Source organism: Kitasatospora sp. NPDC089509, assembly GCF_044749365.1.
Lineage (GTDB): Bacteria > Actinomycetota > Actinomycetes > Streptomycetales > Streptomycetaceae > Kitasatospora.
The window spans coordinates 333,862-390,186 of sequence record NZ_JBIVHS010000002.1; the positions used below are offsets into that span (position 1 = coordinate 333,862).

Annotated in this window: 49 protein-coding genes (1 of these 49 only partly in view); 30 read left to right on the forward strand and 19 right to left on the reverse strand. The window is 75.0% G+C overall.

Annotated elements, in window-relative coordinates:
• Positions 1-380 precede the first annotated feature (380 nt).
• Both ACIP4P_RS04995 and ACIP4P_RS05000 read left to right on the forward strand, forming a co-directional pair.
• The gene (locus ACIP4P_RS04995; RefSeq protein ID WP_400914872.1) at positions 381-734 is read left to right on the forward strand and encodes a hypothetical protein; all 354 of its coding nucleotides are present in this window, start codon (positions 381-383) and stop codon (positions 732-734) included.
• Between the two features lie 194 nt (positions 735-928).
• A complete protein-coding gene (locus ACIP4P_RS05000; RefSeq protein WP_400914874.1) occupies positions 929-1,552 on the forward strand; it encodes a sigma-70 family RNA polymerase sigma factor in 624 nt (207 codons plus the stop codon).
• Positions 1,553-1,625: 73 nt separating this feature from the next.
• Here the strand turns inward: ACIP4P_RS05000 and ACIP4P_RS05005 are convergent, their stop codons facing one another.
• A complete protein-coding gene (locus tag ACIP4P_RS05005; RefSeq protein ID WP_400914876.1) occupies positions 1,626-4,592 on the reverse strand; it encodes a BTAD domain-containing putative transcriptional regulator in 2,967 nt (988 codons plus the stop codon).
• 287 nt (positions 4,593-4,879) lie between these two features.
• On the opposite strand from ACIP4P_RS05005, the gene ACIP4P_RS05010 reads away from it, so the two are divergent.
• From ACIP4P_RS05010 to ACIP4P_RS05020, 3 genes are all read left to right on the forward strand, one after another.
• A complete protein-coding gene (locus tag ACIP4P_RS05010; protein ID WP_400914877.1) occupies positions 4,880-5,350 on the forward strand; it encodes a hypothetical protein in 471 nt (156 codons plus the stop codon).
• Positions 5,351-5,419: 69 nt separating this feature from the next.
• Complete coding sequence (locus ACIP4P_RS05015; protein WP_400914878.1) at positions 5,420-8,095, forward strand: BTAD domain-containing putative transcriptional regulator; 2,676 nt, start codon at positions 5,420-5,422, stop codon at positions 8,093-8,095.
• Positions 8,096-8,450: 355 nt separating this feature from the next.
• Positions 8,451-10,808 carry an ATP-binding protein gene (locus tag ACIP4P_RS05020; RefSeq protein ID WP_400914880.1) on the forward strand — a complete coding sequence of 786 codons (2,358 nt, stop codon included), beginning with the start codon at positions 8,451-8,453 and terminating at the stop codon, positions 10,806-10,808.
• Between the two features lie 75 nt (positions 10,809-10,883).
• On the opposite strand, the gene ACIP4P_RS05025 is transcribed toward ACIP4P_RS05020, so the two are convergent.
• The gene (locus ACIP4P_RS05025; RefSeq protein WP_400914881.1) at positions 10,884-12,191 is read right to left on the reverse strand and encodes a serine hydrolase domain-containing protein; all 1,308 of its coding nucleotides are present in this window, start codon (positions 12,189-12,191) and stop codon (positions 10,884-10,886) included.
• A gap of 301 nt (positions 12,192-12,492) precedes the next feature.
• On the opposite strand from ACIP4P_RS05025, the gene ACIP4P_RS05030 reads away from it, so the two are divergent.
• From ACIP4P_RS05030 to ACIP4P_RS05055, 6 genes are all read left to right on the forward strand, one after another.
• Positions 12,493-13,485: a phosphatidylserine/phosphatidylglycerophosphate/cardiolipin synthase family protein gene (locus ACIP4P_RS05030; RefSeq protein WP_400914882.1), complete on the forward strand. Its 993-nt coding sequence runs from the start codon at positions 12,493-12,495 to the stop codon at positions 13,483-13,485.
• A gap of 85 nt (positions 13,486-13,570) precedes the next feature.
• Positions 13,571-14,488 carry an alkaline phosphatase family protein gene (locus tag ACIP4P_RS05035; protein WP_400914883.1) on the forward strand — a complete coding sequence of 306 codons (918 nt, stop codon included), beginning with the start codon at positions 13,571-13,573 and terminating at the stop codon, positions 14,486-14,488.
• Positions 14,489-14,891: 403 nt separating this feature from the next.
• Positions 14,892-17,375, forward strand: a complete 2,484-nt coding sequence (locus ACIP4P_RS05040; RefSeq protein WP_400914885.1) for a BTAD domain-containing putative transcriptional regulator — start codon at positions 14,892-14,894, stop codon at positions 17,373-17,375.
• A gap of 453 nt (positions 17,376-17,828) precedes the next feature.
• Positions 17,829-18,902, forward strand: coding sequence for a HesA/MoeB/ThiF family protein (locus ACIP4P_RS05045; protein WP_400914888.1), 1,074 nt, complete (start codon positions 17,829-17,831; stop codon positions 18,900-18,902).
• Entirely contained in the window at positions 18,895-20,133 is a 1,239-nt protein-coding gene (locus tag ACIP4P_RS05050) for a hypothetical protein (protein ID WP_400914890.1), read from the forward strand. The genes ACIP4P_RS05045 and ACIP4P_RS05050 overlap by 8 nt, the downstream gene beginning before the upstream one ends.
• 70 nt (positions 20,134-20,203) lie before the next feature.
• A complete protein-coding gene (locus ACIP4P_RS05055) occupies positions 20,204-20,803 on the forward strand; it encodes a hypothetical protein (protein ID WP_400914892.1) in 600 nt (199 codons plus the stop codon).
• Between the two features lies 1 nt (position 20,804).
• Here ACIP4P_RS05055 and ACIP4P_RS05060 read toward each other — a convergent pair whose 3' ends face one another.
• Complete coding sequence (locus tag ACIP4P_RS05060) at positions 20,805-21,800, reverse strand: hypothetical protein (RefSeq protein ID WP_400914893.1); 996 nt, start codon at positions 21,798-21,800, stop codon at positions 20,805-20,807.
• A gap of 224 nt (positions 21,801-22,024) precedes the next feature.
• Complete coding sequence (locus ACIP4P_RS05065) at positions 22,025-22,495, reverse strand: DUF1348 family protein (protein ID WP_400914894.1); 471 nt, start codon at positions 22,493-22,495, stop codon at positions 22,025-22,027.
• Positions 22,496-22,611: 116 nt separating this feature from the next.
• On the opposite strand from ACIP4P_RS05065, the gene ACIP4P_RS05070 reads away from it, so the two are divergent.
• The gene (locus tag ACIP4P_RS05070; RefSeq protein WP_350514171.1) at positions 22,612-23,190 is read left to right on the forward strand and encodes a TetR/AcrR family transcriptional regulator; all 579 of its coding nucleotides are present in this window, start codon (positions 22,612-22,614) and stop codon (positions 23,188-23,190) included.
• Between the two features lie 58 nt (positions 23,191-23,248).
• Here the strand turns inward: ACIP4P_RS05070 and ACIP4P_RS05075 are convergent, their stop codons facing one another.
• Positions 23,249-24,175, reverse strand: coding sequence for a chitosanase (locus tag ACIP4P_RS05075; protein WP_400914896.1), 927 nt, complete (start codon positions 24,173-24,175; stop codon positions 23,249-23,251).
• A 425-nt stretch (positions 24,176-24,600) separates the two neighbouring features.
• Here ACIP4P_RS05075 and ACIP4P_RS05080 point away from each other — a divergent pair, with 425 nt between their 5' ends.
• The gene (locus tag ACIP4P_RS05080) at positions 24,601-25,443 is read left to right on the forward strand and encodes an HAD family hydrolase (protein ID WP_400914898.1); all 843 of its coding nucleotides are present in this window, start codon (positions 24,601-24,603) and stop codon (positions 25,441-25,443) included.
• A 61-nt stretch (positions 25,444-25,504) separates the two neighbouring features.
• On the opposite strand, the gene ACIP4P_RS05085 is transcribed toward ACIP4P_RS05080, so the two are convergent.
• Positions 25,505-26,701, reverse strand: a complete 1,197-nt coding sequence (locus ACIP4P_RS05085) for an alginate lyase family protein (RefSeq protein ID WP_400914900.1) — start codon at positions 26,699-26,701, stop codon at positions 25,505-25,507.
• Between the two features lie 170 nt (positions 26,702-26,871).
• Here ACIP4P_RS05085 and ACIP4P_RS05090 point away from each other — a divergent pair, with 170 nt between their 5' ends.
• The gene (locus ACIP4P_RS05090; protein WP_350514175.1) at positions 26,872-27,015 is read left to right on the forward strand and encodes a hypothetical protein; all 144 of its coding nucleotides are present in this window, start codon (positions 26,872-26,874) and stop codon (positions 27,013-27,015) included.
• Positions 27,005-27,187: a hypothetical protein gene (locus ACIP4P_RS05095; protein ID WP_400914904.1), complete on the forward strand. Its 183-nt coding sequence runs from the start codon at positions 27,005-27,007 to the stop codon at positions 27,185-27,187. The genes ACIP4P_RS05090 and ACIP4P_RS05095 overlap by 11 nt, the downstream gene beginning before the upstream one ends.
• Before the next feature lie 7 nt (positions 27,188-27,194).
• On the opposite strand, the gene ACIP4P_RS05100 is transcribed toward ACIP4P_RS05095, so the two are convergent.
• Positions 27,195-28,502: a DUF5685 family protein gene (locus ACIP4P_RS05100; protein ID WP_400914906.1), complete on the reverse strand. Its 1,308-nt coding sequence runs from the start codon at positions 28,500-28,502 to the stop codon at positions 27,195-27,197.
• A gap of 182 nt (positions 28,503-28,684) precedes the next feature.
• Between ACIP4P_RS05100 and ACIP4P_RS05105 the strand changes: the two genes are divergently transcribed.
• The 3 genes from ACIP4P_RS05105 to ACIP4P_RS05115 all read left to right on the forward strand — a co-directional run bounded on the left by ACIP4P_RS05105 (position 28,685) and on the right by ACIP4P_RS05115 (position 31,633).
• On the forward strand, positions 28,685-29,248 hold the full coding sequence (locus ACIP4P_RS05105) for a helix-turn-helix domain-containing protein (RefSeq protein ID WP_400914908.1): 564 nt from the start codon (positions 28,685-28,687) through the stop codon (positions 29,246-29,248).
• Positions 29,245-30,837 carry an MFS transporter gene (locus ACIP4P_RS05110; RefSeq protein WP_400914910.1) on the forward strand — a complete coding sequence of 531 codons (1,593 nt, stop codon included), beginning with the start codon at positions 29,245-29,247 and terminating at the stop codon, positions 30,835-30,837. The genes ACIP4P_RS05105 and ACIP4P_RS05110 overlap by 4 nt, the downstream gene beginning before the upstream one ends.
• Before the next feature lie 109 nt (positions 30,838-30,946).
• Positions 30,947-31,633 (forward strand): alpha/beta fold hydrolase, encoded by a 687-nt coding sequence (locus ACIP4P_RS05115; protein WP_400914913.1) that lies wholly within the window; start codon positions 30,947-30,949, stop codon positions 31,631-31,633.
• A 37-nt stretch (positions 31,634-31,670) separates the two neighbouring features.
• On the opposite strand, the gene ACIP4P_RS05120 is transcribed toward ACIP4P_RS05115, so the two are convergent.
• Positions 31,671-32,291, reverse strand: a complete 621-nt coding sequence (locus ACIP4P_RS05120) for a hypothetical protein (RefSeq protein ID WP_400914915.1) — start codon at positions 32,289-32,291, stop codon at positions 31,671-31,673.
• A 36-nt stretch (positions 32,292-32,327) separates the two neighbouring features.
• On the reverse strand, positions 32,328-33,767 hold the full coding sequence (locus tag ACIP4P_RS05125; RefSeq protein ID WP_350514182.1) for a DUF2252 domain-containing protein: 1,440 nt from the start codon (positions 33,765-33,767) through the stop codon (positions 32,328-32,330).
• A gap of 159 nt (positions 33,768-33,926) precedes the next feature.
• On the opposite strand from ACIP4P_RS05125, the gene ACIP4P_RS05130 reads away from it, so the two are divergent.
• Positions 33,927-34,340, forward strand: a complete 414-nt coding sequence (locus ACIP4P_RS05130) for a DUF2809 domain-containing protein (protein WP_400914918.1) — start codon at positions 33,927-33,929, stop codon at positions 34,338-34,340.
• A 65-nt stretch (positions 34,341-34,405) separates the two neighbouring features.
• On the opposite strand, the gene ACIP4P_RS05135 is transcribed toward ACIP4P_RS05130, so the two are convergent.
• Positions 34,406-35,206 carry an SGNH/GDSL hydrolase family protein gene (locus tag ACIP4P_RS05135; RefSeq protein WP_400914920.1) on the reverse strand — a complete coding sequence of 267 codons (801 nt, stop codon included), beginning with the start codon at positions 35,204-35,206 and terminating at the stop codon, positions 34,406-34,408.
• A 230-nt stretch (positions 35,207-35,436) separates the two neighbouring features.
• On the opposite strand from ACIP4P_RS05135, the gene ACIP4P_RS05140 reads away from it, so the two are divergent.
• A complete protein-coding gene (locus ACIP4P_RS05140) occupies positions 35,437-36,324 on the forward strand; it encodes an MBL fold metallo-hydrolase (RefSeq protein ID WP_400914922.1) in 888 nt (295 codons plus the stop codon).
• A gap of 195 nt (positions 36,325-36,519) precedes the next feature.
• On the forward strand, positions 36,520-37,344 hold the full coding sequence (ddaH, locus tag ACIP4P_RS05145; RefSeq protein WP_400914923.1) for a dimethylargininase: 825 nt from the start codon (positions 36,520-36,522) through the stop codon (positions 37,342-37,344).
• 51 nt (positions 37,345-37,395) lie between these two features.
• Here ddaH and ACIP4P_RS05150 read toward each other — a convergent pair whose 3' ends face one another.
• From ACIP4P_RS05150 to ACIP4P_RS05170, 5 genes are all read right to left on the reverse strand, one after another.
• Complete coding sequence (locus ACIP4P_RS05150) at positions 37,396-38,049, reverse strand: lactate utilization protein C (protein ID WP_400914925.1); 654 nt, start codon at positions 38,047-38,049, stop codon at positions 37,396-37,398.
• Positions 38,046-39,440 (reverse strand): lactate utilization protein B, encoded by a 1,395-nt coding sequence (locus ACIP4P_RS05155; protein ID WP_400915347.1) that lies wholly within the window; start codon positions 39,438-39,440, stop codon positions 38,046-38,048. Before ACIP4P_RS05155 ends, ACIP4P_RS05150 begins: the two co-directional genes overlap by 4 nt.
• Positions 39,441-39,460: 20 nt before the next feature.
• Positions 39,461-40,222 (reverse strand): (Fe-S)-binding protein, encoded by a 762-nt coding sequence (locus ACIP4P_RS05160; RefSeq protein ID WP_350514188.1) that lies wholly within the window; start codon positions 40,220-40,222, stop codon positions 39,461-39,463.
• A 138-nt stretch (positions 40,223-40,360) separates the two neighbouring features.
• Complete coding sequence (locus ACIP4P_RS05165; RefSeq protein WP_400914928.1) at positions 40,361-41,542, reverse strand: globin domain-containing protein; 1,182 nt, start codon at positions 41,540-41,542, stop codon at positions 40,361-40,363.
• Positions 41,543-41,616: 74 nt separating this feature from the next.
• Positions 41,617-42,060, reverse strand: a complete 444-nt coding sequence (locus ACIP4P_RS05170) for an Rrf2 family transcriptional regulator (protein ID WP_350514190.1) — start codon at positions 42,058-42,060, stop codon at positions 41,617-41,619.
• 233 nt (positions 42,061-42,293) lie between these two features.
• Between ACIP4P_RS05170 and ACIP4P_RS05175 the strand changes: the two genes are divergently transcribed.
• On the forward strand, positions 42,294-43,943 hold the full coding sequence (locus tag ACIP4P_RS05175) for a beta-propeller fold lactonase family protein (RefSeq protein ID WP_400914931.1): 1,650 nt from the start codon (positions 42,294-42,296) through the stop codon (positions 43,941-43,943).
• A gap of 189 nt (positions 43,944-44,132) precedes the next feature.
• Here ACIP4P_RS05175 and nagB read toward each other — a convergent pair whose 3' ends face one another.
• Both nagB and ACIP4P_RS05185 read right to left on the reverse strand, forming a co-directional pair.
• Positions 44,133-44,915 carry a glucosamine-6-phosphate deaminase gene (gene nagB, locus ACIP4P_RS05180; protein ID WP_400914932.1) on the reverse strand — a complete coding sequence of 261 codons (783 nt, stop codon included), beginning with the start codon at positions 44,913-44,915 and terminating at the stop codon, positions 44,133-44,135.
• Positions 44,916-45,209: 294 nt separating this feature from the next.
• On the reverse strand, positions 45,210-45,620 hold the full coding sequence (locus ACIP4P_RS05185) for a hypothetical protein (RefSeq protein ID WP_350514193.1): 411 nt from the start codon (positions 45,618-45,620) through the stop codon (positions 45,210-45,212).
• A gap of 545 nt (positions 45,621-46,165) precedes the next feature.
• Here ACIP4P_RS05185 and ACIP4P_RS05190 point away from each other — a divergent pair.
• The 6 genes from ACIP4P_RS05190 to ACIP4P_RS05215 all read left to right on the forward strand — a co-directional run bounded on the left by ACIP4P_RS05190 (position 46,166) and on the right by ACIP4P_RS05215 (position 52,886).
• Complete coding sequence (locus tag ACIP4P_RS05190) at positions 46,166-46,927, forward strand: serine/threonine protein kinase (RefSeq protein WP_350514194.1); 762 nt, start codon at positions 46,166-46,168, stop codon at positions 46,925-46,927.
• Positions 46,924-48,423 (forward strand): serine/threonine-protein kinase, encoded by a 1,500-nt coding sequence (locus ACIP4P_RS05195; protein ID WP_400914935.1) that lies wholly within the window; start codon positions 46,924-46,926, stop codon positions 48,421-48,423. The genes ACIP4P_RS05190 and ACIP4P_RS05195 overlap by 4 nt, the downstream gene beginning before the upstream one ends.
• A 90-nt stretch (positions 48,424-48,513) precedes the next feature.
• Positions 48,514-49,620, forward strand: a complete 1,107-nt coding sequence (locus ACIP4P_RS05200; RefSeq protein ID WP_400914937.1) for a calcium:proton antiporter — start codon at positions 48,514-48,516, stop codon at positions 49,618-49,620.
• 293 nt (positions 49,621-49,913) lie between these two features.
• On the forward strand, positions 49,914-51,227 hold the full coding sequence (locus ACIP4P_RS05205) for a geranylgeranyl reductase family protein (RefSeq protein ID WP_400914939.1): 1,314 nt from the start codon (positions 49,914-49,916) through the stop codon (positions 51,225-51,227).
• Positions 51,228-51,434: 207 nt separating this feature from the next.
• Positions 51,435-52,154 (forward strand): TNT domain-containing protein, encoded by a 720-nt coding sequence (locus tag ACIP4P_RS05210; RefSeq protein ID WP_400914940.1) that lies wholly within the window; start codon positions 51,435-51,437, stop codon positions 52,152-52,154.
• Positions 52,155-52,277: 123 nt separating this feature from the next.
• A complete protein-coding gene (locus ACIP4P_RS05215) occupies positions 52,278-52,886 on the forward strand; it encodes a GNAT family N-acetyltransferase (protein ID WP_400914942.1) in 609 nt (202 codons plus the stop codon).
• 54 nt (positions 52,887-52,940) lie between these two features.
• On the opposite strand, the gene ACIP4P_RS05220 is transcribed toward ACIP4P_RS05215, so the two are convergent.
• Positions 52,941-54,392 carry a helix-turn-helix domain-containing protein gene (locus tag ACIP4P_RS05220; protein WP_400914943.1) on the reverse strand — a complete coding sequence of 484 codons (1,452 nt, stop codon included), beginning with the start codon at positions 54,390-54,392 and terminating at the stop codon, positions 52,941-52,943.
• 193 nt (positions 54,393-54,585) lie between these two features.
• On the opposite strand from ACIP4P_RS05220, the gene ACIP4P_RS05225 reads away from it, so the two are divergent.
• Together ACIP4P_RS05225 and ACIP4P_RS05230 are read left to right on the forward strand one after the other, a co-directional pair.
• Positions 54,586-55,308 carry a DUF4232 domain-containing protein gene (locus ACIP4P_RS05225; protein ID WP_400914945.1) on the forward strand — a complete coding sequence of 241 codons (723 nt, stop codon included), beginning with the start codon at positions 54,586-54,588 and terminating at the stop codon, positions 55,306-55,308.
• Between the two features lie 189 nt (positions 55,309-55,497).
• On the forward strand, positions 55,498-56,205 hold the full coding sequence (locus tag ACIP4P_RS05230) for a DUF4232 domain-containing protein (RefSeq protein WP_400914946.1): 708 nt from the start codon (positions 55,498-55,500) through the stop codon (positions 56,203-56,205).
• Position 56,206: 1 nt separating this feature from the next.
• On the opposite strand, the gene ACIP4P_RS05235 is transcribed toward ACIP4P_RS05230, so the two are convergent.
• On the reverse strand, positions 56,207-56,325 hold the final stretch of the coding sequence (locus ACIP4P_RS05235; RefSeq protein WP_400914948.1) for an MFS transporter. 1,123 nt of this gene lie beyond the right edge of the window; only the last 119 of its 1,242 coding nucleotides appear in the window; the start codon falls outside the window, past its right edge; the stop codon is at positions 56,207-56,209.

Here is a 56,325-nt window from a genome sequence, read left to right on the forward strand (position 1 = left end):
GCGCCGGGGGGCGGGCCCCGGGCCCCCCCCCCCCCCCGCCCCGGGGGGGGGGCCCGGGGCCCCCCCCCCCCCCCCCCGCCCCGCCGTCGTGTCGGCGTCGTCGGTTCGGTGCTGTCCGTGCGGGGCCGGCGCTGTCGGTGGGCCCGGTTACGCTCCCGCCGGACGGACCCTCCCGAGGGGTCGTGACCCGCCGGTCCGGGGCCCAGCTCGTGATCTTCGGGGCGAACCACGACACTGGGGACTGCCCGGCCGGGCGTCGTCGTGGGCGGCGCGGTTCCGACCACGCCCGTACCGTCGGGTAACGCCCGCGGGCCGCGGCTGAACCCCGCTCGGCGGGAGCCACGTTGAGCGGGACGGAACGGGACGGGGGAAAACGCGGGATGGAAGCGGACGACGAGTCCGATGTGCGGGCGTACATCGCGGCGCTGGTGGGGATGGGGGCGCCGGTGGTGCCGGGGCCGTCCGGACTGGCGGTGCCGGCGGGCACCGCGGACGGGGTGACGGCCGTCGCCCGGCGGCTGGCGCTGGCGGTGCTGCCGGACCGGCGGCACCGGACGGAGCCGACGCCGGGCCTGCTGGCGGCGGCGCGGTCGCTGGTGGTGGACGAGCACCCGTCCGCGCCGGGGTGGACGGTGGCGGAGCGGGAGCGGCTGGCCGGGTGGGTCGCGGTGCTGATCGAGCACCGGGGCGAGGACGGGGTGGAGGAGCTGGTGCGGGCGCTCAACGGCGACTGAGCCGCGGGGCGGCACCGGGGCGGTACCGGAGCGGTACCGGTGCGGCACCCGACGGTGGGTCGGGTGCCGGGTGAGCGGGCGTTGGCGGATTGTTGGCAGGTCCTTGGCGGCGCCCGGCAGGCTGCTGTTGCCGCCACGGGGGAGGTCCGGCGGAAGCCCTGCCGTGTGCCCTTGCCCGACCTGAGAGGTAGCGCGTGTCGAAGCAGTCCGTCGCTCAGCCCACGCCCGTCGTCCAGCCGCCCGCCGCTCCGCCGGCCGCCCCCGCGGCGACCCCGGAGCCGGCCCCGGCCCGACCGACCCTCGACCCCGACACCTTGGCCGAGATCCACCGCCTGCACGGCGGCTACCTGCTGCGCGCCCTGATCCGGGCCACCCGGGGTGACTACGGCAAGGCCGAGGACATCCTCCAGGAGACCCTGCTGCGCGCCTGGCAGCACCCCGAGGCGCTGGCCGCCGGTCCGGAGGCGAGCCGCCCGTGGCTGTTCACCGTCGCCCGGCGGATCGCGATCGACCACTACCGGATGGCCGCCGCCCGGGCCAAGGAGGTGATCGGCGAGCAGGTCGAGGACCGCCCGCTGGTCGACGACCCGTACGAGCAGGTGGTGGTCGCCCGGGACATCGCGCTGGCGCTGCGGCGGGTGCAGAAGCACCACCGCGAGGTACTGGTCGAGCTGCACCTGAAGGACCGCTCGGTGCTGGAGGCCTCGGCCGAGCTGGGGGTGCCGCCGGGCACGGTCAAGTCCCGCAACTTCTACGCGGTCCGGGCGATGCGGCCGGTGCTGGCGGCGGAACACGGGTACGCGCCGGTCACCGGTTGAGCGGGGTCGTGCGGGTGGCGCTCCGGCCGCCGGGCCCGGCCGCGGCGGCCGGAGCCGGTGGCCGGGCGTTCCGTCACCAGTTGTCGGTCGGCCGGTCGGCGGTGCGCAGGCTGAGCGAGGCCTCCAGGCCGGCGGTCAGCTCGCTGCGGTAGCCGGCGAGTTGCTCGTGCCGACGGAAGCGTTCCAGCGCCGAGAGCAGCCGCCGGCGCATCTCCGGCGCCCGGCCGCGCGCCACCAGGTGGGCCGCGTAGGACTGTTCGGCGACGGCGTGCAGGTAGAGCAGGCCCGCCTCCTCGCAGGCGGCCAGCACCCGGTGCCAGGCGAGGTCCGCGGTGTGGTCCCGGACGGTCGACGGCATGGCCTGCGCCTCGGTCAGCAGTGACCACAGGTGCACCTGGGTGACCGGGCGGGGCGGCAGCAGTTCGCGGGCCTCCCGGGACAGCCGCTGCGCACCCGCCGGATCGCCGGCCGCCAGACAGACCCAGCCCTGGTGGACCAGGGCGTCGACCAGCCGCTTCCGGTTGCCCGAGGCCACGGCGAGCGTCGCCGCGGCGGCCGCCAGCCTGCGCGCCTCGGCGGTGTCCCCGAGCATCGCGGTGACCAGGCCGAGGGTGGCCAGGGCCCGCACCCGGGCCGAGTCGGCGGCGGGCCCGTCGGCGGACTCGGCGGCGGCCACCGCCCGGCGGGCCGCCTCGGCCGCCTCGTGGCGGCGTTCCAGGGCGACCAGCGCCTGCGCCCGGCAGTTGTGCAGGAAGGCGGTCGCGACCGGGTCGGCGCAGCGCTCGGCCGCCGCGAGACCGACCTCGGCGCGGGCCAGCCAGTCGGTGAAGCGGCTGGCGCCGTAGTAGAGCGCACCGGTGGTCAGGGCGAGCCGCCAGGCCCGGTCGGGGTGGCTGACGGCGGCCCGGTCGATCAGCACCCGGATCGCGGGCTCCTCGGCGTGGAACCAGTCGAGCGCGGTGCGGATGTCCGTGGCGGGCGCGGTGCGGACCTCGACGGCCGTCGGGGCGGCCCGGTCCGGCCGGCCGGGCGCCGGGGCGTCCTCCTGTCCGGGGTCGAGGAGGCCGCCGCAGTGCCGGAGCGCGGCCCGGTAGTGGTCCAGCAGCCGGGTGAGGGCCTCCTCCCGGTCCCGCTCGGGCCGTTCGGCGAGCAGGTCGGCGCCGAACAGCCGGACCAGGTCGGTGCGGTGGTACCGGCCGGGGGCGGCGCCGGTGAGCAGGTGGCGGGCGGCCAGCTCGCCGAGCGCCTGGTGAGCGGTCGCGACGTCGCCGTCGAGCAGTGCGGCGGCGGCGTGGCCGTCCACCTCGCGGCCCGGGTGGAGGGCCAGCAGGGCGAGCAGGTCGGCGGCCGTCGAGGGGAGTTGACGGTACGTCAGCATCAGCTGGTGCCGCAGGCCGGTGCCGCCGTCCAGTTCCAGGGCGGCCAACCGGGTGTGTTCGTCGGCGAGTTCGGCGACCAGTTCGGCGAGTGCCCAGTCCGGGTGGGCGGCCAGTCGGGCGGCGGCGATCCGCAGGGCGTACGGCAGGTGTTCGCAGAGCTGGACGAGCAGGCCGGCGGCCTCCGGTTCGGCCTGCAGCCGTCCGGGGGTGAGCAGGTGCTCCAGCAGGGCCAGGGCGTCGGCCTCGGGCAGCGCGGTGAGCCGCAGCAGGGTGGCGTCGTCGGTGGCGACCAGCTTCTCCAGGGAGCCGCGCGCGGTGACCACGGCGGCGCAGTCCGGCCCCTCGGGGAGCAGGTCGGTGAGCTGGTCGGCGTCGGCGGCGTCGTCCAGGAGCACCAGCAGTCGGCGGCCCCTGGTGCGTTCGCGGTAGAGCGCGGCGCGGGCGGCCCGGTCGGCCGGGAGGGCGTCGGCGGGGACGCCGAGGGCGCGCAGGAAGCGGCCGAGGACGGCGACGGGGTCGGCCGGGCCGGCCGGGTCGAGGCCGCGCAGGTCGGCGTGGAGCTGGCCGTCCGGGTAGCGCTCGGCGGCCCGGTGGGCCCAGGCGGTGACCAGGGCGCTCTTCCCGGCGCCGGCCGGGCCGACCACCAGGGCCGGTCCGTCGGAGGGCCGGTCGGGGGCACAGGCGCGGTCCAGCCACCGGGTCTCGGCGGTGCGGCCGATCAACCGGGCTCCTTGCCGGGGGAGCAGCCGGGGAGCCTGGCGAAACGGTTCTGCAGATGGTCGGGCGGCGGTCGTGGCAGCGGCCGCACCGTCACCGGCCGACGTCGCTCCGGCCGACGTCGCACCGACCGGAGCGGCACCGGCCGGAGCGGCCCCGGCGGAGGCGGCACCGGACACCGGGACGGCCGCCCCCGGCGCCTCCGCCCCGTCCTCCGCCAGCACCTCGGCGAACGCCGCCCGCAGCGCGGCGCCCGGCCGGATGCCCAGTTCGCGGTCCAGCCGCAGTCGGGTCCGGTGGTAGGCGTTCAGCGCGTCCGCGGGCCGCCCGGCCTGGTGCAGACAGCGCATCAGCAGCGCCACCAGCTCCTCGCGCAGCCCGTCCCGCCGGACGCGCTGCTCCAGCACCGGCACCGCCGCGGCGCCGGTGCCCTGCCGCAGCCGCAGCCCGGCCCACCGCAGCAGCGCGGCCAGGGCGGACTGCTTCAGGTGGTCCTCCGTGGCGGCCCGCAGCGGGGTGTCGGGCAGATCGGCCAGGGCGTCGCCGCGCCACAGCCGCAGCGCCTCCTCCAGCAGGGCGATCGCCTCCCCGTCGGCACCGCGCTCCGCGCGCTCGCCGGCGAGCCCCGTCAGCCGGGTGAAGCGCAGCGCGTCCACCTCCTCGGCCGGGCCGCTCAACAGGTAGCCGCAGGCCCGGGTGTGCAGCTCGAACGGGGTGTCGGCGAGCACCTTGCGCAGCGCCGCGACGTGCCCCTGCACCGCCGCCCGGGCACTGGGCGGCGGTCGGTCCCCCCACAGCAGCTCGCAGAACTGGTCCATGCTGACCACCTGCCCCAGCCGCAGCGCGGGCAGCGCCAGGACCGCCCGCCGCTGGGACCCGGCCAACGTGGCCAGCCCACCCGCCGCGACCTGCAGCTCCACCGGCCCGAGCAGCCGAATCCGCACCCCGTACCCCCACCTCGCCCACACCCGCGACCTGACGGCGGTCGTCGGGGGCGAGAAGTGTAATACCCGCACATGTCCGGTTCGTGATCGAACGCCCGCGCCCGGTCGGGCCGCCACCCCTACAGAGTCCGGAGCGGTCCGGGATGGTTGCCCGGGTTCGGAAAGACGACTCCGGAAAGACGACTCCGGAACGACGGCTCCGGAAGAACGGGGCCGGTCCGGGACGGCGGGCCCCGGCGGGAAAGGTTGGCTGTCGCGCCGCCGGACCGGCCGGATAGCGTTCGGGCATGGACGACACTCTCGGGCGACACGTGAACGCCCGGTACGAGCGGCTGGCCCAGCGGGCCCGCGACGAACTCGCCGCCGCCGGGCTGCCGGTGGTGCCGGCCGGCCTGGACGACGGGCTGGCCGTCGGTGCGGCGGTCCGGATCAGCGCCTGGAACCAGCACTTCGGGGAGGACCCGGAGGTGCTGGTCAGCTGGTACCCGAGCGCCCTGCTGCGGAGCAGCGCGACGGCGGACCGCGAGCCGGGCGGCGAGCCCACCGCGGCGGCCGTCCAGGGCGGCCGGGTCCAGGCGGCGATGGCCACGGCGGTGACCGAGGTCCTGTCGGCGGCCGGCTTCACCGTCCGGGACCGCGGCGACGACCAGGCGCCGTTCGACGTGCTGGTCGTCGACGGCCCGGACCACCGGACGCCGCCGGTCTGGTCCGACCCCGTCCACCGCCCGGACCGGACGGCGAGCCGGTCCGCGAACTGAACCCCCGCCGCCGGGCCCGTCGTCCTCTCCAGTGACGGGCCACGGCGGTGCGGACCCGGGAAGGGGAACATGGAGATCGAGCTGCTCGGGCCGATGACGGTCCGGCGGGCGGACGGCACGGTGGTCACGCCCTCCGCCCCGAAACGGCGCGCGCTGCTGGCCGCGCTGGCCGTCCGGCTGAACGAGCCGGTGGCCGCCGAGGAACTGATCGAGCTGGTCTGGGACGGCGCCGCGCCACCGACCGCGCGGGCCGCCCTCCAGGGGCACGTCGCCGCGCTGCGCCAGCAACTGGGCGACCCCCGGCCGGCCCTGGGCACCCGGGGCGGCGGGTACGTCCTGGAGGGCGACCCGGACCGGGTCGACCTGCTGCGCTTCGGGGCGCTCTGCGACCGGGCCGGGGTCCTGCTGCCCGCGGTCGCCGCCCCGCCGGGGACCGACGACCCCACCGTCGCCCTGCTGCGCACGGCCCTCGACCTGTGGCAGGGGCCCGCGCTCGCCGACTGCGGATCCGAGCTGCTGCGCGGGCGCACCCTCCCGCACCTGACCGACCTGCGGCTGCGCGCCCTGGACCGGCTGGCCCAGAGGCTGCTGCTGGCCGGCCGCGGCGGCGAGCTGGTGGCCGAGCTCACCGCGGCGGCCGACGCCCACCCGGACCGGCAGCCGCTCGCCGCCCGGCTGGTCCAGTGCCTGGAACTGGCCGGCCGCGGACCGGAGGCCCGGGCCCGGTACGAGCACGCGGTGGCCCGGCTGTCCGCCCCGCCCGGCCCCGAACTACGGCTGGCGGGCGAGCAGTTGGCGCGCCACGCGCCGACCGACCGGCGCTTCGTCGGCCGCGCCGCCGAACTCGCCCGGCTGCACGAGGCGCTCGGCGTCGCGGCCCGGACCGGCGGCCCGATCCTGGTCACCGGCCCGGCCGGGGTCGGCAAGACCGGCCTGGTCCAGCACTGGGCCGCCCAGCGCTTCCCCGAGGGCGTCCTCCAGGCCGACCTGCGCGGCACCGACCCGGCCGGGCCGCTGGACAGCGCCGACGTGCTGACCGGATTCCTCACCGAACTCGGCGTCGCCCCCGAGGCCGTCCCCGCCGAACCCGAGGAACGCGCCGCCCGCTACCGCGAACTGCTCGCCGACCGCCGGATCCTGATCCTGCTGGACGACGCCGCCTCCTACCAGCAGCTCGCCCCGCTGCTGCCCGGCCGGCCCTCGGCGGCGAGCACCGCCCTGGGCCCGGTCGCCGTCGTGACCAGCCGCAACCGGCTGCGCGAACTGCTGCTCCACGAGGACGCGATCGCCCTCCCGCTCGACCCGCTCGACCCGGCGGACGCCCACGCGCTGCTCGCCCGCGCCCTCGGCCCCGACCGCCCGGCCGCCGACCCGGAGACCGCCGACGCCATCGCCGCCCTCGCCGAGCGCTGCGACCGCCTCCCGCTCGCCCTGCGCCTGGCCGCCGCCCGGCTGGCCGCCCGCCCGGACTGGTCGCCGGCCGACCTCGCCGCCGAACTCGCCGACGAGCAGACCGGTCTCGCCGCCCTGGCCGGTCCCGGCACCGCCCGCGGCCCGATCGGCGTCGCCGCCACCCTGGACCGCACCCACCGAGCCCTGCCGCCCGCCGCCGCCCGGCTGTTCACCCTGCTGGGACTGCACCCCGGCGGGGTGATCGACACCGCCACCGCCGCCGCCCTCGCCGACCTCCGGCCCGCCACCGCCCGCACCCTGCTGACCTCGCTCGACGCCGTCCACCTGCTGGCCGAGACCACCCCCGGCCACTACGCCCGCCGCGAACTGGTCCGCCGCTACGCCGCCGGACAGGCCGCCGAACTGGACTGCGACGAGCGCTTCGGCGCCCTCGACCGGCTGATCGCCCACTACCTGGACCTCACCGCCCGGTGGGGCGACACCGACGACGCCTGCGGCGCCACCCCGCCGGGGGCCTGGTTCCGCCGGGAGGAGAGCGCCCTGCGCGCCGTGGTGCTCAGCGCCGAACAGTACGGCCGCACCGGCGCCGCCTGGCAACTCGCCCACCGCACCAGCCTGCTGTACGAGCTGGCGGAGGAGGGCGGCGGCCGCGACCGGACCGACTGGCGGGCCGTCGCCGAGATCGGGCTGCGCGCCGCGCACACCGACCAGGACGACCCGGCCCTCGCCCGGCTGGGCACCGACCTCGCCGTCCTGCACGTCCGCCGCTCCGCCCACCGCACCGCCCTGGACCACCTGGACGCGGCGGTCGCGGCCGCCGACCGGGCCGGGGACACCCTGCTGCGCCACCACTGCCGGCGCCGGGTGGCCGCCGCCCTGGTCCGGGCCGGACAGTACGACCGGGCGCTGCCGCTGCTCACCGACCTGGTCACCGCCGCCCGCACCCCGGCCGCCGACCACCTGCTGGTGCGGGCGCTCACCGACCTCGCCGAGGCCCTGGTGCTGGCCGGCACCCCGGACCGCGCGCTCACCCACGCCGACGAGGCGGTCCGGATCGCCACCACCCCCACCGGCACCCACCGCCCGGGCGGCATCGGGGCGGTGCTCGCCACCCACGGCCGGGCCCGCGCCCTGCACGCCCTCGGCCGCCGGGACGCCGCCCTGTCCTCGGCCCGCCTCGCCGTCGCCCTCGGCCGCACCGTCGGCGACCCCGTCGTGGAGGCCCGCTCGCACGGCCTACTGGCCGACCTGCTGTCCGAGCTCGGCCGCACCACCGAGGCGGCGGAGGCCAGGAGCCGGGGTCGCGCCCTGGCCGCCGCGGGGGAGCGGTAGCGCCCCGGGCCGTGCAGTGCCGGGGGGCGGGAGCCGGCCCGGTGGCACGCGGGGCGCCGCCCCCGGTGGGCGTTGGTGGCGCCGCGGATCCGCCGGACGTCAAGGCCCGCGAGCACAACCGCCTGCCGTTCCGCACGCCGCAGGCGGAACTACCGGCGGTTCCGCCAGGCGGAACCGCCCGCCGTCCGCCGGTGTCCCCGGTGTCCCAGCAGGCGGCGGGCGGGTGCCGGTGGCACTTCCGCCAGGGCATACTTCTGCCTGCGGGTGTCTGCCCGGGCGCGTCGTCCGGCAGAACTGCGACGGAACCGCGGCAGAACCGCGGCAGTGCGAACCAGGGCGGGGCGGGGAGATGACGGTGGCGAGCGGTACGGGGGAGTTCGGCCACCTGCTGGCCGGGCACCGGGTGGCGGCGGGCCTGACCCAGGAGGACCTGTCCGCCGCGGCCGGGGTCAGCCTGCGCGCCCTCGGCGACATGGAGCGCGGCCGGACCCGCGGCCCGCAGCGGCGCACCGTCCAGGCCCTGGCCGCCGCGCTGGGCCTGGACGGCGCGCAGACCGCCGGGCTGGAGCGGGCCGCGCAGTCCGGCCGCCCCCGGGGCCTCCGCCGGGTGCCGCCCCAGGTCCCGGCCGTCCGGCCGTCCGGCCAGGAGTCCGACCCGCCGCAGCCGGCCGCGGAGGCGGGCGCGGAGGCGGGCGCGGAGCCGGAGCCACAGCCGGAACCGGAGGCCGACCCGGCACCGCCCGGCGCCCTCGCCCTCCCGCGCGACCTCGCCGACTTCACCGCCCGTGAGCAGGCCTTCGCCGACCTCGCCGCGCTCACCGCGGAACAGCACCCCGCCCACCCCCGGGTGGTGCTGGTCAGCGGTCAGCCCGGCCTCGGCAAGACCGCCTTCGCCCTGCACGCCGCCCACGCTCTGGCCGAGGCCTTCCCGGACGGTCAGCTCTCCCTCGACCTCGGCGGCACGGCGGCCACCCCGCTGTCCGCCCGGGAGGCGCTCGGCCAGGTGCTGCGCGCCCTCGGGGTCGCGGACCAGGCGGTGCCCGCGGGGACGGAGGAGCGGGCCGGACTGTTCCGGGCCCTGGTGCGGGAGCGCCGGCTGGTCCTGGTGCTGGACAACGCCGCCGACGAGGGCCAGGTGCGCCCGTTGCTGCCCGGGGCCGGCCCGGCCGTGACCATCGTGACCAGCCGGCACGCGCTGCCCGGCCTGGAGGCGGTGCACCGGCTCCGGCTGGACGTGCTCTCCCCGGGCGAGGCCGCCGCCCTGCTGGCCCGGATCGCCGGGCCCGAGCGGGTCGAGGCCGCGCCGGACGCCACCGCCGAACTGGCCCGGCTCTGCGGCTACCTGCCGCTGGCGCTGCGGATCGCCGGGCAGCGGCTGGTGGCCCGGCCGCAGCAGCCGGTGGCCCAGCTGGTGCGTCAGCTCGCCGCCGAGGAGAACCGCCTGGACCTGCTGGAGACCGGGGACCTCGGGGTCCGCCCGGCCTTCGAACTGTCCTACCGCCGACTGCCCGCCGAGGCCCGACTGGTGCTCCGGCGCTGCGCGTTGACCGCCGGGCAGGACTTCACCGCCGCCGTGCTGGCCCGTTACGCGGGGCTGTCGGCGGCGCGCACCGAACTGGTCCTGGAACGGCTGGTCGACGTCGGTCTGGTGCAGCCGGCCACCCCGGAGCGCTACCGGCTGCACGACCTGGTGCGGCTGTACGTGGGGGAACGCCTCGGGCACGACGAACCGGCCGGGGCGGTGGCCGGGGCCCGGACCGAGGCCGGGCGCGGACTGCTGGGCGAGGCGGCGGGGTACGGCCTGCGGTTCGACCCGGACCACGTCGCGGCCGAGGGCGCCGACGGTTCGCCGGAGTCGCTCGCCGAGGCGGCGCGCTGGCTGGAGGAGGAGCACCCGGAGTGGCTGGCCGCGCTGTACCGGGCACAACTGGAGGGCCGGCACCGGGAGGTGATCGACACCGCCGAGGCCATGCACTGGTTCTCCGACCGGCTGCTGAGCTGGGACCTCTGGGGCGAGGTGTTCCAGCTGTCGGTGGACGCGGCCCGGGCGTGCGGCGACCGACGGGCCGAGGCGGTGCACGTGAACTACCTGGCCTGGACGTACGTCACCTGTCTGCACCGCTACCAGCGCGGCATCGAACTCGCCGGTGAGGGGCTGCGGTTGGCCCGGGACCTGGGCGACCACGAGCAGCAGGGCTGGGCGCTCACCTACCTCGGTTCCGGGCTGCGGCACCTGCAGCGCCACCGGGAGGCGAGCGAGAGCTACCAGCGGGCGGCGGAGGCCTTCGGCGAGGTCGACAACCGGGCCGCGATGATCGGCCGGCTGGTGACCCTGCGCGGCGCGGCGACCTGTCTGCGCGAGCTCGGCCGGGCCGAGGAGGCGGCGGACTCCCGCCGCCGGGCGCTGGCCGGCGCGCTGGAGCTGGTGGAGCACTGGTCATCGCCGCTGATGCACCTGCTGGCGGCCATGACGGCGCACGAACTCGGCCAGGACCGGGCGGCGTTGCAGCGCTGGCCGGCCGCCGAGAAGGCGTTCCGGCAGGCGCTGTTCCACTACGAGGCGATCGGGCGCCCGGACAGCATGACCAAGACGCTGACCGAGCTGGGCACCGCGCTGATCGAGCAGGGGCGGGCCGACGAGGCCCGGGAGATCCTCACCGAGGCGCTCACCGATCTGAGCACGGACGGCCGCCCGGGCCGGGCTACGCCCTGACGACCCGGGCCGGGCCACGCCGTAACGACCCGGGCCGGGCCACGCCGTAACAGCGCGACCCGGCCCGGTGTGGCGTCAGATCCGGGTGTCCTCCACGACCGGCAGCCCCTGGCCGTTCTGGTTGCCCTGGGTGCCCTGGGTGCCCTGGAAGTCCCGGGCGGCCGGCGCGAAGCCGTTGCGCGGCGCGGCGGCCGGCTTCTTGCCGCAGAAGGCCGGCTCCAGGGTGTTCATCAGGCCCTGGGTGACCGAGCCGTTGTTGGAGGCGTTGGCGAAGGCCACCACCGAGCGCCGCCCGTCCGGGGTGGTGAAGGACTGGGTCTGGTAGCCCTGGACGATGCCGCCATGCCCGTACACGTCCCCGCAGGAGAGCGAGATGCGGCGCAGGCCCAGCCCGTAGGAGATCTTGGCGGTCGGGGTGGGCAGCGCGGCCTCCATCTGGTGCAGCGAGTCGTCCGAGACCAGCCCGCCCTGGCTGCCGGCCATCAGCGCGGTGAGGAAGGTGTCGAGGTCCCCGGAGGTGGAGATGACCGCCCCGGCGCTCCACACCCAGGAGCCGTTCTGCTCGGTGGAGTCCAGCAGCGGCTTGCTGCGGTCGTCGTTGGTGAGGTAGCCGGTGATGTGCGCGCCGGCGATCCGCTGGTCGGGGACGACGAAGGAGGTCTGCTCCAGGCCGAGCGGCTCGATGATCCGGTCCCGCAGCACGTCCTGGTAGGGGCGGCCGGTGAGGTTCTCGATCGCGAGGCCCATCAGCACGAAGTCGGTGTTGGAGTAGGAGTAGCGGCTGCCCGGGGTGTACTGCTGCCCGTGCTTGACGGACATCGCGACCAGGTCGGCCGGCGCGTAGACCGTGTTGCGGATCCGGGCCTCGAAGGCGCTGGTGGTCTCCTCGCCGGCCTGCTCCAGCAGGTCGTTGGTGTGGTCGTAGATGCCGGCCCGGTGCTCCATCACCTGGCGGCCGGTCATCGTCCAGCTGTCCGGGAGGGTGCCGGCCGGGAGGTAGTCGCGGATCGGCTTGTCGAGGTCGATCCGGCCCTCCTGCGCCAGCTGCATCACGAGAACGGCCGCGAACATCTTGCTGTTGCTGCCGACCCGGAACCTCCACGAGGAGTTCATCGGGGTCCCGTCCAGGTCGGCCTTGCCGACGGTCAGCGAGCGGGTCCGGTCGCCGTTGCCGTCGTCGCCGTGGTCGCGGATGACCGCGAAGGCGCCGGGGGCGCCCGCGGCGGTGGTGGCTTGAAGCGCGCTCTGCACGCCGGCGGTGTCGGGGGTGGGCAGAGCCGCGCCGTCACGGTCGGCGGCCAGGGCGGGTACGGCGCCGGAAGCCGCCAGGACGACGGCGGCTGCGGCCACCGCGAGCGGACGCAGAAGGCTGGTCTTCGCCATGTTCCTCGGTTCTCTCTCGGGCTGACGCGGTGTCGGATCACCTCGGTCGAAGATCACTATCTCCGCTTCGGGTGGTCGGTGGCAATGTGAACCGGATCGCCCACATCCTCCGTTGACCGGCCGTTTTGTCATGCGCACCATTCGTTTCCCGGCTCGGGGGCAAGGTTTTACCTCCCGTGGTCTACCCGCGTTGACTGCCGCGCCCGCATGCTGTTCGAGCGCTTTCGCCCGTCCCGTCCGCATCGTGCGGCCCCGGTGCGAGGCGCCCGACTTCCCCCCTTCATCGACCATGGAGTCCCCCATGACCCTGGCCACCCTCGCGCGCCGTGCCGGTGCGCTACTGCTCGCCGGCGCCGGCCTGATATCCGCCACCGGCACCGCGCAGGCCGACGCCGTCACCGGCACCTTCTCGACGGTCGTCTTCCCGGACCAGAGCCACAGCCTGGTCGTCAGCTTCATCAACTCGGCCACCAGCTCGGTCGACGTGACGATGTACGAGCTGCGCGACACCACCGCCGTCAAGGCCCTGATCGCCCGTCAGCAGGCCGGTGTGCAGGTCCGGGTGGTCCTGGACCGCAAGCACACCTCGGTCAACGGCGCCGCCTACAAGGCCCTGAGCGCGGCCGGCGTGGGCGTGACCTACTCCTCCTCGGCCTTCGTCTACACCCACCAGAAGACCGTCACGGTGGACGGCGCCAAGTCCCTGATCCTGACCGGGAACCTGGACTCCACCTACTACGACAGCAGCCGCGACTACGGCGTCTTCGACACCGACGCCAACGACGTCGCCGCGATCGAGCAGGTCTTCGCCGCCGACTACGCCCAGACCTCGATCACCCCCTCGGACGGCGACAACCTGGTCTGGTCGCCCACCGACTCCCAGGACCGCCTGCTCGCGCTGATCAACGGCGCCCAGACCTCCCTGGACGTCCAGGAGCTGGAGTTCGGCGACCCGGCCCTGGTCGACGCCCTCACCGCCGCCGCCAACCGCGGCGTCACCGTGCGTGTCGTCGGCATGAACCCGAGCTCCTACGGCAGCCAGTTCGACCAGGTCACCGCGGCCGGCGCCAAGGTCGTCACGTACTCCTCGACCACCGGCCTGTACATCCACGCCAAGGCCATCGTCGCCGACTACGGCACCTCCACCGCCAAGGTGTTCGCCGGCTCGGAGAACTTCTCCGACAACTCGCTGAACAACAACCGCGAGCTGGGCCTGATCGTCTCCGACTCCGGGGTGCTCAACACCATCGAGACGACCTTCGCCACCGACTTCTCCAACGGCTCGCCCTACTAGGCCCCTTACCGAGCCCCTTCGGCTCCGGCACCTCCCGTACCGGGCGGCCCCGACACCGGGGCCGCCCTCCACCCGAGGAATGGTCATGACCGCGTCCGCGAAGCCCCTGAACGACGCCCGCCCCGTCGCCGCCCGGCCCCGCTCGCGCCGCACCGCGCTCGCGATCGGATCGGCCGTCGCCCTGCTCGCCGGCTCCGCCGGACTCTGGGCGGCCGCCGGCACCGCCCAGGCGGCCGGACTGCCCACGCCCGACCACGTCGTGGTCGTGGTGCTGGAGAACCACGCCTACAGCCAGATCATCGGCAGCAGCAGCGCCCCGTACCTCAACAAGACGCTGGCGGCGGGCGGCGCCACCCTCACCCAGTCCTACGCCATCACCCACCCCAGCGAGCCCAACTACTACGCGCTGTTCTCCGGCTCCACCCAGGGCACCGTCGACGACGGCTGCGTGACGGTCGGCGGCTTCCAGGCCCCGAACCTGGCCTCCGAGGTGACCGCCGCCGGGAAGACCTGGGCGAGCTACAACGAGTCGCTGCCGAGCCAGGGCAGCACCGTGTGCAGCAGCGGCAAGTACGCCCAGAAGCACAACCCCTGGTTCGGCTTCGGGAACGTGCCGCTCAACACCGCCCTGACCTTCGCCCAGTTCCCGGGCGACTACAGCACCCTGCCGACAGTCTCCTTCGTGGTGCCGAACCTGTGCAGCGACATGCACGACTGCTCGGTGAGCACCGGCGACACCTGGCTCAAGAACAACCTCGGGGCGTACGCCACCTGGGCGCAGAGCCACAACAGCCTGCTGCTGGTCACCTTCGACGAGGACAACAGCCTCTCCGGCAACCGGATCCCGACCCTGCTCTACGGCGCCCACGTCACCCCGGGCGCCACCTCGGCCACCCGCTACAACCACTACAACGTGCTGCGCACCCTGGAGGACCTCGCCGGGGCGAGCGGCCACGCGGGCAACGCGGCCGGTGTGACGGACATCATGGGAATCTGGAACTGACCTCCCGGCGGCCGCCGGTCGCACCGACCGGCTGCCGCCGCGCGGTCGCCGGTCCCGGCGTCCCGGGGCCGGTCCGCGCCGTCGCGGCGTCCCCGACGTCCCTGCTGGCCCGCCGCCCCGGCCCGGCCGTCGGAGCCCGCGTCGCAGGTCATCCCCCGTACACGCACCGCTACCCCGCCTCGCGCGGCCGTCCCACCGACGCCCGTCCGCACCCGGCCTCCCGCACCGCCTCCGCCGACCATTCGGCCACCGCCGAACCCGGAACGCCCCGGCCCCCGGGTGCGTTGACCCGCGCATGAGGATTCGGCACCCCGCCAGGCCACCGGCCCGGGCGGGGTGGTCCGGTCCGACACCGCGGCCCGACCGGCCGCGGACGGGCCGGGCACGGGGGAGAGGACGTCGCATGGTGCGGTACGGGATCCTGGGGCCGTTCGCGGTCCGCTTCGACGGGGCGGCGGTGACGGTGCCGCGCCCGCGCCAGCGCGCGGGCCTGGCCCTGCTGCTGCTCCACGCCAACCATCCGGTCAGCATCGACCGGATGGTGGACGCCCTCTGGGGCGACGCCCCGCCGCGGACGGCCCGCGCGCAGGTGCACACCGTCGTCTCCACGCTCCGCCGGGCCCTGCCGCCGCCGGCCGCGCAGGCCCTCACCCTGGACCCGGCCGGCTACCGCCTCGCCGTCCGGGACGAGGACCTGGACGCGGCGGAGTTCGGCGCCGGGTTGGCCCGGGCCCGGGAACTGGCCGACCAGGGCCGCCCGGAGGAGGCGGCCGACCGGCTCCGGCAGGCGCTGGCCCTGTGGCGCGGCGAGGCGCTGAGCGGCATCGACGCCCCGTTCGCCGCCGCGGCCCGGGCCCGCCTGGACGAAGAGCGGTTCACCGCCTACGAGTTGCTGGCCGATCTGGAACTGTCCCTCGGGCGGCACCGTGAGCTGGTGCCGGAACTGACCGCGCTCGCGGGCGAGTTCCCGGCCCGCGAGTCGATCGCCGAACGGGCCGCCGGCGCGCTCTACCGCTGCGGCCGGCAGGCCGACGCGCTCGCGGTCGTCCGGGCCACCCGGCGGGTGCTGGCCGAGGAGTACGGGCTCGACCCCGGTGAGCGGCTGCTGGAGCTGGAACGCGCGATCCTGCGGCACGAGCTGCCGGTCGACCCGCCCGCCGGCCGGCCCACCCGGGCCGACGGCGCCGGACCGGACGTCCCGGACCTCTCGGACGTCCCGGACCTCCCCGAGCGGCCGCCGAACCTGCCGACCCCGGCCCAACTGCCCCAGGTCACCTCGGGGTTCGTCGGCCGGCGGGAGGAGATCGACCGGCTGGCCGAGCTGTCCGCGGCCGGTTGCGACACCAGCCGGATCGTGGCGGTCACCGGCCCGGCCGGGGTCGGCAAGACCTCGCTGGTGCTGCGCTCGGCCCGGGAGCTGGCCGCCCAGTACCCGGACGGCCAGATCTTCGTCGACCTGCACGGCTACGACCGGGACGAGCACGAGTCGCCCGCCGGGGTGCTGGAACGCCTGCTGCTCGCCCTCGGCGTCCCCGGCCCGCTGATCCCGCACGACGAGGCGCTGCGGGAGGACCTCTACCGCTCGACGGTGGCCGGCCGCCGCCTGCTGGTGGTGCTGGACGACGCCCGGGACCACGAGCACGTCCGCCCGCTGCTGCCCAACTCGCCGCAGAGCTTCACCGTGGTCACCAGCCGGGGCAAGCTCGGCGGCCTGGTCGCCACCACGGGCGCGGTACCGCTGCGGCTCGGCGTCCTGTCGCCAGCGGACTCGGTCGAGGTGCTCGGCCGGATCGCCGGACGGGACCGGGTCGCCGACGCACCGGAGGCCGCCGGGGAGCTCGCCCGGCTCTGCGGCGGACTGCCGCTGGCCCTGCGGATCTCGGCGGTCCGGCTCGCCGAGCGGCCCGAACTGCCGCTCTCCGGCCTCGCCGCGGAACTCGCCCCCGAGGACCAGCGGCTCACCGCGCTCAGCCTGCCGGACGGCGACCTGGCCGTCTCCCGGGTGCTGGAGCACAGCTACCGCCGGCTCGGCCCGGACGCCGCCCGGCTGCTGCGGCTGCTCGGCCTGCATCCGGCCGAGTCCGTCGCGGAACCCGTCGCGGCCGCCCTGTCCGGCGGGCCGGACGCCCCGCTCGGCGCCTCCGGGGCGGCCGTCCGGCCGCTGCTGCGGATCCTGGAGTCGCTCCACCTGATCGAGCCGGCCGCCGACGGCCGCTACCGGATGCACGACCTGGTCCGGCTGTACGGGCGTCAGCTCGCCGCCGAGGACCCGGCGGCCTCGGCGGCCGCCCGGGAGCGGATGGTCGACTGGTACGTCACGGTCGCCGACGCCGCCCGGCGGCTGATCGCCCCGGCCGGGCCGCACGTCCCGGTCGAACCGCGCCACCCCTGGGTCGGCCCGTACCCGTTCGAGGACGCGATCGCGGCCCGGGCCTGGCTCCGGGCGGAGGCTGGCACCCTGCTCGCCCTCACCCGGCTCGCCGCCTCGCTCGGCGACCACCGCACGACCTGGCAGCTGGCCGTGGTGCAGCAGAACCACCTGATCGGCAGCTGCGGACTCGACGCCCTGGTGGAGACCCAGCAACTCGGCGAGCACGCGGCCGTCCTGGCGGGCCACGGCCCGGCCGCCGCCGCGCTGGCGAGCAGCGTGGGCATCACCTTCGCGATCCGGCGGGACGCCCGGGCCCGCAGGTACCTGCTGCGGGCCGTCAACGGCTTCCTCGCCCTCGGCGACCTGCGCCGCGCGGCCGGCACCCGGCTGTACCTCGGCGACCTGGACAACGGGACCGCCCACCGGTTGTGCCTCGCGGCGCTGGGCCGCCCGGTGCCGGAGGACGAGGGGTTCCTCGAACGGGCCGTCCGGGCGCGGCTCGCGGAGTCCGCCTGACCGCCCGGGGCGCGGGAAAGCCGCAGGCCGTGACGGGTGGGGCGGACGGGTAGGCGATGGAGAGCCGGCGAGTAGTGGGACCGCTGAGGATGGTGGACACAGCCCCGCCGGGCCCGACCCGGCAGGTCTGACGGGCCACTTCGGTCCGGCACGTGACTCACCTCAAGGAGACGATCATGCAGAACGACATCACCGAGCTCGACGTCCAGGTCCAGGTCGAGGACGAGGTCGCCGCCATCGAGATCCGCATGCTCGACCGGATCGAGACCATCGGCCTCAAGTCCGCCCAGGGCTGAGCTTCGACACCCAGCGGTACCCGGTGCCGGCGGGGGCTTCCCCCGCCGGCACCTCCGCGTCACCGCCGACCGTCCGCGTCGCCGCCGACCGTCCGAGCACCGCCGCCCCCTGCGCCCGCACCGCCCGTCCACCGAACTCCCGGGGAGAGCCGCCCTGATGAGACTGCCACAGGTCAAGTTCGACCACCTGCCCTACCGCACCGACGACGGCTCGGTGCGGATCGGCGGCGAGCTCTACGGCCTCGGGGCCGAGATCCGCGACCCGCACGGCTGGGTCTGGACGGCCCTCGGCCTGCTCGACGGCACCCGCGGCGTGGACCGGATCGTCGCCGAACTGTGCGCCGAACACCGCACGTTGACGCCTGACGAGGCGGCCCGACTGGTCCGCGGACTGATCGGCACCGGCTACGTCGAGGACGCGGCCGGCACCGGTACCGACCTGCTCAGCGCCGCCGAACAGGACCGGTACGCCAGGAACCAGGCCTTCTTCCGCCGGACCGACCTCCGGCCCCGGGAGAACCAGTGGGACGCCCAACTGAAGCTCAAGGCCGCGAGCGTGCTGGTGCTCGGCGTCGGCGGCACCGGCAGCCACGCCGCCTGGGCGCTCGCCGCGGCCGGGGTCGGCCGGCTGCACTGCGTCGACCCGGACCGGGTCGAGGTCTCCAACCTGACCCGTCAGGTCCTGTACACCGAGGCCGACCTCGGCCGCCCCAAGGCGGAGGTCGCCGCCGAGCGGCTGCGCGCCGTCAACTCCGGCATCGAGGTCACCCACGACCTCCGCACGGTGGACGGCCGGGCCGCGCTCGCCGACCTGGTCACCGGCCACGACGCCCTCGCCCTGTGCGCGGACGAGCCGGACAGCGAGACCATCCGGGGCTGGGCCTCCGAGGTCTGCGCCGAGACCGGCGTCCCCTGGGTCGGCGGCGGCTACAACGGCCCGTTCGTCTCCGTGGGCACCTTCACCCGGGAGGGTCCCTGCTTCCAGTGCGTCGCCGCCGGCGAGGAGGCCAAGCTGTCGGCCGGACCGCCGCCCAGACTCGGCGGCGCGGGCGTGCTCTCGGCCTCCGCCGGGATCTCCGGCAACCTCGTCGCCTACGAGGTGATCGCCCTGCTCACCGGGACCTCCCGACTGGCCCCGGGCTACATGCGGACGGTCAACCTGATCGCCCCGGACGACCAGCCGCTGGTCCGCCACGAGCGCCGGCCCGACTGCCCCAACTGCCGTGGCTGAGGCGGTCCGGGAGGACGCCCGGGTGGTCTTCCACCCGCTCGGCATGCGCGAGGACGCCGGGGAGTGGATCGTCGGCCGGGCCGACACCGGCGACTTCGTGGCGCTGCCGTCCGAGGGCGTCCAGGCGATCCGCCTGCTCCGGTCCGGGCTGACGGTGGCCGAGACGGCCGCGCGGATCCGCCAGGACACCGGACGCCGGCTGGCGGTCGCCTCCTTCGTGACCTCCCTGACGGCGCTGGGCTTCGTCCGCTCGGTGGACGGCCGTGCGGTGGACTCCGCCCCGCCGGTGCGGTCCAGCCTGCCGTGGATCCGCACCGAGCACGTCCGCTGGCTGCTCAGCCCGGTCGTCCCGGTGCTCCTGCTCGCGGTCGCGGCGGCGGCCGCCGTGGTGCTGGCCGTGCGGCCGGAGCTGCGGCCGAGCTGGCACGACCTGGTCTGGAGCGACCGCGGCACCTTCGTGCTCGCCGGACAGGCCGCGCTCACCTGGGCACTGCTCTACGTCCACGAGCTGTCCCATCTGCTGACCGCCCGCGCGGCCGGGGTGCCGGGGACGATCCGGCTGGGCACCCGGCTGCAGTTCCTGGTGATGCAGACCGACGTCTCCGGCATCTGGCAGTGCACCCGGCGGGTGCGCTGCACGGTCTACCTCTCCGGCATGGTCCTGGACCTCGCGACCGCGGGCGGCTGTGTGCTGATCCAGGCCGGCACCGGCCCGAACCGGCTGCTGTCCCTGCTCGCGCTCAGCAAACTGCTCGCGGTGGCCGTCGAGTTGATGGTCTTCATGCGGACCGACGTCTACTTCCTGCTCCAGGACCTGCTCTCCTGCCGCAACCTCTACCGGGACGCGGGGGCCTACTGCCGCCACCTCGCGGCCCGCTGCCTGGGCCGGCCCCGCCCCGACCCGCTGGCCGCCCTGCGGCCGAGGGAGCGGCGCATCGTGCGCGGGTACGCGGTGCTGATGGTGCTGGGCACCCTCGGCTCGCTGCTCCTCGGCTACCTGGTCTTCGCCGAGGTGACCCTGGTGCTCCTCACCCGGGCCCTGCACACCCTCGGCGGTCCGGCCGACCCGCTCTCCCTCGCCGACGCGGTCGCCACGGTCGTCGCCCTGGTCGCCACCCAGGGCCTGTGGGTGCGGGCCTGGTGGCGCCGGCACGGCCCGAAGGTCCGGCCCGCGCTGCGGTCCCTGCTCCGGCACTCCGGGACGGCGGCGAGCCCCGGAGCCGAGCGGTAGCGCCGTCCGTCGCGAGTCGTCGTGATCCGGCGCTCGACCGGGAGGGCGCCCGACTGGTATCGATAGGGGCGTGCGATTCGAACTGGTGCCGATGCCGGACGAGGTGGGGGAACGCCCTCGGGACGAGCGCGGCTACCCGGTGCCGGCGATCACCCCCTGGCAGGACGGGCAGCCGCAGTTCGCGCTGACCGACCACGGGCGCAGCGCCGACTGCGCGTTGGAGCGCAAGTGCTCGGTGTGCGGGAGGTTCATGCCGCGCGGCCCGGTGTGGCGGGTGGTCGGGCCGTCCGAGAGCGCCGCGATCGCGGAGGCGCTCGCGGCGGGGCGCCCGTACCGCAACGGTGCCCCGACCCTGGAGGGGCCGGGGCACCGCGCCTGCATGCTCTACGCCGCGATGGTGTGCCCGTACCTGGCCCGGCCCAATGCGCGCCGGAAGGTGACCGCCGCCGAGGCGCCGGACGGGCTGACCGCCGCCGCCGTCCGTGGCGCGGCGCGCGGCGGGACGGGGGCGGTGGTCGGGTTCGGCGACTACGAGTACGCGGTCACCGGGACCCGGGTGCTGTTCCGCTTCCTCGACCTGGTCGAGTTCCTGCCGCACGAGTCGGCGGACGAGCACCTCGCCGAGCTGCGTGCCGAGTTGGCCCGGACGGCCGGAGCGGAGCAGCCGTGACTCACGGCCGGTAGGAGGGCAGGCCCTTGATGGTGGAGACCTGGGTCGGCGCCGCCGAGCCGTCGGCCGGCACGGTGCTGACGCCGTCCGGGGTGCGGGCCGCGAGGGTCTTGCCGTCGGGGGACCAGGCCGGCTCGGTGTAGTCCGTGGTGGCCGAGGGGGTGAGGTCCTTCTCGGCCTTCTGGGTGTAGTCGGTGGACCGGCTGAACAGGTGGTCGTGGCCGTTCACCGAGCGGACGAAGACGAGGTGGTCCCCGTCCGGGGACAGGGCCGGCTGGGAGCCCTTGCCGATGTCGTGGGTGTTCGGGCGGATGTAGTCGTCGTAGACGTACACCTCGTTCGCCGGGGTGTTGGCGTAGGCGATGCTGCCCTGCTGGCCGCCCGCGTTGGCCCAGGTGTTGCCGGTCTTCGGCGGCTGCGGGATGCCGTTGTCGGTGCCGCCCTCGGAGCTGCTCGGGGTGAGCACCTGCGGGGTGCCGCCCTTGGCCGGGATGCTCTCCAGCTGCAGTACGCCGCCCTTGCTGGAGGCGAACACGATGTTGTTGAAGCGCTCGACGCCGCCGGGCACGCCGTCCCCGTTGAGCTCCTTGGTGGCGTGCTGCCAGGTCGGGTGGGACCAGGCGTCGCCGCTGGGGGCCTTGGCGAGGGTGGACTTGGCGCTGCCGTCCGGGTTGGCGGTGACCAGGTTGCCGTCGCCGTCGACGAAGACGACCTTCTTGCCGTCGGGGGACCAGGCGAGGTCGCGGACCACCGTGCCGAAGTCCACGGTGGCGCCGTTCATCGCGACGCTCCTGGTGCCCGTGCTGATGGTCAGGTGGTTGGCCGCGGAGGTGCCGTTGACCTCCTTGCCGCCCGGTGCGGGGCTGCCCGCGTGCGATCCCCCGCCCGGTGCCGCGCTGCCCGGAGCCGCCGAGCCGGTCGCGCCGGGGGCGGCGGAGCCGGGGTCGCTGTTGTCGGGGCCGCAGGCGGACAGCAGGACCGCGCTCGCGGTCGTCATCAGAGCGATCGCTGCGGCGGTGCCGAATCGGTTGCGCACGGACATTTCCGGGTCCCCCTTGGATGGTGCTGACGTTCGCCGTCGTCGAGCTGCGACGGGTTCGGTGTGTTCGACAAGGAGGTTCCCAGTTCGAGGTCAGCGGTCGGTGCGCGCCGTGTCACAGCCGTGGAACAGCGCGGCCCGATGCGGCGTCAGTCGGCCTGCGCCGCACGGGCCGGGGCTGCTCAGAGCCCGAGTGCGGTGAGGCCCGGGTGGTCGTCGGGGCGGCGGCCGAGCGGCCAGTGCAGCAGCCGTTCCCCGGCGGTGATCGGCAGGTCGTTGATCGAGGCCAGCCGCCGGGCCATCAGCCCGTGCTCGTCGAACTCCCAGTTCTCGTTGCCGTACGCGCGGTGCCAGCCGCCGTGCTCGTCGTGCCACTCGTAGGCGAAGCGGACCGCGATCCGGTGGCCGTCGTACGCCCAGAGCTCCTTGATCAGGCGGTAGTCGAGCTCGCGCTGCCACTTGCGGGTGAGGAAGGCGGCGATCTGCTCCCGGCCGGTGAGGAACTCGGCGCGGTTGCGCCAGCGGCTGTCGGGTGTGTACGCGAGGGCGACGCGCTGCGGGTCGCGGGTGTTCCAGGCGTCCTCGGCGGCGCGGACCTTGCGGTGGGCGCTCTGCTCGGTGAACGGCGGGACGGGAGGGCGCTGTTCGGTCACGGGCTTCTCCTCGGGAACGGGCATTCCACGGGCGAGAACGATCGTTCTCGCTCTGGTTGGTACTCTAGGAGAACGAGCGTTCTCACGCAAAAAGACCCCGAGGAAGGGCGGAGCAGATGGAGCAGCCGGACCCGCGGACCCGGATCCTCGACGCGGCCGAGGAGCTGTTCTACGGACAGGGCGTCCAGGCGGTCGGGATGGACGCCGTCCGGGCCGCCTCCGGGCTGACCCTGCGCCGCGTCTACCAGCACTTCCCGTCCAAGAACGAGCTGGTCGAGGCCTATCTGCTGCGCCGGGACGCGCGCTGGCGGGCGAGCCTGGCCGTGCACGTGGCGCGGGCCGGCGGCACGCCCCGGGACCAGCTGCTCTCGGTCTTCGACTGGCTCGGCCGGTGGTTCGCCGAGCCGGGCTTCCGCGGTTGCGCGTTCGTGAACTCCTTCGGCGAGCTGGGCGCCACCAGCCCGGCCGTGGCGGCCGCCGCCCGGCACCACAAGGAGGAGTTCGCCGGCTTCCTGGCCGGCCTGGTCGAGGCCGTCGGCGCCCCGCCCGCCACCGCCGGGCAGCTCGCCCTGCTCGCGGAGGGCGCGATCACCGTCGCGGCCGTGCACGGGGACCCGAGCGCCGCCGCGGACGCCCGGGCGGCGGCCGGGGTGCTGCTGGACGCCGCCGCCCCGGCGGCCCGAGGGGTCGGGTAGGGGGCGGGTAGGGGGCCGGGGTCCGGGCCCACACTCCCGGACCCCGGGGCGGGACGGCTCAGCCGATGGTGTAGCCGGAGCCGAAGGCGGTGATGGTGAACGGGCCGTCCAGGTCGTAGTTGCCGCCGGCGGCGATCCGGCGCAGGCACTCGACCCGGTCGACGGACTTGCGCCACTCGTCGGCCGTGGAGGAGTTGGCGGGGTTGTTCAGGTCGTCGATCCGGACGTCGAAGAAGGCGTCCAGCCAGGCGTGTTCACCGGCGGCCGAGGGCGATCCGACCTTGGCGACGGTCCGGCCGATCAGTGCGGGCAGGGCGTCGTACTCGCTGCCGTTGCCGTGCTGGATGGAGGCGTCGTAGAGCTCGGCGCGGGCCAGCGCGGTGCCGAGGCCGAGCCGGTCGGCCTGGTCCATGGCCGGGGCGAAGTAGCGCCGGTCGACCTGGTCGTCCTGGACCTGCCGGAAGGCCGGGTCCTGGGCGGCCTGCTTCCAGGCGGCGATGTAGTCGGCCTCGGGCAGGCCGCTGGTGTCGCCGCTGCCGGACGCGGCCAGGCGCTCCAGCTCGGGGACGAAGCGGGCGAGCGGGTTGTCGGGGGAGACGGCGGTGTACGCGCGGACCACCTTGAGGGCGTCACCGTCGTTGGTGGTGAACCCCGCCCGGCCGGCGGTGACGCCGCGGCCGTCGTTGATGTTCTCCGCGTAGCCGTACTGGATCTCGGTGGTGCTGTTCTCGAAGACGCTGATCAACTGGTCGGCCCGGCGGCGCTGGTCGGGGGTGAGGCCGCCGGCGGCGAGCCGAGTGCCGACCGTAGCGGGGGTGCCGGTCGCGGTGGTCGCGGTGGTCGCGGTGGTCGCGGTGGTCGCGGTGGCGACGGTGGTCGGGCCGTCGGGCGTCGCCTGCGCCGCGTCGGCGGCACAGGCGGTGCCGGTGGTCAGGGCGACCGTCGCGAGGGCGACGGCGAGGCGGTGGCTCCGGGAAACTCGCATGGGGTGCTCCGATCTCCGGCGGTGCGACCGCCGGAGGCAGTGGGGGGTGGCGCGGCCCGCTGGTCAGGGCGGCGCCGTGGGGGAAGAGCGCGAGCTCGCGGCAGCAGAGTAGGGGCCGGAGCGAGCGGAGGTCCATAAAGTAAGGAAACTTTCCTAATAAAATTGCGTAAGGATCCGCACGGCCCGGCGGTGGCCTGCGGTCGTCGCCGGGCGGCCCGGGCCGGTGATACCGTCCGACCGTCTGGCGGCCGGGCGCCCCGGCCGTCGCCGGTCCCGGCCCACGGACTCCTGCACCGCCGCACCGCCGCCCTCCGCGGTCCGCACGCACCTCACCCGTCCAGGGAACCGCACTCCCCGCTGTCCGGGGCGGTCGGGCGCGCACCCGGGGGACCCGACCGAACCCGACCAGCAGAGAGCCCCCTCCGATGAGCATCCCTGCCGCTCCCCGCTCCACCGTCACCCCGCTGCGCCGGCCGCCCCGGTTGGTGGCCACCGACCTCGACGGAACGATCGTGCGCGGCGACGGCACCGTCTCCGCCCGCACCGTGGCCGCCTTCGCCCGGGTCGAACGGGCCGGCAGTCAGGTCGTCCTGGTCACCGGCCGACCACCGCGCCTGATGGGCGAGATCGCGGCGGCCTTCGGGCACCGGGGCACGGCGGTCTGCTCCAACGGCGCTTTCGGCTACGACCTGCGCACCCGGACCGTGGTCGCCGAGCGGCCGATCCCGTCCGAGGTGCTCGCCGAGACCGCCCGGCGGCTGCGCGCGGCCGCCCCGGGCATCGGGCTGGCGGTCGAGTACGCCCAGGAGCTGGCCGCGGACGCGCACTACGAGGCGGGTGCCTGGGACACCGACATCACCGTCGAACGCCTCGACGACGCACGGCTGTTCGGCCGGCCGGCGCCCAAACTGGTGGGTCGGCACCCGACGCTGTCGGCGGACGAACTGCTGGCGCTGGTCCGCCCGGCGATCGGCGGGCTGGTCACCGTCTACCACGCCAACGGCGAGCGGCTGGTCGAGGCGGTGGCCCAGGGCGTGAGCAAGGCCGCCGCGCTCGGTGAACTGGCGCGGCGGCACGGGATAGCGCCGGAGCAGGCGGTGGCGTTCGGCGACATGCCCAACGACCTGCCGATGATGGCCTGGGCGGGCACCTCCTACGGCGTGGCCAACGCCCACCCCGAGGTGCTGGCGGCGGTGGACCACGTGATCGGCGGCAATGACGAGGACGGTGTGGCGGAAGTCCTGGAGCGACTGTTCCCGGCGGCCTGAGGCACGGGTGCGGCGGGCGGGGCTCCCAGGGCCCCGCCCGCCGCGTCTGCGGCGCCCGGGATCAGGGCGCGTCGGTGTGGGTGAGGGTCTCCCAGCCGATGAAGTAGTTCGCCCCGAACGGGCTGTGCGCGGCCACGTACTGCTCCGTCTGCGGCATCGGGATGCCCTCGCGCAAGTGGTACTCGTTGTAGGCGAGTTGCACGGCCGGGCCCAGGCCGGTGTTCACCGAACCCCCGCACAGCCAGTCCGGCGCGTCCGCGCCGTTGTCGTAGGCGGTGTGGAACTCCAGTGCCTTGACCAGGCGTTCGCGGCCCTCGCCCCACAGGTCGAGGCCCTGCAGCCGGGCCGTCTCGGCGGTCTGGGCGGCGGCCTCCAGGCCCCAGCCGGTGTGGCCGAAGTCCCGGCAGGTCTCCTGGGCCAGCCCGTCCGCGAAGCTGGACTGGCCGTTCCAGTACTTGACCAGCGCGGACCGGCCCTGGATCCCGGAGTCCGCCGGTGCCACCGGCAGGTCGCCGTCGGAGGAGAGATAGACGTACGCGGGCAGGCGGTGCCGCCAGAGCTCGGTGGCCCGGTCGAACAGCCCGTGGTCGTCCAGGAACACCGCGATGCCCATCAGGGCGTCGGTCTCGATCAGCTCCCAGTTGCCGTTCTTGCGCGGGCTGCCGGGGGTCAGCTCCGGCACGTAGGCGGTGCGCAGCATGGTGGCGAAGCGGTCGATCGAGTCCGCCGACCAGCCGGCGCCGGTGTAGCGGATCAGCTCGGCGGCGCGGGCCCAGTTGTTGCCGGACCAGCCGGTCTGCAGCTGGGCGTTGGTGTTGGTGTGCTCCTGGATCACGCCGGACCAGGCGTCCATGATGGCGATCGCCTTGTCGGCGTACCGCTGGTCGCCGGTGAGCGCCCACTGCAGGGCGTGCGCGTAGGCGGCCATCGAGTCGTCGCGCTCGTCCGAGCAGCCGTTGTTGGGGTGCGAGCTGGAGCCGCACTCGACGGTGGCGCGCGGCTTGGGCTGCCAGTCGAGCGAGGCGTACTTGCTGGCCTTCAGGTCGGCGAGGGCGGAGGTCCAGGGCTCCGCTCCGGCATCCAACTTGGCTTTGATGAAGGCGAGTTGCTGCGAGCTGACCAGCACGCCGGGGTGCTGGAAAGCGGCGGCGGGCTTGGCTACGGGCTTCGCGGCCTGGGCGGGGCCGGCGGCGAGCGGCAGCAGGAGGGCGGCGAGCGCGGCCCCGGTGACGAGTGTCCTGACGGTGGTGCGACCCATGGGGAAGTCGTCCTCTCGATGTGGGGGAGGAGCCGGGGAGGTCGTACTCAGGTGTCGGCAACTATTAGGAAAGATTCCTGACGAGTGCGAGTCGCATTGAACCACCAACCGGTGACCGTGCCAAGGCCTCGTTTATTGCCTGTTGATCACCGCCGCCTAGCGTCGCCCCCATGAACGAGAGGACGGCCGAGCGGCCGGGGACGGCGCCCGAGGGGCGGATCACGGAGCAGGACACCGAGCGGTTCCGGCAGTTGCTGGCCGGGCTGGAGAGCTCGCTGGCGGCGGACCGGGAGGTGGCGGGGCGTGAGGCCTGAGGAGGCCGTCGAGCCGCGCCCGGTGGTGGTGCCGCTCTGGCGAAGAGCCGAGCAGGTCGCGGACGCGGACCGGCCCGGGGTGCTGCGGGGGCACCCCGGGCCGGTGGCGTTCGATCAGCCGGCGCTCACGCCGGAGCAGATCCGGCAGGCCGTCGGTTCGACCGTGATCTGACGATCCATCAGCAGTCGCAGCCGCAGTCGCACCCGTCGCAACCGCAGTTGTCGCAGCCGCACTTGCTGCAGCAGTCACAGCAGTTGCAGCAGTCGCCACAGCCGGGGTCGCAGTCGCAGCAGTCGCAGCAGTCGTGCCGCTCGCAGAAGCCCTTGCGGCGCTCCCGGCTGAATGGGTCGTTGTGCTCGCAGCAGAGCAACTGGCAGGTGCAGGCCATCAGGGCCCACACCGCGCACCCGGCGAGCAGGTTGCGCGGGTGCGGCGGCTTGCCGCCGGGCGGCGGGCCGAAGCCGGGCCCCTGGGGCACCCACGGGGGCACCGGCGCCTGGTTCGGGTCCTGACCGGGGTACGGGCCGCCGGGGTAGCCGGGCGGGGCCTGGCGCGGCGGCGCGTCCTGCGGGTGCTCCGCGACACCGGCCCCGCCGGCCCCGCCGGTGCGGCAGTTCGCCGCGTGTCCGGTCCGGCCGAAGACCCGGTCCACCGCGCTCTGGGTCTCGTGCCCGAGCAGCACGTGCACCAGTGACCGGTCGGACAGTTCCACCTCGCGCAGCGCGAGCCGGATGCCGTGCACCGCGTCCCGGCACAGCCGTTCGGCCTCGGCGCGGTCGGTGCCGGTGGCGGTGAGCGGGTTCCAGGCGCCCGAGGCGGCGTCGGCGGTCTGGTCCTCGGCCGCGTCCAGGAGGTGGGCGAGCCGGCCGAACAGCCGTCCGGCCTCGGCCAGCGGGGCGGCGTTGCCGGGGCGGCCGGCGATCACGGCGGTGTGCGCGAAGGCGGCCGAGGTGGCGGTCTCGGTGGGCTCGGTGACCAGCAGCACGGAGCTGCCTGGCAGTAGTGAGCGCTCCAACTCGCCCTGGCGGGAGGCGGCGTCGAGCAGCACGGCGGTGTCGAAGCCGACCGTGGAGGCGCTGCCGGCGCTCTGCCGGTCCCAGTGCCGGGTCACCGCGCGGGCCCCGGCGGCGACCGGGCGGCGGGCGAAGACGCCGTCCCGGTCCTCGACGTGGTCGCGGATCTTCACCGAGGCGAGCGCCAGCGAGACGGCCGCCGCCAGCCGGGCGCCCTCACCCTTGGCGACCGAGGCGGTCCGCATCCCGCGCAGCGGGCACGGCCCGGCGGTGCGGCGCCAGGAGGAGTCCTCCCGGGCGGCCTGGGCCTCGACCAGGACGGAGATGATCAGGCCGTCGTAGTTGGTGGCGGTCCGGGCCAGCTGCCCGTGGTCGTCCCGCAGGGCGAGGCAGAGCCCGCACAGGTGCGCCATCCAGGAGGCCTGGAGGCGCTCGGACAGCTTGTGCCTGCACGGTCTGATGATGCCGAACACGATCGTGGTCCCCCCGTTGCGCGAACGGCCGCTGACCGGCCGCTTTGTCGGCGCACATCATATGATCACCGCTTTGGTCGGATGTCGGCGTCGGCCGGTTCGAGGCCGAGCCGCCGTCAGACCTTCACCAGGTCCGCCAGAACCCGGAACGGTGATCTCACATCCGGGATAGCATCACGAATATGGGAATCGACACCGCCGCCGACGAGCGGCTGGCACAACGGCTCGCCGAGTTGCGGGTCGAACGCGGCTGGACCCTGGAGGAGTTGGCGCAACGCGCCGACGTCAGCCGGTCCACCCTGTCCCGGGTCGAGCGGGCCGAGGTCAGCCCGACCGCCGCACTGCTCGGGCGGCTCTGCGCCGTCTACGGGCGGACGATGTCCCGGCTGCTCGCCGAGGTGGAGTCCGGCCCGGCCCGGCTGGTCCGGGCCGAGGAGCAGCAGCTCTGGCAGGACGGGGCGACCGGCTTCGTCCGCCGCTCGATCTCCCCGCCGCACGGCTCGCTGCACGCCGAGATCATCGAAGGCCGGCTCCCCGCCGGGGCCGACATCGCCTACGACCGCCCCTGCCTGCCCGGACTGGAGCACCACCTCTGGCTGTTCGAAGGGCGGTTGGAGCTGACCCTGGACGGCGAGCCGCAGCTGCTCGGCCCCGGCGACTGCCTGCGCTACGGCTCCGGCACCAGCCGCTTCCGCAGCCTCGGCCCGGGCGAGGCCCGCTACGCCCTCGTGGTGGTCGAGCCGTGAGCGCCGCCGACGGACCGGGCGGGCCGATACCGGAGCCCGGCCCGCTGTCGGAGCCCGACCCGAACCCGAACCCGACACCGAACTCGACGCCGGAGCCGATGCCGGTGGCGGACCCGATCCCCGAGACGAACCCGTCCCGGCGGAAGGAGCGCTTCGACGCCGCCGGGCGCCGCGTCCTGCTGGTCTGCGTCGCGGGCGGCTTCACCACCCTGCTCGACCAGTCCGTCCTCAACACCTCCGTCCCCGCCCTGCGCGAGAGCCTGCACGCCCACCCCGCCCACCTGCAGTGGATCGTGGCCGGCTACTCGCTCGCCTTCGGCCTCGCGCTGATCCCCGGCGGGCGGCTCGGCGACGTCAAGGGCCGCAAGTGGTTCTTCGTCACCGGCCTCGCCCTGTTCACCCTGGTCAGCCTGGTCTCCGCGACCGCCACCGACCCGACCGTGCTGATCGCCGCCCGGCTGCTCCAGGGCGCCGGCGCCGGCCTGGTCAACTCCCAGATGATCGGCACCCTCCAGGACGTCTTCGACGGCCAGCTGCGCGCCCGCGCCCTCGGCATGTACGCCGTCACCGGCAGTCTGGCCTTCGCCCTCGGCCCGCCGATCGGCGGCCTGGTGCTGGCGGCGGCCGGCCCCGAACTCGGCTGGCGGATCACCTTCCTGCTCAACGTCCCGTTCGGCCTGGCCACCCTCGCCCTCGCCGTGCGCCACCTGCCCAAGCCCCGCCCGGCCACCCGGCAGACCGATCTCGACCTGCTCGGCCTGCTGCTGGTCGGCGCCCTCACCCTCGTCCTGATGCTGCCCTTCGTCCAACCGCCCGGCTGGGCCGGCTGGTCGGCCTTCGCGGCCGGCGCACTGGCGCTGCTCGGCGCGCTCGTCCACTGGCAGCGCCGCTACGCCCGCAGCGGCGGACACCCGCTGATCCACCCCGCGCTCACCCGCTCCGCGCCGTACGCGCTGGGCACGGCCACCGCGATGGCCCAGTTCGGCTCCTCGCTGGCCGCCTCGCTCGTCCTCACCATGTTCCTCCAGGACGGGCTGGGCCTGTCCCCGATGGGCGCCGCGCTGGTCTCGCTGCCCTCGGCGCTGGCCATGGGGACCTCCTCCGCGCTCGCCTGGCGGGTGGTGCAACGGCTCGGCCGACGCACCGTCACCCTCGGGATGGTCGGCTCGACGCTGGCCATGCTGCTCAGCGGACTGGTCGCGCACTGGGCGCCGGTCGCGGTGCTGCCCTGGCTGCTCGCCCTGCTCCAACTGCTCAGCGGCGCCTCGGTCGGCCTGATGGGCTCCACCAACCAGGCCTATGTGCTGCGCCACGCGCCCGCCGAGGCGGCCGGGGTCAGCGGCGCGATCCTGCAGATGGCCCAGCGGATCGCGGCGGCCGTCGCGGTCTCCGCGCTGTCCGGGGTCTACCTGCGGGAGACCGCCGGGGGTGGCGGCCACCGCTCCGCCTACCTGGCGGCCAGTCTGGTCTGCGCGGCGGTGGCCGGACTCGCCGTCCTGGCCTCGGTGTTCGCCGGCCGGGCGACCGCCCGCGAGCGGAGCCCCGCCGAGCCGGTCGCGGTGAGCCGGGGCCGTACGGCCGTCCGCTGAGTCCCGGCTCCGGCTCCGGCTCCGGCGGTGGCGGCGGGCGTGCGGGCGGGCGTGTGCCGAGGGCGAACACATGCCTGGTGACGGCAGGTCGGCGCGTACGGTGGCGGGCATGACGACAGTACGGACGGTGCAGTTGCCCGAGGTCACGCTCGCCTACCGCGAGAGCGGCCGCCCCGACGGCCCGCCGCTGGTGCTGCTGCACGCCCTCGGCGAGCGCGCCGCCGACTGGGACGTGGTGCTGCCCGAGCTCGCCCCCGACCACCACGTGTACGCGCTCGACCTGCGCGGCCACGGCGACAGCGGCCGCACCGCCGAGTACGGCCTGGAGCGGATGCGCGGGGACGTGCTCGCCTTCCTCGACGCGCTCGGCCTGGCCCGGGTCGACCTGGTCGGCCACTCGATGGGCGGCGCCGTCGCCCACCTGCTCGCCCAGGCCGCCCCGGAGCGGGTCGACCGGCTGGTCCTGGAGGAGATCCCGGCGCTGTACCCGCGCCCGGCCAGCGTGCCGTCCGAGGGGGCGGAGGAGCCGGCGCACTTCGACTGGGCGATGGTCCGGGCCCTCAAGGCGCAGTTCGACGACCCCGACCCGGCCTGGCGGGAGGGCCTGACCCGGATCACCGCCCGCACCCTGGCCGTCGCGGGCGGGGCCGCCAGCTACGTCCCGCAGGAGCGGATCGCCGAACTCGCCCGGCTGATCCCGGACTGCCGCCTGGTCACCATCGAGGCCGGGCACCTGGTGCACAGTGCCCGGCCGGCCGAGTACGTGGCCGGCGTGGCGCCGTTCCTGGCGGTCTGACCGGGCGGCCGTCCGACCGGGCGGCGGCCCGGCGCCGTCAGCCGAAGACGATCGCCCGCCCGGTGGCCAGGCTGGCCCGGCAGGCCAGGTACAGCCGGTGCCAGGTGAAGACCTCGGCCTCGAACGGGTCGTCCTCCGGCAGCGCGGCCAGCCGGGCCTCCTCCGCCGGGGCGAGCGAGCCGTCCGCCTCCAGCCGGATCCCGAGGGCGGCGGCGAACCCCCGGAGCTCGGCGAGCAGGCCGGCCGTGGAACCCACCATGGCGCCGCCGGGCACCCCGGACTCCTGGGGCAGGAACAGCGGGTCCTCGTCCTCGAAGTCCGCCGGTATGTAGTAGCCCTCGCAGTCGGAGTGGCAGAGCAGGTGCGAGTCGAACATCACCGTCTCGTCGTCGACCAGCTCCCGCTCCTCCTCGTACTGCTCCGGGCTGACCCCGCGCGCCGCGGTGACCGGCTCGCCCACCCGGTGCAGCACGTACACCCGGCGCAGCCCGGACAGGTAGCTGTACGGGAAGCCGGCCGAGAAGGCCTCGCCCTCCCCGGCCGGCCCGGCCGGCTCCCGCCAGGCCACCCCCTCGGCCTCCAGCGCCCGGTGCAGCACCTCGGCCGCGCCCCGCCACTCGGGGGTGCTGAGCGCCCCCACACTGATCGACAGTCCCATGGTCGCCAATCTAGCGGCGGGGTACGACAGTTCCGCTCAGACCCCCGGTTCGGCGGGCAGCCGCCCGCTGCGCACCGCCGTCAGCAGCTCGGCGTGGTCGGCCTCGGTGCGGTCCGCGTAGCCGACGGCGAAGGCGGCGACGGCCTCGTCCAGGGCCTCGCTCTTGCCGCAGTACCCGGCCAGCAGGCCCGGGTCGGCGGTGTGGGCGTGCGCCCGGGCGAGCAGCGCGCCGGTGATCCGGGCGTAGTCGTCCAACTGGGCCGGCAGCAGCGCGGCCGGGTCCACGCTGCCCTTGCGGTTGCGGAACTGCCGTACCTGGTACGGCAGCCCGTCGACGGTCGTCCAGCCGAGCAGGGTGTCGCTGACCACCTGCATGTGCTTCTGGCCGAGCACCACCCGGCGGCCCTCGTGCTCCTCCGGCCGCCGCCCGGCGCCGTCCAGGTACGGCAGCAGCGCGGACGGCCGGGCCTCCTTCACCTGCAGCACCAGCGGCTGGTCCCGGTGGTCGGTGAGCAGTACGACGTACGAGCGGGTGCCGACGCTGCCCGTGCCGACCACCCGGAAGGCCACGTCCTGCACCCGGTAGCGGGACAGCAGGGTGCGCACCTCGGCGGGGACCGTCGCCACGTACGGGCCGAGCGCCTCGGCCACCGCCCGGGCGGTGGCGTCGGTGACCTCGGTGAGCACCGGCGGAGCCGCCGTGAACCGTCGGCCGCCGTCCGCGGTCCGGGTGGTGCTGCGGGCGGCGAACCGGGCACTGGTGTTGCCGAGCGCCTTCGTCTCGACCTTCCGCAGCACCTCGGCGAGGTCGTGCGCCTCGGTGAAGGACACCAACTGCTCGTCCGCGACGGCGTTCCAGGCGTCCAGGGCGGGCAGCTTGGCCAGGGTGCGGATGGTCCGGCGGTAGGAGCCGGCCGCGTGCTGGGCGGCCGCCCGGGCGGTGGTCTCGCTCGCCCCGGTCTCCCGCCCGGCCAGCACCAGACTGGTGGCGAGCCGCTTGAGGTCCCACTCCCAGGGGCCGGGCACCGTCTCGTCGAAGTCGTTGATGTCCATGACCAGTTGGCCGCGGGCGTCGCCGTACAGGCCGAAGTTGGCGGCGTGCGCGTCGCCGCACAGCTGCGCGCTGACGCCGGTCACCGGGGTGCCCGCGAGGTCGGCGGCCATCAGCCCGGCCGAGCCGCGCAGGAAGGCGAACGGGGTGGCGGCCATCCGGCCCACCCGGATCGGCACCAGGCCGGGGATCCGGCCCGCGTTGGACGCCTCCAGGGCCGCCACCGCGGTGGGCCGGTCGGCCGCGGGCGCGAACTCCGCGTGCCGCTCCCGGGGGACCCGCAGGCGCAGCGCCTTGCCCTGCTCGCGGGCCCGCTGCGCCCGGCCGTCCGGCCCGGTCGCGAATCCGGGGACGGCGAACTGCCGCCGCGCCGCGCTGGTCCCCGCCCCTGCTCCCTGGTCCGCCCCTGCTGCCTGGTCCGTCACTGCTGCTTGGTCCGCCACTGTCGCCCGCCCGCTCGCCTTGCTCGAACTCCCGCCCGTGACCTGCACGGATGGCTCATCAGGGGGAGTGACGTCCGGCGTCGCGCGGTGGTTCCTGGGCGGGTGTGCGGATCCGCGGGGCCGGGCCGTAGCCTGGGCCGGATGAGGGATCTTCGAAGCGGGCTGGTCGCGCGGTGGCCCGCGGCCGCGGCCGCCGTGCTGACCGTGGCGGTCGGGTTGGGGGTGCGGGCCGTGCTGCCCGGCGACCCGGCCAAGTACGCCGGCGACGCGCTGTACACCGTCCTGGTGTACGCCCTGGTGGTGACGGTCGGCCCGGGGGTGCGGCCGAGCCGGGCCGCCCTGGCGGCCGCCGGGCTGAGCTGGCTGGTGGAGCTGTTCCAGGCCACCGGGCTGCCGGACGAATGGGGCCGGCACAGCGGGCTGGTGCACCTGGTGCTCGGTTCGACCTTCAACCCGCCGGACCTGGCCTGGTACCTGGTCGGCGCGGCCGTTGCCGCCCTGGTGCACCGGGCGCTGCGGACCGGTCGGTCGGCAGCACCCGGTGTGGCACGGTGACGGGCCCTCAGGACCCGCCGATCCGACGTTCCGCCAGAAACGGATGATCCGTCAGAAGTGGACCGTCAGGAACCGGCGGTCCGGCAGAGCGGCAGCAGCTCCGGCCGCTTGGCCTCGACGTGGTCGCCCGAGGACTCCCCGCGCAGGCGACGGCCGACCCAGGGGATCAGGAACTCCCGCGCCCACTGGAGGTTCTCCCGCCGCTGGTCGGCGGGGGAGAGCTCCCGGCCGGTCGGCCACGGGGCCTCCGGGTCCTCCTGGGTGCGCAGGCCCAGCGAGCGGGCGGCCAGCAGGGCGACCCGCTGGTGCCCCTCGGGGGACAGGTGCAGCCGGTCCTCGCTCCAGGCCCGGCGGTCCTGGACCGCGCGCAGCGACCACAGGTCGGCCACCTTGCAGTCGTAGCGGTCGGCGACCGCCCGCATGTGGTTGTTGTAGGTGGCGATCTTGCCGCGCAGGTGCTTGAGCAGCGGCACCTCGCGGGTGTCGAAGCCGGTGCAGATCAGCACCGTCCCGGCGTTCTCGGCGAGTTGGGCGACGGCGGCCTCGAAGCGCCCGGCCACCTCGTCCGGGTCGCTGCCGGGGCGCAGGATGTCGTTGCCGCCGGCGCAGAAGGTGACCAGGTCGGGCTGGAGCCGACGGACCTGCGGCACCTGCTCGGCCACGATCTGGTCCAGCAGCCGTCCGCGCACCGCCAGGTTGGCGTAGCGGAACCCGCCCGGCGGCCGCCCGTCGGCGAGCAGACCGGCCAGGCGGTCGGCCCAGCCGGCGAAGGCGCCGTCGGCACCGGGGTCGTTCAGACCCTCGGTGAAGCTGTCGCCGAGGGCGGCGTACGAACTGAGGTCAAGGGTCTCCTGGAGGTTCGGCATGAAGGAGATAGTTCACCCATTCAAGTGACCTACGCCACCGTAGGTGCCCCTGGCGGCACGTGAGATCGGCCACGTAGGCTGCTCGGCCCCCGCCGAGCCGCTCCGCGCAGAGCGCCGTGCCCCGGAAACCACAAGGGCCGCGCCCCCTTCCCCTTTTCGCCCCGCCCGGACGATCCTCGAAGGACGGCGCCCCGCTCCGGCCGCCGTTCTTCCTGGGGGACACACCGACCATGAACCTGCCCGAAACCGAGAGCTGGACCGTCGACGACCGCTGCACCAACTGCGACGTCGCCCGGCAGCTGGCGCCCGAGCTGATCCGCGAGCGCGACCGCAGGTCCGAGCTGATCCGCCAGCCGCGCGACGAGGCCGAGCGGCGGCAGCTGCTCGCCGCCGCCCACGCCTGCCCGACCCGCTCGATCCGCCCCGGCACCGGCCGGCTCGACCCGGCCGGCGACCCGTTCCCGCTCGCCCTGGACGAGGCCGGCGAGGTGCTGCTGCTCGGCCACAACTCCCGGCGCACCGCGGGCGCCAACTCCTACCTCTGCCGCCGCCCCACCGGCTGGGTGATGATCGACACGCCCCGCTACAGCGAGGCCCTGGCCGCCCGCTACCAGGCCCTCGGCCCGGTCACCGACGTGCTGCTCACCCACCGCGACCACGCGGCGCACGGCCGCGCCTACGCCGACCGGCTGGGTGCCCGGCTCTGGATCCACGAGGGCGACCTCGCCGCCGCGCCGGACGCCGACGAGGTGCTGCGCGGCACCGACCCGGTGGAGATCTCGCCCGGCCTGGTCGCCCACCCCTTCCCCGGCCACACCCTGGGCAGTGTGCTCTTCGTGGCCGACCACCGGTACTGCTTCAGCGGCGACAGCCTGTACTGGTCCCGCACCAGCCGGGACATCGAGGTGCAGGAGGCGGTCACCTGGTACTCCATCGAGGAGCAGTCCGCCTCGCTGGACCGCTGCCTGGACGCGCTGCGCTTCGAGTGGCTGCTGCCCGGCCACGGCGACAAGCAGCGGATGCCCGCCGAGGAGGCCGACCGCCGACTGCGCGCCCTCGCCGTCCGCGCCCGGGCCCTGCGCACCGAGCCGGTCGACTTCGCCGCCGTGCGCTGGTGAGCGGACGCCGTTGGTCCCGTGCGCCGGTGACCGCGCGCCGGTAGCGCCGTGCGCCGGGGCTCGCGCCGGGTGCGCGGGGGGTTGCGCCCGCCGGGGGCGCCCGCGCGGGTGTGCGAACGGGGGCAGCGGGGCAGCCGCCTCAGGTACGACCCGTACCAGCGCACCAACTCCCGGCGATCCGAGGACGGTTGAGCCATGCCCACGCACACCCCGGCACGTACGGCGCGCCCCCGGCGCTATCTGATGTGCCGGCCGACCTACTTCACGGTGGACTACGCGATCAATCCGTGGATGGACCCCACCCAGCCCACCGACACCGCGCTCGCCGTCCGCCAGTGGGAGCGGCTGCACCGCACCTACCGCCGTCTCGGCCACACCGTGGAGCTGATCGACCCGGTGCCCGGGCTGCCCGACATGGTCTACGCCGCCAACGGTGCGACCGTGCTGGACGGCCGGGCCCTGGTGGCGACCTTCCGCCACCCCGAGCGGGCCGCCGAGTCCGACGCCTACCAGTCCTGGTTCCGGCTGCACGGCTACCGCGCGGTGCGCCGCGCCGGGCACGTCAACGAGGGCGAGGGCGACCACCTGGTGGTCGGCCGCCGGGTGCTCGCCGGGACGGGTTTCCGCAGCTCACGGGCGGCGCACGCGGAGGCGCAGGAGCTGTTCGGGGTGCCGGTGACCACCCTGACCCTGGTCGACCCGCGCTTCTACCACCTGGACACCGCGCTCGCCGTCCTCGCCGACGACCACGTCATGTACTACCCGGAGGCCTTCGACGCCCACAGCCGTGCCGTGCTGCGCACCCTCTACCCGGACGCGATCCTCGCCGACCGGGCCGACGCCGAGGTGTTCGGGCTCAACGCGGTCTCGGACGGCCGCCGGGTGCTGCTCCCGGAGGCGGCCAAGAACCTGGCGGGCCGGCTCGTCGAGCACGGCTACGAGCCGATCCCGGTGGACGTCTCCGAGCTGCTCAAGGGCGGCGGCGGGGCGAAGTGCTGCACCCTCGAACTCCGGCCGTGACCGCCGTGCGGCCCGGGCCGTCCGGCCGTGACCGCCGCGCGGCCGGGCCGGTCAGTCCGTGACCAGCAGCACCTCCAGGGTGCGCGGCCCGTGCACCCCCTCGACCCGGTCCAGCTCGATGTCGCTGGTCGCCGACGGCCCGGAGATCCAGGTCTGCGGCCGCGCCGGGTCGAGCCGGGGCAGCGCCAGCGGCACCGAGGCGACCACCTGTGCCGGTGCCCGGACCACGCACAGGTGGTGGTCCGGGACGAGCGACAGCAGCCGCCGCCCCTGACCGGGCCCGGCGTCCAGCACGATGGTCCCGGTCTCGGCGATCGCCAGCGCGCAGCCGGTGAGCACGCTGTCCACGGCGTCCAGCCGGTCGGCGGTGAGGCTGCCGTCGTCCGGCACCGGCGTCACGCCGGGGGCCGCGGCGAGCCAGCCGGCCGGCAGTCCGGCCGGCACGGCGACCGTACGGCTGCCCCGGTCGGCCAGCAACCGGCCGATCCGGTCCGGGAGTTCCGCCTCGGTGCAGCGGTGCACCAGGGCCCGGTAGTCGGCCAGGTTGTGCTGCAGCAGGTCCAGCAGCGCCGCCGGATCGTCGACCGGGGCGTGCGCGGTCGCGTACCGGCGTTCGAGCGGCTGTTCCGCCACCCCGGCGGTGTCGCCGAGCGCGGCCCGGATCCGGCCGAGGATCAACTCCCGTGCGTTCGCAGGTGGGTTCACGTCCGGTTCCTCCGCCACCAGTCGCGGAACGGCTCGGCCGGCACCTCGGGCAGGTCCCGGCTGTCGGTCCAGGCCCGCCCGGGCCCGGGCAGCCGGCGCGGGTGCAGTGCCCGGGTGCGCCCGGCCAGCCGTTCGGCGGCCGCCAGTGCCGCCGGGTGGTCCAGCAGGTACCCGGCGGCGGCTATCGCGGCCCGCTCCACCGGGTGCCCGCCCTGCTCGGCGACCCGTTCGCGCAGGTGCACCAGCACCTCCGGGATGTCGATCGCCACCGGGCACACCTCGTAGCAGGCCCCGCAGAGCGAGGAGGCGTACGGCAGCGAGGCGTCCACCGGGCCGGCCGTGCCACGCAGTTGGGGGATCAGGATGGCGCCGATCGGGCCCGGGTAGACCGAGCCGTACGCGTGCCCGCCGGCCCGCTCGTACACCGGGCAGACGTTCAGGCAGGCCGAGCAGCGGATGCAGCGCAGCGCCTGGCGGCCGACCTGGTCGGCGAGGGCGGTGGTGCGTCCGTTGTCCAGCAGCACCAGGTGGAAGTCGGCGGGGCCGTCGCCCTCGGTCGTCCCGGTCCACAACGAGGTGTAGGGGTTCATCCGCTCGGCGGTGGAGGAGCGCGGGAGCAGTTGGAGGAAGACCTCCAGGTCCCGCCAGGTGGGCACCACCTTCTCGATGCCGACCACGGAGATCAGGGTGCGCGGCAGGGTGAGGCACATCCGGCCGTTGCCCTCGGACTCGACCACCACCAGGGTGCCGGTCTCGGCGACCATGAAGTTGGCCCCGGAGACGGCCACTCGGGCCCGGAGGAACTTCTCCCGCAGGTGCAACCGGGCGGCCTCGGCGAGTTCGGCGGGGGAGTCGGTCAGGCCCTCGGGGGCGGGGCGGCCCCAGGTGGCCATCCGGTCGGCGAAGATCTCCCGGATCTCGGCGCGGTTGCGGTGGATCGCGGGCACCAGGATGTGCGAGGGCCGGTCGTCGCCCAACTGCACGATCAGCTCGGCGAGATCGGTCTCGTAGGCGGTGATGCCCTCGGCGGCCAGCGCCTCGTTCAGCCCGATCTCCTGGGTGGCCATCGACTTGACCTTGACGACTTCGGTCTCTCCGGTGGCCCGGACCAGCTCGGTGACGATCCGGTTGGCCTGTTCGGCGTCCGCCGCCCAGTGCACGGTGCCACCGGCCGCGGTGACGGCCTCCTCCAACTGCACCAGGTAGCGGTCCAGATGGCGCAGCGTGTGGTCCTTGATCGCCTTGCCCGCGGCCCGGAGCTCGGCCCAGTCGGGGAGTTCGGCGACCGCCCGGGCGCGCTTGTCCCGGATGGTGTGGGTGGCGTGCCGCAGGTTGGCGCGCAGCTGGTCGTCGGCGACCGCGCGGGCGGCGGCCGCCGGGAAGGCGGGCATGCCGAGGAAGGTGCCGGAACTCACGACGGCCTCCAGGGGTGCTCCTCGGTGCTGGCCAGGATCTCCGCGAGGTGCAGCGGCCGCAGCGGCTCGCCCCGGCGGCGCAGGGTGCCGCCGAGGTGCAGCAGGCAGGAGTTGTCGGCACCGCACAGGACTTGGGCGTCCGTGTCGAGGGCGTGGGCGAGCTTGTCCTCGGCCATCGCGGCCGACACCGCCGGGTTCTTGACGGCGAAGGTCCCGCCGAAGCCGCAGCACTCCTCCGCGCCCGGCAGCTCCACCAGCTCCAGGCCCCGGACGGCGCGCAGCAGGCGCAGCGGCCGCTCGCCGAGCCCGAGCAGCCGCAGTCCGTGGCAGGAGGGGTGGTAGGTGACCCGGTACGGGAAGTGCGCGCCGACGTCCTCGACGCCGAGCACGTCGACCAGGAACTCGGTCAGCTCGACCACCCGCGGGGCCAAGGCGAGCGCGGCATCGGTGAGTTCACCGCCCCGTCCCTCGGCGGCGGCCCGGGCGCCGATCCGCGGGTAGTTGTCCCGGACCATCGCCACGCAGGAGCCGGAGGGCGTCACCACGTGGTCGTACCCGGCGAAGGCCCGGGCGGTGCGCCGCACCAGCGGCTCGCAGGCCCGGCGGTACCCGGTGTTGTACTGCGGCTGCCCGCAGCAGGTCTGTCCGGCGGGGAAGTCCACCGTCACCCCGAGGCGCTCCAGCAGTCGCACGGTGGCGATCGCGGTGGCGGGGAACAGCGCGTCGTTGACGCAGGTGGCGAACAGCGCGACCCGCAATCCGAACTCCTCACGTCGAACGGCGAACGGCGAACGGCGAAACGGCACGGCGTCGACAGGTCGAGAACGGCACCGGCCCGCCCGTGATCGTAGCGGGCGGACCGGCGCCGGTGAAGGAACCCGGACGGGCGGGGAGGGTCAGGCGCCGAGCCAGAGGTCCGGGCCGAACACCTCGTAGTGGATGTCCGCGGCCGGCACGCCCGCGGCGAGCAACTGGCCGCGCACGGCGCGCAGGAAGGGCAGCGGGCCGCACAGGTAGGCGGTGGTGCCGGCCGCGACCTCCACGGTGGACAGGTCGACCAGCCCGGTGCGCTCGGCCGGCCAGTCGCCGAGCGGCCGCTCGTAGAACACGTGGGCGGTGGCGTCCGGGAGTTCGGCGGTCAGCCGCGCCAGGTCGGCGCGGAAGGCGTGGCTGAGCTGGTCCCGGTCGCCGTGCACCGAGACGATCCGCCGGGTGGAGCCGGCGGCGGCCAGGTGGTCGAGCATCGCGGTCATCGGGGTGTTGCCGATGCCGGCCGAGGCGAGCAGCACCGGGCCGTCGCCCTCGGCGAGGACGATGTCGCCGAGCGGGGGCGCCAGCTCGACGGTGTCGCCGGTGCGCAGGCGGTCGTGCAGGTGGCCGGAGACCTCGCCGCCGGGCTCGCGCTTGACGCTGAAGCGCAGGGCGCCGTCGGCGCGGCCGGAGAGGCTGTACTGGCGGATCTGGTGGGCGCCGTCGGGGAGTTCGGTGCGCACCGAGACGTACTGGCCGGGGCGGGAGGCCGGGGCGGGGCGGCCGTCGGCCGGGCGGACGAGGTAGCTGGTGACGGTGTCGGTCTCCTGGTGGCGGGAGACCACGGTGTACGGGCGCCACAGGTCGGCCGGGTCGCCGTCGACCGTGACCTCGGCGCGCAGCCGGTCCTCGATCGCGATCAGGGCGTTGGCCATCAGCCAGTAGACCTCGTCCCAGGCGGCGGCGACCTCGGGGGTGACGGCCGCGCCGAGCACCTCGACGATGGCGGCGAACAGGTGCTCGTGGACGACCTTGTACTGCGCGTTGTCGATGCCGACCGAGACGTGCTTGTGGGCGATCCGGGCGAGCATCGCGTCCGGCCGCTGGTCGGGGTGGGCGATCAGGGCGGAGGCGAAGGCGGCTATCGAGCCGGCCAGGGCCTCGCGCTGGCTGCCGTTGGCCTGGTTGCCCCGGTTGAACAGGTCGCGCAGCAGCTCCGGGTGCGCGGCGAACAGCCGGTCGTAGAAGCGCGGGGTGATGTCACCGATCGCGGCGCCCACGACGGGCAGGGTGGCCTCGACGACCTCGGCGGACTTCGCAGACAGCATCAGAGGAGCTCCTAACTGGTATCTCAGATTCGCATTAAAGGCTGTGGTCGCCGACCGACTCCTCGGGGGCGGGGTCAGTCGGCGGGTCGGCCGGTGAGGCTGAGCAGCACCGGCCCGGTGGGGGAGGCCACCAGGTCGTCGATGCAGAGCGGGTCGAGCGCGGCGAAGAACGCCTCCTGGGCGGTGCGCAGCACCCCGCGCAGTCGGCAGGCGGCGCGCAGCGGGCAGGGCGGGTCGTCCTCGCAGCCGACCACGTCGCCGACGCCCTCCAGCTCGCGCAGCAGCAGGCCGAGCGAGCCGGTCCGACCGGCGAAGGTGATCATCAGCCCGCCGCCGCGTCCGCGCCGGGCCTCCACCACCCCGAGGTGCTGCAGCCTGCTGACCACCTTCGCCGCGTGGGTGTACGGCACGCCGACCGACTCGGCCACCTCGCGGGTGGTCGGGTTCTCGCCCTCGCCGAGGACGGCGAGCCGCATGGCGATGCGCAGGGCGATGTCGGTGCTCTTGGTCAGCCTCACGATCGAAACGCTAGCGAATGCGACTCCACAACTCCAATTTCCTGCACGACCCCGACCGACGACGCCGACCGACGCCCCGGTGGTCGCTGCAGGGGTCGGCGTCGCATCCCGGTCGAATCTGAACAGTTGGCGACATTAACGATCAACTCCTGACGCATCATCAACACGCCCTCTACGCTTCGTGCGGCTCCGGAGCCACTCCCTTCACAACACCCCGTCCCCCTGGAGATCCTGTGAGATCACGTCGTGCACCCCGGCGCACCTGGACGGCCGTGGCGGCGATATCCGCGGCCACGGCCGCACTGCTCTCCCAACCCGCCACCGCCGAGGCCGCCGCGCCGCCGCCGACCGTGGCGGCCCACCTGCCGGTGGCGCCCTACCCGGCCGGTGTGGCGCTCACCCCGGACGGCGCCCGCGCCTACGTGACCAGCCAGAGCAGCGGCACGGTCAGCGTCCTGGACACCGCGAGCCGGGCGGTCACCGGCAGTTTCACCACGGGCACCGGCTCGTACGCCGTCGCGGTCTCGCCCGACGGGCACCGGGCCTACCTCACCCACCACCTGGACAACACGGTCACCGTGGTGGACACCGCGTCCAACACCGTCACCGCCACCGTCCCGGTCGGCACCCAGCCCTGGGGCCTGGCCCTGTCGCCGGACGGCAGCCGCGCCTACGTCAGCAACGCCGGGGCCGGCACCGTGAGCGTGCTGGACACGGCGTCCAACACCGTCACGGCCACCATTCCGGTCGGTGCCGAGCCGCACGGGCTCGCCGTCTCCCCGGACGGCAAGCGGCTGTACGTCGCGGCCTCCGGCGCGAAGGCGGTGAACGTGGTCGACACCGTGGGCAGCACGGTGAGCGCCACCGTCGCGGTCGGCCACAGTGCCTTCGGCCTGGCGCTCAGCCCCGACGGCAGCCGGCTGTGGACCGCCGACGGCGACGACACCACGGCCGCCGTGCTGGACACCGGCGCCGGCACCCTGCTGGGCACCGTCACCGTCGGCAACGGCCCGTACGCCGTCAGCCTGGCCCCGGACGGCTCCACCGCGTACGTCTCCAACTACGCCGACAACACCCTGAGCGTGATCGACGCGGCGAGCCGCACCGTCACCGCGACCGTCCCGGTCGGCGCCAGCCCGTACACCCTGGCGCTGAGCGCCGACGGGCGGCGCGGCTACCTGGCCGACTTCACCGGCGACGCCGTCGACGTGCTGAACTTCCCGCTACCGGTGCCGGTGGTGACCGGGATCAGCCCGAACGGCGGCTCCGGGGTGGGCGGCACGGTGGTGACCGTCACCGGTACCGACCTGAACGGCGCCACCGCCGTCACCTTCGGCGCGGCCGGCCCGGCCAGGTCGTTCAGCTGCACGAGGACCAGCTGCACCGCGACCGCCCCGGCCACCACGGTCACCGGCCCGGTGGACGTCCAGGTCACCACGCCCGGCGGTACCAGCGCGGCCGTCGCCGCCGACCGGTTCGGCTACACCGCGCCCAGCGCCCACCTGGGCGTCGCGCTGGCCGCCACCCCGGTCACCGGCCTGTTCGGCAGCCGGGTCGACTACACCGTCACCCTGACCAACCAGGGCCCCGACCCGATCACCGCGGCCACCGTCTCGGCCGCCCTGCCCGCCGGCCTGACCACCACCTCGACCGACTGCACCGTCGCCGCCGGCAAGCTCAGCTGCACCCTGGCCGGCCCGCTGGCCAAGGGCGCCACCACCACCCGGCACTTCTCGACCGCCGTCGGCCTGCTGAGCCTGGTCTCCTCCTGGGACGTCACGGTGGCCCGCACCGCCGGGGCCCCCGCCGACCCCTCGCCCGCCACCAGCCGCGACACCCGCAGCTGCACCTCCGTCCTCGGCCTGCTGATCACCTGCCACTGATCGGCCCGACTCGAAAGGCCCCGCCCGCACGCCGGGCGGGGCCTTTCCCGCGCTGGTCGAGCGGGCGGGCGTGCCGCCGATGCCGGCGAGCCCGCCGAGGCGCCGCCGGGCGCGACCGGTCACCGGGCCCTAAGACACGGGGAGCCGGGGTGCCCACTGGGGGCGCCCCGGCTCCGTCGCGTCGACCGGTCAGAGCTTCTGCCAGGCCGGCTTCGCCGCGTAGGTGTCGCGGAAGTAGTCGGTGAGCTTGAGCCGGGAGGCGGCGGCCTCGTCCACCACCACGGTGGCGTGCGGGTGCAGCTGCAGCGCGGAGGCGGGGACGACCGCGGCCAGCGGGCCCTCCACGGCCAGCGCGACGGCCTCGGCCTTGGCCTCGCCGGTGGCCAGCAGGACCAGGTGGCGGGCCTCCAGGATGGTGCCGATGCCCTGGGTGATGACGTGGTGCGGGACCTCGTCGATGCTGTCGAAGAAGCGGGCGTTGTCCACCCGGGTCTGCCGGGTCAGGGTCTTGATCCGGGTCCGGGAGGACAGCGAGGAGCAGGGCTCGTTGAAGCCGATGTGGCCGTCCGTGCCGATCCCGAGCAGCTGGAGGTCCACGCCGCCGGCCTCGGCCAGCGCGCGGTCGTAGGCGGTGGCGGCCGCGGCGATGTCGGCCGCGTTGCCGTCCGGGCCGAGGAAGGAGTCCTCGGTCAGGCCGAGCGGCTCCACGACCTCGCGCAGCACCACCGAGCGGTAGGACTCAGGGTGGCCGGCCGGCAGGCCGACGTACTCGTCCAGCTGGCAGATCCGCGCCCGGGAGGCGTCCAGTCGGCCGTCCCGGACCCGCTCGGCGAGGGCCTGGTAGATCGGCAGCGGGGTCGAGCCGGTCGCGACGCCGAGCAGGGCCTCGGGCTTGTCGGTCAGCAGATCGGTGATCGCCGCGGCGATGAGATCGCCGGCCGCTGTGGCGTCAGGGACGATCACGATTTCCATACTGGGTCCACCGTTCTGAGGCGAGGCTGAGGTCTAGACCTGCGAGGTCTAGACCAGTTTGCCGTGAACGGGGGCCCCAGGTCCACCCGGGGCCGGGTTCCGGTCCGTGCGTTCTCCCTGGTGGGGGCCGCCGGGGCCGCCGGGGTGGCCGGGAATGCGAGGAGCCGGGGCCCGAAGGCCCCGGCTCCGTGTGCCCGGTCCGCCCGGGCTGCCCTGTCCTGCGGATGTGCGGAGGGTGTCCTGCCGGTGATCGGTCGGGGTGTTCCGAGGACCCCGATCGTCAGGGGGTCCGGATCAGAACGGGTTGGTACAGGTGGTCACCTGCTTGCTGACGTCCAGCGCCGGGCCGGCGGTGGCGCAGATGACGCGGGGGGCGGTGGCGGTGACCTTCGGGGTGACGGCCTGGGCCGAGCCGAGTCGGACGGTCGTCGCGCTGGCGACCGTCTCCCACGGGGCGCCCCAGTACTGCTCGGTGCGCACCTCGACGTGAACCATCGTCAACTGCGTGGGGTCCGCGCTGACCTGGGCGATGCCGACGATGCCCTCGCTGTCGACCTGGTGCGTGATGCAGGGGCGGTTGAGCACCGCGGCGCAGGCCACGGTGCCGGCCTCGGACGTGGCCGTGGTGGCGGCCATGGCAGGCGCGGCCGAGAGCCCTGCGATCCCTGCCACCGTCATCATCACGGCTGCAATCCGAGTGCGCATGATACGAACCTCCTTGGAAATAAAGGGAATCTCACTCCTTGGGATGAGTCTTGCACACATCGTGGGACTGGCAAGTGTGCGTTGCGTCACACCCATGGTGACGGTTCAACTACTGGCTGCAATCGTTCGTCAGGTGTTCAGCACACGGACAAGTTGCGGCCTGACGGATGATCAGTTCATGGATCAGTTCGTTGACATGCGACGGCGCTGCTCAGGGGGCGGGCCTGGGCGTGCAGTTGGACGGACGGCGGCGGTGCCCGTGGTGCCCGGGAGGGTTCCGGTGGTCTTGATGCCCCGCGTCCAGTGCGCCGATCCGGCGTCTTTGACCGGTTCTTGAACCGCTCTTGGTGCGGTCGATGCCCGCGGGCCGGACCGTCCGGACCGTACGGTCGTCGCCGCGGCGGAGCCGCCGTACTCCCCGAGGTGGAGGGCAACTCCCCGCCGACCGGCCACTGTTGGCCGCGCACCGTCACTCGTCCGGGTGGCGCCTTGCCATCGGGGCGAAACGGACGGATACCATCGAGCCGATCCCACGGAGGTGCTGCGTGGACACGGTCATCGTGCAACTGCCCGGCCCGGGGCCGGAACCGGCGCCCGGCGCGGCGCCCGGACTGCTGCGGATGGGCCCGGGCGAGGCCGCGGTGTTCGGCCGCGGCGAACCCGGCCGCCCGGCCGCCATCCCGCTGCCCGACCAGGGCGTCTCGCGCCGCGCGGGCGAGGTGGTGGCGGCCGAGGACTACTGGCGGCTGTCCAACTTCTCCACCACCGCCACCTACGTGGTGGAGAACCTCGAAGGGGCGGGGGAGCACATCAAGGTCGCCCCCGGCCGGCTCGGCGCGCCCGTCCCGTTCGAGCTCTCCCGGGTCCTGCTGCCCGCCCTCGCCGAGCCCGCCACCTTCAAGGTCTTCGCCCCGCAGCACGCCTACCTGGACGGCCACCCCGGCGGCGCGGACGGCGAACGCACCGTCAGCCCCTTCGCCCTGGACCCGACCGCCAAGTACTTCCTGGTCCTGCTGGCGCTCTGCGAGCCCCGACTGCGCTCGCCCTCCACCGCCGCCGTCCCCGGGGCGACCGAGGTGCTGTCCCGATTGCGCGCCCTGCCCTCCTGCCACGGGCTGACCCGCTCGGCGGTGAACTACCACATCGACTACCTGGTCGGCGCCAAACTGCGGCTGCGCGAGCCGTACGAGGAGGGCCCGGCCGGCGGCAAGCGCGAGGAACTCGTCGCCCTCGCCCTGCGGTTCGACCTGGTCCGGGAGGAGCACCTCGCGCTGCTCCCGCCCCGGCGCCCGGCCGTCCGACCGTGACCCGGCGCGCCCGCGACGCCGGCCGGCCGGACGCGCGGCCGCCGTTCGAGCTCCCCGACGGCTACCGGCTGGCCGGCTACCGCACCGGCGCCTTCCTCGGCGCGGGCGCCTGGGGCAGCGTCTACGCCGCGGAGGGGCCGGACGGCACCCCGGCCGCCGTCAAGCTCCTCGGTCCGGCCCGTTCCAGCCCCGGTCAGCGCCGCACCCTGGCCCAGATGGCCGCGGGCGAACTGCGCTTCAGCCGCCGCGCCGACCACCCCCACCTGATCCGCACCCTCGCGGTGCTCACCGTCGACGACCCCGGCCACCCCGAACTGGACGGCGCCGTCGCCCTGGTGATGGAACGCGCCGCCCGCAGCCTCCAGGACCTGCTCGCCACCGCCCGCCCCGGCACCGCGCTGCCCGGCGCCGAGCGGATCCTCGCCGAGGTCTGCGCCGGACTGGTCCACATGCACCGGTCCGGCTGGGTGCACGGGGACCTCAAACCGGCCAACATCCTGCTGATGCCCGACGGCACCGCCAAGATCGCGGACTTCGGACTGACCGCCGAGCTGGAGGGCACCCACGCCTACGCCCCGCCGCTCGGCTCGCCCGACCACGTCCCGCCCGAGTGGTGGTCCCAGCGCACCGGCGCGCGCGGGGTCGCGGTGCGCCCCAGCGCCGACGTCTGGGCCTTCGGCGTGATCACCCACCAACTGCTCACCGGCGGGCTGCACCCCTTCCTCGGCGCCACCGCCCGGGCCCGCTCGCTGGCCGCCCAGGCGTACGCGCGCGGCGCGGCCCCGCTGCGGCCGGACCAGGCGCTGCCGTCCCGCTGGCGGCCCGTGGTGGCGGCCTGTCTGGCCGCCGACCGGGACGAGCGGGCCCGCACCGACCTCGCCGCGCTGGTCGCCCGGGCCACCGCCCGGCCGGCCGGGCGCCGCCGGGCGGTGCGGGCCGGCGTCGGCCTGCTGGCCGGTGCGGCCGTGCTGCTGGCGCTCACCGGCGGCCCCGAGCCGGTCGGGTCGGCGGCCCACCGGGCGGCGCGGCCGCTGCCCGGGGCGATCCCGGCCGGCTCCGACGTCCCGACCGCCTACCGGGGCATGATCGAGGACGCCGCCCGGCGCTGCCCCGAGCCCGAGGTCACCCCCATCCTGCTGGCCGCGATGCTCAAGGCGGAGAGCGGCTTCGACCCGAACGCGGCCCGCCCGGAGACCGGCGAGTACGGCATCGCGATGTGGACGCCCGCGGTCTTCGACGCCTGGGCCAAGGCCGCCAACCACCCCGGCCCGAAGTCGTACCTGGACCCGGGCGACGCGATCGCCGCGATGGGCAACTACGTCTGCTGGCTCGACCAGCAGCTCAAGCGGCGCGGCTACACCCGGGACCTGCCCGCCCTGGTCACCGCCGCCTACCGGACCAGCGACAAGACGGTGGCGGCCGCCGGGGGCGTCCCGGACCGGGTGCGGCCCCATGTCGACAAGGTGCTCCGGTACCTGGCCGAATACGGAGGGTGATCGCGCAAATCGGGATGAGTTGTGCCACATCCCTCTGTATCCGGCGCGGGCAGCCGGAAGACCGGCCTCCGGTCTGGGATCCTCGGGCGCATGATCACGAAGCTCCGCGCGGCCGCCGCGCAATGGACCGTCGTCGTCCCACTGGCGGCGTTCGTCGTCCTCGCCCTGACCTGGCACGAGGACCTGCCCGGCTGGGTGGTCGGGGTGGTCGCCGCGTTCCTGATCGGGGCGGTCCTGGCGGCCGTGCACCACGCGGAGGTGATCGCGCACTGGACCGGGGAGCCGTTCGGATCGCTGGTGCTCGCGGTGGCGGTCACCGTGATCGAGGTCGCGCTGATCGTCACGCTGATGGCCGACGGCGGGGACAAGTCCTCGACCCTCGCCCGGGACACCGTGTTCGCCGCCGTGATGATCACCTGCAACGGGATCATGGGCCTGTCGATCATCGTGGCCGCGATCAAGTACCGCACCGCCGTCTTCAACGCCGAGGGCACCGGCACCGCGCTCGCCTGCATCGCCACCCTGGCCACGCTCAGCATGGTGCTGCCGACCTTCACCACCAGCACCCCCGGCCCGCAGTTCTCCACCACCCAGCTGACCTACGCGGCGATCGCCTCGATCGTGGTGTACGGGCTGTTCGTGGCCACCCAGACCCTGCGGCACCGGGACTACTTCCTGCCGGTCACCGCCGAGGGCAAGGTCCGCCGGGACGAGGAGGACGAGCACGCCACCCCGCCCACCGTCCGGGCCGCCGGGTTCAGCCTGCTGCTGCTCGCGGTCGCGCTGGTCTCGGTGGTGGGCCTGGCCAAGGGCGTCTCGCCGACCATCGAGTCCGCGGTGGAGAGCGCCGGCCTGCCGCACGCCGTGGTCGGCGTGGTGATCGCCCTGATGGTGCTGCTGCCGGAGACCATCGCGGCGCTGCGGGCGGCCGCCCGCAACCGGGTGCAGACCAGCCTCAACCTGGCCCTCGGCTCGGCGCTGGCCAGCATCGGCCTGACCATCCCGGCGGTCGCGATCGCCTCCGCCTGGCTCTCCGGCCCGCTCGTCCTCGGCCTGGAGCCCTCGCACATGGTGCTGCTGACCCTCACCGTGGCGCTCGGCACCCTGACCGTCATCCCGCGCCGGGCGACCCTGCTGCAGGGCGCGCTGCACCTGGGGGTGCTGGCGGAGTTCGTGGTGCTGGCGGTGAATCCGTGACGCCGGTGAACCACTGAGGCGGCCCCGGCCGTCGAGAGGAATGGAAGCCCCTGGCACGTCCCCCCGTGCGGTCAGGGGCTTCCGTCGTCTTCGGCCGTGACCTCGGCGGCCCTGCGGGTGGCCGGTATTGGCCGGTCCGCGGCCCGGGTCCGCGTGTCGGGGCGGCGGGCCGTGGGCGGGGTTCTCTACTCTCCGTCTGGAACCGTCCAGTCCGCCGTCTCCGTTGTGCGAGCGGCCGACCGCGTCAGCCGCCGGTCGAGCCGTCAGCCGATCCGACCCAGGGGGAGTGACCGATGCCCGGCCCAGAGCAGCAGGTGCGCACGGAGCGGCAGGGGCCCGCCCGGGCCGAGGACAGCGCCGACGTCATCGTGGTCGGTGCCGGACCGGCCGGCGCCACCGCCGCCTACCACCTCGCCCGCACCGGCCTGGACGTCCTGCTGCTGGAGAAGTCCGCCTTCCCGCGCGAGAAGGTCTGCGGCGACGGGCTCACCCCGCGCACCGTCAAACAGCTGGTCGACATGGGCATCGACGTCTCCGAGGGCGCCGGCTGGCTGCACAACAAGGGCCTGCGGCTGATCACCGGCCGCCGCTCGTTGGAGTTCGACTGGCCCGAGCTCTCCGCCTTCCCCGGCCACGGACTGGTGCGCCGGCGCGCCGACTTCGACGAACTGGTCGCCCGCAGGGCCGCCGCGGCCGGCGCCCGACTGATCGAACGGGCCAATGTGGCGGGCCCGTTGACGGACGAGCGGACCGGCCGGATCACCGGCGTCAGCGCCAGGCTGGGGGAGGGCCGTGAGCCGGTCGAGTACCGGGCCCCGATCGTGGTGGCCGCCGACGGCAACTCCACCCGGCTCTCCGTCGCCATGCAGCGCTACCGGCGCACCGACCGCGCGATGGGCGTGGCCTACCGCACCTACTTCACCACCCCGCGCCACGACGACCGCTACCTGGAGGCCTGGCTCGACCTGCGCGACCCGGGCGACCCCGCCCGCCGCGTGCTGCCCGGCTACGCCTGGGTGTTCGGCATGGGTGACGGCACCGCCAACGTCGGCCTCGGCGTCCTCGACACCGCGAAGACCGACCTCGACTGGCGGGAGCTGCTGCGGCGTTGGTGCGCCGACCTCCCGCCCGGCTACGAGTACCACCCCGAGGCCGTCACCGAGCCGATCCGCGGCTCCGCCCTCCCGATGGGCCTCAACCGCCAACCCCACTACGCCGACGGCCTGTTGCTGATCGGCGACGCGGGCGGCACGGTCAGCCCCGGCACCGGCGAGGGGATCGCCTACGCGATGGAGTCCGGCCGCTACGCCGCCGAGACCATCGTCCAGGCGCACGCCCGCCGCACCGACCGCGGCCGGGAACTCGCCCTGCGCACCTACCCGCAGAAACTTCGCTCCGCCTACGCGGGCTACTTCGCGCTCGGCCGGCTGGCCGCCGACCTGCTCGGCCGCCCCCGGCTGCTCGGTGCCGCCGGTGCCGCCGGGCTGGGCCATCCGGCGCTGCTGAAGGCGGCGTTCCGGCTGATGGTCAACCTCACCGAGCCCGACTCCAAGGACGCCCTGGACCGGCTGCTCCACCTGCTCGGGCGGGTGGCCCCGGGGCGGTGAGGCCGGTGCCGGACCGCCCATCCTCCCGGGTGCGCGGGGCCGGTGTCCCGGCTTCGGCCGAAAATGGCGAGAGCGACCGGCCCATAGGTCCGTCGTATTGACGGATGATCAGGTGATCGGATTGCCTGGTGTCGAACTGGCCACGGAGGGTGAGCGAAACGCCCCTCCGTGGCTCCATTTCCGATGCCCCCGATCGACGGAGACACCGTGCGCCTTCGCCTTCGCCTGCTCGTCGCGCCGCTCGCCGCGGCCGCCGCCCTCACCGCCGTGACCGCGCCCGCCGCGCTCGCCGCCCCTGGCGCCGGAGCCTCGACCAGCGGCGCCACGACCACGAGCGCCACGACCACCGGCACCAGGACCACCGGCACCCCCGCCGACCAGTGCTCGGCGGCCTTCCGGCAGGACGACGCGCGGCTCGGCCCGCAGGACCTCCCGAGCAGCGGCCCGGTCGGCCGCCAGCTGCTCGGCTACCAGCGCACCGGCGGCGCCAGCGAGCAGGACTTCCTCGCCACCTACTACGACCAGGGCGCCAACGGCGGCAAGGGCGGCTGGAAGTACCCGCCGGCCGACGGCTACGTCACCCTGCCCGACGGCTCCCCGGTCGAGTTCGACCTCACGCTCTACCCGAACCAGAACATCGACCGCTACGGCAGCGAGTACGGCGCCTTCCTCGCCCCCGAGGGCCTGCCGTACGCCAACCGCGCGATACCCCCGCAGAGCCTGGACGGCACCCCGGCGGCCGGCTGCAACTACCACGACTACAAGGTGGTCAAGCCCTTCACGGTGCACGCCGGACCGATCGCGCCCTGGTTCAACCAGCCCGGCTGGGGCCTGCAGTACCAGCTCGACGCGACGCTGCTCCCCGGCGGGCCGGCCAAGCTGAACGTGCTCTGGCTGGTCGAGAACGGCTACCTGGCGCGGATCTGACGCTCCGACGAGCGCCCGGCGGCCCGGCCCCGGCCGGTCGCCGGGCGCTCTTCCCTTCCGCCCGCTCCGTCCGGCCCGGAAATTCGGTGGCGGCCGCGGCCGCACCGGGCGTAGGAAGGGAGGGTGACCAGCAGCGACACGGCGACCGACCGGAGCCTCTTCCAGCCCACCGTCCTCGACCTCGGCGACGTCCGGCTGCGCCCCTGGGGCCGTGCCCTCGACCTGACCGGGGGGACGGTCGCCGCCGTGATGGCGGCCGCCGCGGACCGGGAGGTCGCCCGCTGGAACCCGCTGACCGACGCCACCCGTCCGGCCGGTGCCGAGGCCTACCTCGACCGCGCGGACGAGCGCTGGGCGGACGGCAGCACCGCCTGCTTCGCCATCACCGACGCGGCCGACGGCACCCTGTGCGGCAACGTCGTCCTGAAGTGGACCGACCGGGCCGAGGGCATCGCCATGGTCGGCTACTGGCTGCTCGCCGCCGCCCGCGGCCGGGGCCTGGCCACCCGCACCGCCGACGCCGTCACCAGGTGGGGCGTGCGCACCGCCGGCGTGCGCCGGATCGAGCTGTACCACGCCGTCGACAACGCCCCGTCCTGCCGGGTCGCCGCCCGGGCCGGCTTCCCGTACGAGGGGACCCTGCGGGCCTCCTACCGCGACGGCGACCGCCCGTACCACGACGAGCACCTGCACGCCCGGCTGGCCACCGACCCGGAGCCGCGCCTCGCCTGAGCGGGTGGCGGGCCCGGGCCGAAGGCGGGCCCGGGCCGGTGGAGGGGGCCCGGCTCAGCCGCCCTCGCGCTTGATCCACTCGCCGCCGCCCAGCGGGTAGTCGTAGCCGGGCCGGTTGACGTTCGCGCTGGTCCGGAACGGTGTACCGCCGTTGTCGGCCTTCACGCTGCCGTGGCGGTCGCCGCTGGACCAGTCCAGCGTGAGGTCCCACCGGACGTCGTGCGCCTTGGTGTGCGCGACGACGTAGAAGACCTCGGGGTCGGTCTTGCTGACCTTGTACGGGAAGTCGCGCTGGCCGCCCTTGACGGTGATCACCGGACTGCCCCGGTCGAGGTCGATGTCGAAGGACTTGGTCTCGACCCCGCCGCCGCAGCCGACCCCCATCGAGTAGTCGTTCCAGGCCAGCGGCGCGCCCTTGGAGGTGATCCGCACGTGCAGTGCCTCCAGGACGACGGTGTCCGCACCGGTGCCCTGAACGGTCAGTGCGACCTCCTGCTCGCCGGAGGAGACCGCGCCGTAGGCGGCGGCCCAGCGCGGGGCGTCGCGCTCGGCTGCGGGCGGGCCGACCTGGGCGGGCGCGCTGTTGACCAGGAAGTGCTGGCTGCACGGGTCGTCGTAGACGTACGGGCGGGTGCCGACGGTGATCGGCGCGGTGGTGCTGCCGGTCGGGGTGGACGTGGCCGCCCGGCCCGGGGACGCCGTGCCGGTGGTCGCCCCGGCGGTGACCCCGGCAGCGGCCGGGGCGGTGGCCGAGCCGGTGGCCGAGGAGGACGGAGCGGGGACGGACGGGTCCGGCCCGGCGGGTGCGTCCGTCGTCGTCGGTTCCGGGCCGCCGCCCACCGCCAGCTCCGCCGTCGTGCCCGGCGGGCCGTCGGTCGCCGGGGCCGTCGCGGTGCCGGCCGCCGCCGCGGCGCCGGCGGGCTGCTGGTCGCCCGTGCCGGTCCCGCCGCTCCAGAGGGCCGGGCGCGCCACGACCAGGGCGACGGTCAGCAGGACGACGCCCGCGGCGGAGGCGATCAGCACCCCGCGGCGGCGCCGCGGTGGGGCGGTCGGCGCTCCCACCTCGATCACCGGGTCCTCCTCGGCGGAGTCGGCGGTGGCCGGCCGGGCGCGTCCCGGTTCGGTGACCGGTTCGACGGCCGGTGCTCCGACCGGTTCCATGACCGGTTCGACGGCCGGTGCCCCGGTTGGTGCGCCGACCGGTCCGCTGACCGGCTCCGCCCGTTCCGCCCGTTCCACCCGGCGGCCGCGGGCCGCGTCCGCCAGGATCCAGCTGCGGTGCAGCGCCACCAGCTCGTCCGGCGTGGCCCGGCACAGCCGGGCGAAGCGCTCCGCCGGCTGGTACTCGTTGGGCAGCGCCGCGCCGCTGCAGTAGCGGTGCAAGGTCGACGTGCTCATGTGCAACCGCTTGGCCAGCGTCCCGTAACTCAGGCCCGAGCGGGTCTTGAGTTCGCTCAGGAGCCGTGCGAACTCCGCCGCCTCCGTGGTCCCCGTGTCCTCCGACACCCGTCCCCTCCGTTCCCCCCGCGTCCCGTTCCAGCGTTCCAGGCCCCGTCAACTTCCACTGGTCAGAGCCCGTTTCGCCGTTCCACCCTACCCATCGTGCCGTCAGGTGTGGTGGCCGGGACGGCTCGCGCCGCAGGCTTCGGGTCATCCGGTCGGGCCGCCGACCGGGAGACCGCCGAAAGGGGCACCCCGCATGTCCGTCCGCACCTCCCGCGTCCGACTGGCCGTCGCGGCGAGCGTCGCGCTCGCCGCCCTCTCGCTGACCGCGTGCACCGACAACGACAGCGGGGACATCGCGACGGCCACCGGCCCGACGCTCAAGGCCGCCTCCTCCGGCGCGCCGACGGCCCCCGCACCGACGGCCCCCGCGCCGTCCGCCGCCGCATCCGGGGACGGCGCGTCCGGCGACACCGGCAAGGCCCCGACCACCGCCCCGAAGGCCCCGACCCGGATCCCGGCGCCGTCCAAGCCCGCCAAGCCCGCCGAGCCGGGCACCTGCGAAGGCGGCAACACCAAGACCACCGCGGCCCCGTTGAACCGTCCGGTCAACCACATGCTGCTGACCGTCACCAACACGGGTACCGGGGCGTGCTTCCTGTACGGCTACCCGGCGGTGCGTTTCGGCGAGGCCCAGGCCGTGCCCCCGGTCATCGAGGACTCCAAGCCCCAGGCCGTCGTCACCCTCCAGCCCGGCGAGTCCGGCTACGCCTCCATCAACCTCTCGTCCACCGACGGCGGCAACGCCGGGCACGGCTACACCGCCACCTCGCTGACCGTCTACTTCTCCGGCCCCGCCATGAGCGGGAGCGTCGGCACCGGAGCCCACCCCGCCCTGCCCGCCAAGGGCGTCTACGTCGACGACTCCCTCAAGGTCACCTACTGGCAGCAGTCCATGGACGACGCCACCTCCTGGTGACCCGCACGCTCACCCCCACACCCACCGCCCCCGGCCGGTCCGGAAGCTGAGTCAATGTCACAGTCCCGTCCCTGTCATGTCCCGGCGATTGTGACGCCCCGGGTGGCACCGAAACCCGTCGGTCCACCGTCCTGTGGTGTGTTCGCACCGACCACACCCGCTCTCACCCGTCGACATCAAGGAGCCGTCATGTCCGTCCGCCGCCGCCGCCCGCTGCTCGCCACCGTCGTCCTCGTCGCCGGTGCCGGACTCGCGCTGACCGCCTGCGGGCCCGACAACAGCGACCCGGTCGCCGGGGCGACGGCCCCCGCGACCGGCGCGGCGCCCGGTGCGCCCTCGGCGACGGGCGCCCCGGCCACCTCGCACCCCAGCACCCACGCGCCGAAGCCCTCAGGCACCGGCCGCCCCGGTGGGAACGGCGGCGCGACCGGTGGAACCGGCGCGGCCGGCGGCCCGTGCGACATCCAGAACCTGTCGATCCACATGACGCCCCGCTCCGGGGCTCCCACCCAGTTCGTGATCGACGTGAAGAACACCGGCGGCAGCGCCTGCACCCTGAGTGCCACCCCGGGGGTCAACCTGGGCAACTCCACCGCCCAGGACCAGAGCAAGAACCTCAAGCCGATCCTGGCCAGCGGCACCGAGCGGTTCACCGTCGGGGCGGGCAAGAACGCCTACGTGGCGATCGACGTCAACCCGAGCGGCGCCACCACCGGAACCGTCCCCGGCATCAACGAGATCAACGTGCTGGCTGACGACGACGACACCAACATGCCGCTCGCCAACACCCAGAACTTCCCGCTCCCGGGTGGCGCGAAGGTGCTGGACCCGAAGATGGGCGTCTACCGCGCCAGCGTGGCCGAGGCGGTCGCCTCCCTGGCCTCGGCCCCCAAGTAGGTCAGCCCGAGGCGGTGACGGGGGCCGGGGCGAGCGGTGGTTCGGGGTTCCGGCCCTCGGGGAGGCAGGCGGCGGCGACGGCCGCCAGGGCGTAGGCGAACCCGGCGAACAGCGCGATGC

Bases quoted from the DNA above. Each gene is read 5' to 3' on its own strand.
- ACIP4P_RS04995 (WP_400914872.1), top strand. From the start codon at position 381: ATGGAAGCGGACGACGAGTCCGATGTGCGGGCGTACATCGCGGCGCTG.
- ACIP4P_RS05010 (WP_400914877.1), top strand. From the start codon at position 4,880: ATGGACGACACTCTCGGGCGACACGTGAACGCCCGGTACGAGCGGCTG.
- ACIP4P_RS05015 (WP_400914878.1), top strand. From the start codon at position 5,420: ATGGAGATCGAGCTGCTCGGGCCGATGACGGTCCGGCGGGCGGACGGC.
- ACIP4P_RS05025 (WP_400914881.1), bottom strand. From the start codon at position 12,191: ATGGCGAAGACCAGCCTTCTGCGTCCGCTCGCGGTGGCCGCAGCCGCC.
- ACIP4P_RS05030 (WP_400914882.1), top strand. From the start codon at position 12,493: ATGACCCTGGCCACCCTCGCGCGCCGTGCCGGTGCGCTACTGCTCGCC.
- ACIP4P_RS05035 (WP_400914883.1), top strand. From the start codon at position 13,571: ATGACCGCGTCCGCGAAGCCCCTGAACGACGCCCGCCCCGTCGCCGCC.
- ACIP4P_RS05040 (WP_400914885.1), top strand. From the start codon at position 14,892: ATGGTGCGGTACGGGATCCTGGGGCCGTTCGCGGTCCGCTTCGACGGG.
- ACIP4P_RS05045 (WP_400914888.1), top strand. From the start codon at position 17,829: ATGAGACTGCCACAGGTCAAGTTCGACCACCTGCCCTACCGCACCGAC.
- ACIP4P_RS05060 (WP_400914893.1), bottom strand. From the start codon at position 21,800: ATGACGACCGCGAGCGCGGTCCTGCTGTCCGCCTGCGGCCCCGACAAC.
- ACIP4P_RS05070 (WP_350514171.1), top strand. From the start codon at position 22,612: ATGGAGCAGCCGGACCCGCGGACCCGGATCCTCGACGCGGCCGAGGAG.
- ACIP4P_RS05075 (WP_400914896.1), bottom strand. From the start codon at position 24,175: ATGCGAGTTTCCCGGAGCCACCGCCTCGCCGTCGCCCTCGCGACGGTC.
- ACIP4P_RS05080 (WP_400914898.1), top strand. From the start codon at position 24,601: ATGAGCATCCCTGCCGCTCCCCGCTCCACCGTCACCCCGCTGCGCCGG.
- ACIP4P_RS05085 (WP_400914900.1), bottom strand. From the start codon at position 26,701: ATGGGTCGCACCACCGTCAGGACACTCGTCACCGGGGCCGCGCTCGCC.
- ACIP4P_RS05090 (WP_350514175.1), top strand. From the start codon at position 26,872: ATGAACGAGAGGACGGCCGAGCGGCCGGGGACGGCGCCCGAGGGGCGG.
- ACIP4P_RS05105 (WP_400914908.1), top strand. From the start codon at position 28,685: ATGGGAATCGACACCGCCGCCGACGAGCGGCTGGCACAACGGCTCGCC.
- ACIP4P_RS05115 (WP_400914913.1), top strand. From the start codon at position 30,947: ATGACGACAGTACGGACGGTGCAGTTGCCCGAGGTCACGCTCGCCTAC.
- ACIP4P_RS05120 (WP_400914915.1), bottom strand. From the start codon at position 32,291: ATGGGACTGTCGATCAGTGTGGGGGCGCTCAGCACCCCCGAGTGGCGG.
- ACIP4P_RS05130 (WP_400914918.1), top strand. From the start codon at position 33,927: ATGAGGGATCTTCGAAGCGGGCTGGTCGCGCGGTGGCCCGCGGCCGCG.
- ACIP4P_RS05135 (WP_400914920.1), bottom strand. From the start codon at position 35,206: ATGCCGAACCTCCAGGAGACCCTTGACCTCAGTTCGTACGCCGCCCTC.
- ACIP4P_RS05140 (WP_400914922.1), top strand. From the start codon at position 35,437: ATGAACCTGCCCGAAACCGAGAGCTGGACCGTCGACGACCGCTGCACC.
- ddaH (WP_400914923.1), top strand. From the start codon at position 36,520: ATGCCCACGCACACCCCGGCACGTACGGCGCGCCCCCGGCGCTATCTG.
- ACIP4P_RS05155 (WP_400915347.1), bottom strand. From the start codon at position 39,440: ATGCCCGCCTTCCCGGCGGCCGCCGCCCGCGCGGTCGCCGACGACCAG.
- ACIP4P_RS05165 (WP_400914928.1), bottom strand. From the start codon at position 41,542: ATGCTGTCTGCGAAGTCCGCCGAGGTCGTCGAGGCCACCCTGCCCGTC.
- nagB (WP_400914932.1), bottom strand. From the start codon at position 44,915: ATGGAAATCGTGATCGTCCCTGACGCCACAGCGGCCGGCGATCTCATC.
- ACIP4P_RS05185 (WP_350514193.1), bottom strand. From the start codon at position 45,620: ATGCGCACTCGGATTGCAGCCGTGATGATGACGGTGGCAGGGATCGCA.
- ACIP4P_RS05200 (WP_400914937.1), top strand. From the start codon at position 48,514: ATGATCACGAAGCTCCGCGCGGCCGCCGCGCAATGGACCGTCGTCGTC.
- ACIP4P_RS05205 (WP_400914939.1), top strand. From the start codon at position 49,914: ATGCCCGGCCCAGAGCAGCAGGTGCGCACGGAGCGGCAGGGGCCCGCC.
- ACIP4P_RS05225 (WP_400914945.1), top strand. From the start codon at position 54,586: ATGTCCGTCCGCACCTCCCGCGTCCGACTGGCCGTCGCGGCGAGCGTC.
- ACIP4P_RS05230 (WP_400914946.1), top strand. From the start codon at position 55,498: ATGTCCGTCCGCCGCCGCCGCCCGCTGCTCGCCACCGTCGTCCTCGTC.